General features: G+C 73.0%; 49 protein-coding genes, 5 tRNA genes and 1 pseudogene. 36 read left to right on the top strand and 19 right to left on the bottom strand.

The genetic code is table 11. From position 1 onward, the window contains the following. Positions 1 to 343: 343 nt before the first annotated feature. From ACFWV2_RS20045 to ACFWV2_RS20055, 3 genes are all read left to right on the top strand, one after another. Positions 344 to 1411 (top strand): PP2C family protein-serine/threonine phosphatase, encoded by a 1068-nt coding sequence (locus tag ACFWV2_RS20045; protein ID WP_384406330.1) that lies wholly within the window; start codon positions 344 to 346, stop codon positions 1409 to 1411. A 321-nt stretch (positions 1412 to 1732) separates the two neighbouring features. Beyond that, on the top strand, positions 1733 to 3073 hold the full coding sequence (locus ACFWV2_RS20050) for a transcriptional regulator (protein ID WP_384406331.1): 1341 nt from the start codon (positions 1733 to 1735) through the stop codon (positions 3071 to 3073). A gap of 62 nt (positions 3074 to 3135) precedes the next feature. Next, positions 3136 to 3666 (top strand): NUDIX hydrolase, encoded by a 531-nt coding sequence (locus ACFWV2_RS20055; RefSeq protein WP_384406332.1) that lies wholly within the window; start codon positions 3136 to 3138, stop codon positions 3664 to 3666. Between the two features lie 77 nt (positions 3667 to 3743). Here ACFWV2_RS20055 and ACFWV2_RS20060 read toward each other — a convergent pair whose 3' ends face one another. Beyond that, a complete protein-coding gene (locus ACFWV2_RS20060; RefSeq protein WP_384406333.1) occupies positions 3744 to 4604 on the bottom strand; it encodes a 3-hydroxybutyryl-CoA dehydrogenase in 861 nt (286 codons plus the stop codon). A gap of 196 nt (positions 4605 to 4800) precedes the next feature. Between ACFWV2_RS20060 and ACFWV2_RS20065 the strand changes: the two genes are divergently transcribed. Then, the gene (locus ACFWV2_RS20065) at positions 4801 to 6069 is read left to right on the top strand and encodes a glycoside hydrolase family 10 protein (protein ID WP_384406334.1); all 1269 of its coding nucleotides are present in this window, start codon (positions 4801 to 4803) and stop codon (positions 6067 to 6069) included. Here ACFWV2_RS20065 and ACFWV2_RS20070 read toward each other — a convergent pair. Both ACFWV2_RS20070 and ACFWV2_RS20075 read right to left on the bottom strand, forming a co-directional pair. After that, positions 6045 to 6245 carry a DUF1918 domain-containing protein gene (locus ACFWV2_RS20070; protein WP_360792468.1) on the bottom strand — a complete coding sequence of 67 codons (201 nt, stop codon included), beginning with the start codon at positions 6243 to 6245 and terminating at the stop codon, positions 6045 to 6047. The genes ACFWV2_RS20065 and ACFWV2_RS20070 overlap by 25 nt on opposite strands. Positions 6246 to 6329: 84 nt before the next feature. After that, complete coding sequence (locus ACFWV2_RS20075) at positions 6330 to 7325, bottom strand: DMT family transporter (RefSeq protein WP_384406335.1); 996 nt, start codon at positions 7323 to 7325, stop codon at positions 6330 to 6332. On the opposite strand from ACFWV2_RS20075, the gene ACFWV2_RS20080 reads away from it, so the two are divergent. The 4 genes from ACFWV2_RS20080 (at position 7324) to ACFWV2_RS20095 (ending at position 11226) form a co-directional block, all read left to right on the top strand. Beyond that, positions 7324 to 8760: a PLP-dependent aminotransferase family protein gene (locus ACFWV2_RS20080; RefSeq protein ID WP_384406336.1), complete on the top strand. Its 1437-nt coding sequence runs from the start codon at positions 7324 to 7326 to the stop codon at positions 8758 to 8760. The two genes, ACFWV2_RS20075 and ACFWV2_RS20080, sit on opposite strands and share 2 nt — an antisense overlap. A gap of 113 nt (positions 8761 to 8873) precedes the next feature. After that, positions 8874 to 9326 (top strand): GNAT family N-acetyltransferase, encoded by a 453-nt coding sequence (locus ACFWV2_RS20085; RefSeq protein WP_360792474.1) that lies wholly within the window; start codon positions 8874 to 8876, stop codon positions 9324 to 9326. A gap of 68 nt (positions 9327 to 9394) precedes the next feature. Next, positions 9395 to 9970, top strand: coding sequence for a histidine phosphatase family protein (locus ACFWV2_RS20090; RefSeq protein ID WP_360792476.1), 576 nt, complete (start codon positions 9395 to 9397; stop codon positions 9968 to 9970). Positions 9971 to 10062: 92 nt separating this feature from the next. Then, positions 10063 to 11226 (top strand): methyltransferase, encoded by a 1164-nt coding sequence (locus ACFWV2_RS20095; RefSeq protein WP_384406337.1) that lies wholly within the window; start codon positions 10063 to 10065, stop codon positions 11224 to 11226. 46 nt (positions 11227 to 11272) lie between these two features. Here ACFWV2_RS20095 and ACFWV2_RS20100 read toward each other — a convergent pair whose 3' ends face one another. From ACFWV2_RS20100 to ACFWV2_RS20110, 3 genes are all read right to left on the bottom strand, one after another. Next, positions 11273 to 11677: a VOC family protein gene (locus ACFWV2_RS20100; protein ID WP_384406338.1), complete on the bottom strand. Its 405-nt coding sequence runs from the start codon at positions 11675 to 11677 to the stop codon at positions 11273 to 11275. Between the two features lie 139 nt (positions 11678 to 11816). Further along, a complete protein-coding gene (gene argG, locus ACFWV2_RS20105) occupies positions 11817 to 13262 on the bottom strand; it encodes an argininosuccinate synthase (RefSeq protein ID WP_360792482.1) in 1446 nt (481 codons plus the stop codon). Positions 13263 to 13276: 14 nt separating this feature from the next. Beyond that, positions 13277 to 13459 carry a hypothetical protein gene (locus tag ACFWV2_RS20110; RefSeq protein ID WP_384406339.1) on the bottom strand — a complete coding sequence of 61 codons (183 nt, stop codon included), beginning with the start codon at positions 13457 to 13459 and terminating at the stop codon, positions 13277 to 13279. A gap of 6 nt (positions 13460 to 13465) precedes the next feature. On the opposite strand from ACFWV2_RS20110, the pseudogene ACFWV2_RS20115 reads away from it, so the two are divergent. The 6 genes and pseudogenes from ACFWV2_RS20115 (at position 13466) to ACFWV2_RS20140 (ending at position 19008) form a co-directional block, all read left to right on the top strand. Next, positions 13466 to 13989 (top strand): annotated as a pseudogene (locus ACFWV2_RS20115) (LysR family transcriptional regulator). Between the two features lie 101 nt (positions 13990 to 14090). Beyond that, positions 14091 to 15119, top strand: a complete 1029-nt coding sequence (gene argC / locus ACFWV2_RS20120) for an N-acetyl-gamma-glutamyl-phosphate reductase (RefSeq protein ID WP_384406340.1) — start codon at positions 14091 to 14093, stop codon at positions 15117 to 15119. Continuing rightward, positions 15116 to 16294 (top strand): bifunctional glutamate N-acetyltransferase/amino-acid acetyltransferase ArgJ, encoded by a 1179-nt coding sequence (gene argJ, locus ACFWV2_RS20125; RefSeq protein ID WP_384406341.1) that lies wholly within the window; start codon positions 15116 to 15118, stop codon positions 16292 to 16294. The genes argC and argJ overlap by 4 nt, the downstream gene beginning before the upstream one ends. Then, positions 16291 to 17238 (top strand): acetylglutamate kinase, encoded by a 948-nt coding sequence (gene argB / locus ACFWV2_RS20130; RefSeq protein ID WP_384406342.1) that lies wholly within the window; start codon positions 16291 to 16293, stop codon positions 17236 to 17238. The genes argJ and argB overlap by 4 nt, the downstream gene beginning before the upstream one ends. Continuing rightward, entirely contained in the window at positions 17238 to 18443 is a 1206-nt protein-coding gene (locus ACFWV2_RS20135; RefSeq protein WP_384406343.1) for an acetylornithine transaminase, read from the top strand. The genes argB and ACFWV2_RS20135 overlap by 1 nt, the downstream gene beginning before the upstream one ends. A 7-nt stretch (positions 18444 to 18450) precedes the next feature. Further along, positions 18451 to 19008 (top strand): arginine repressor, encoded by a 558-nt coding sequence (locus ACFWV2_RS20140; RefSeq protein WP_384406344.1) that lies wholly within the window; start codon positions 18451 to 18453, stop codon positions 19006 to 19008. A 45-nt stretch (positions 19009 to 19053) separates the two neighbouring features. Here ACFWV2_RS20140 and ACFWV2_RS20145 read toward each other — a convergent pair whose 3' ends face one another. Both ACFWV2_RS20145 and ACFWV2_RS20150 read right to left on the bottom strand, forming a co-directional pair. Beyond that, a complete protein-coding gene (locus ACFWV2_RS20145) occupies positions 19054 to 19683 on the bottom strand; it encodes a pyridoxamine 5'-phosphate oxidase family protein (RefSeq protein ID WP_384406345.1) in 630 nt (209 codons plus the stop codon). 44 nt (positions 19684 to 19727) lie between these two features. Then, positions 19728 to 21002, bottom strand: a complete 1275-nt coding sequence (locus ACFWV2_RS20150) for a hypothetical protein (RefSeq protein WP_384406346.1) — start codon at positions 21000 to 21002, stop codon at positions 19728 to 19730. 155 nt (positions 21003 to 21157) lie between these two features. On the opposite strand from ACFWV2_RS20150, the gene argH reads away from it, so the two are divergent. From argH to ACFWV2_RS20165, 3 genes are all read left to right on the top strand, one after another. Continuing rightward, entirely contained in the window at positions 21158 to 22585 is a 1428-nt protein-coding gene (argH, locus tag ACFWV2_RS20155) for an argininosuccinate lyase (protein ID WP_384406347.1), read from the top strand. Between the two features lie 107 nt (positions 22586 to 22692). After that, entirely contained in the window at positions 22693 to 23244 is a 552-nt protein-coding gene (locus ACFWV2_RS20160; RefSeq protein WP_384406348.1) for a TetR/AcrR family transcriptional regulator, read from the top strand. Then, complete coding sequence (locus ACFWV2_RS20165; protein WP_384406349.1) at positions 23241 to 24785, top strand: MFS transporter; 1545 nt, start codon at positions 23241 to 23243, stop codon at positions 24783 to 24785. Before ACFWV2_RS20160 ends, ACFWV2_RS20165 begins: the two co-directional genes overlap by 4 nt. A gap of 146 nt (positions 24786 to 24931) precedes the next feature. Here ACFWV2_RS20165 and ACFWV2_RS20170 read toward each other — a convergent pair whose 3' ends face one another. Further along, entirely contained in the window at positions 24932 to 25603 is a 672-nt protein-coding gene (locus tag ACFWV2_RS20170) for a lysophospholipid acyltransferase family protein (RefSeq protein ID WP_384406350.1), read from the bottom strand. Positions 25604 to 25823: 220 nt separating this feature from the next. Here ACFWV2_RS20170 and ACFWV2_RS20175 point away from each other — a divergent pair, with 220 nt between their 5' ends. The 3 genes from ACFWV2_RS20175 (at position 25824) to ACFWV2_RS20185 (ending at position 28284) form a co-directional block, all read left to right on the top strand. Next, a complete protein-coding gene (locus ACFWV2_RS20175) occupies positions 25824 to 26996 on the top strand; it encodes a glycerophosphodiester phosphodiesterase (RefSeq protein WP_384406351.1) in 1173 nt (390 codons plus the stop codon). Between the two features lie 106 nt (positions 26997 to 27102). Beyond that, entirely contained in the window at positions 27103 to 27747 is a 645-nt protein-coding gene (locus ACFWV2_RS20180) for a sigma-70 family RNA polymerase sigma factor (protein WP_384406352.1), read from the top strand. Positions 27748 to 27783: 36 nt separating this feature from the next. After that, positions 27784 to 28284, top strand: coding sequence for a GNAT family N-acetyltransferase (locus tag ACFWV2_RS20185; protein ID WP_384406409.1), 501 nt, complete (start codon positions 27784 to 27786; stop codon positions 28282 to 28284). A gap of 1 nt (position 28285) precedes the next feature. On the opposite strand, the gene ACFWV2_RS20190 is transcribed toward ACFWV2_RS20185, so the two are convergent. Further along, positions 28286 to 28720: a hypothetical protein gene (locus tag ACFWV2_RS20190; protein WP_384406353.1), complete on the bottom strand. Its 435-nt coding sequence runs from the start codon at positions 28718 to 28720 to the stop codon at positions 28286 to 28288. A gap of 2 nt (positions 28721 to 28722) precedes the next feature. After that, the gene (locus ACFWV2_RS20195; protein ID WP_384406354.1) at positions 28723 to 29085 is read right to left on the bottom strand and encodes a hypothetical protein; all 363 of its coding nucleotides are present in this window, start codon (positions 29083 to 29085) and stop codon (positions 28723 to 28725) included. 482 nt (positions 29086 to 29567) lie between these two features. Here ACFWV2_RS20195 and ACFWV2_RS20200 point away from each other — a divergent pair, with 482 nt between their 5' ends. The 8 genes from ACFWV2_RS20200 to ACFWV2_RS20235 all read left to right on the top strand — a co-directional run bounded on the left by ACFWV2_RS20200 (position 29568) and on the right by ACFWV2_RS20235 (position 40753). After that, positions 29568 to 30623, top strand: coding sequence for a methionine ABC transporter ATP-binding protein (locus ACFWV2_RS20200; RefSeq protein ID WP_384406355.1), 1056 nt, complete (start codon positions 29568 to 29570; stop codon positions 30621 to 30623). Beyond that, positions 30620 to 31288 carry a methionine ABC transporter permease gene (locus ACFWV2_RS20205; RefSeq protein WP_384406356.1) on the top strand — a complete coding sequence of 223 codons (669 nt, stop codon included), beginning with the start codon at positions 30620 to 30622 and terminating at the stop codon, positions 31286 to 31288. Before ACFWV2_RS20200 ends, ACFWV2_RS20205 begins: the two co-directional genes overlap by 4 nt. 92 nt (positions 31289 to 31380) lie before the next feature. Then, positions 31381 to 32235, top strand: a complete 855-nt coding sequence (locus ACFWV2_RS20210; RefSeq protein ID WP_384406357.1) for a MetQ/NlpA family ABC transporter substrate-binding protein — start codon at positions 31381 to 31383, stop codon at positions 32233 to 32235. A gap of 196 nt (positions 32236 to 32431) precedes the next feature. Further along, entirely contained in the window at positions 32432 to 33067 is a 636-nt protein-coding gene (locus ACFWV2_RS20215) for a GNAT family N-acetyltransferase (protein ID WP_384406358.1), read from the top strand. Between the two features lie 70 nt (positions 33068 to 33137). Next, positions 33138 to 34418: a precorrin-6y C5,15-methyltransferase (decarboxylating) subunit CbiE gene (cbiE, locus tag ACFWV2_RS20220; protein WP_384406359.1), complete on the top strand. Its 1281-nt coding sequence runs from the start codon at positions 33138 to 33140 to the stop codon at positions 34416 to 34418. Positions 34419 to 34697: 279 nt separating this feature from the next. After that, the gene (gene cobT, locus ACFWV2_RS20225; RefSeq protein WP_384406360.1) at positions 34698 to 38306 is read left to right on the top strand and encodes a nicotinate-nucleotide--dimethylbenzimidazole phosphoribosyltransferase; all 3609 of its coding nucleotides are present in this window, start codon (positions 34698 to 34700) and stop codon (positions 38304 to 38306) included. Positions 38307 to 38601: 295 nt separating this feature from the next. Further along, positions 38602 to 39834: a uroporphyrinogen-III C-methyltransferase gene (gene cobA / locus ACFWV2_RS20230; protein WP_384406361.1), complete on the top strand. Its 1233-nt coding sequence runs from the start codon at positions 38602 to 38604 to the stop codon at positions 39832 to 39834. Positions 39835 to 39934: 100 nt separating this feature from the next. Further along, positions 39935 to 40753: a TrmH family RNA methyltransferase gene (locus ACFWV2_RS20235; RefSeq protein WP_384406362.1), complete on the top strand. Its 819-nt coding sequence runs from the start codon at positions 39935 to 39937 to the stop codon at positions 40751 to 40753. A 31-nt stretch (positions 40754 to 40784) separates the two neighbouring features. Here ACFWV2_RS20235 and ACFWV2_RS20240 read toward each other — a convergent pair whose 3' ends face one another. Beyond that, complete coding sequence (locus ACFWV2_RS20240; protein WP_384406363.1) at positions 40785 to 41966, bottom strand: serine/threonine-protein kinase; 1182 nt, start codon at positions 41964 to 41966, stop codon at positions 40785 to 40787. Positions 41967 to 42466: 500 nt separating this feature from the next. On the opposite strand from ACFWV2_RS20240, the gene ACFWV2_RS20245 reads away from it, so the two are divergent. From ACFWV2_RS20245 to ACFWV2_RS20255, 3 genes are all read left to right on the top strand, one after another. Next, the gene (locus ACFWV2_RS20245; RefSeq protein WP_384406364.1) at positions 42467 to 42634 is read left to right on the top strand and encodes a hypothetical protein; all 168 of its coding nucleotides are present in this window, start codon (positions 42467 to 42469) and stop codon (positions 42632 to 42634) included. Between the two features lie 488 nt (positions 42635 to 43122). Continuing rightward, positions 43123 to 44121, top strand: coding sequence for a phosphotransferase family protein (locus ACFWV2_RS20250; protein WP_384406365.1), 999 nt, complete (start codon positions 43123 to 43125; stop codon positions 44119 to 44121). 46 nt (positions 44122 to 44167) lie between these two features. Beyond that, the gene (locus tag ACFWV2_RS20255) at positions 44168 to 44461 is read left to right on the top strand and encodes a zf-TFIIB domain-containing protein (RefSeq protein WP_053644148.1); all 294 of its coding nucleotides are present in this window, start codon (positions 44168 to 44170) and stop codon (positions 44459 to 44461) included. 92 nt (positions 44462 to 44553) lie between these two features. Here ACFWV2_RS20255 and ACFWV2_RS20260 read toward each other — a convergent pair. From ACFWV2_RS20260 to ACFWV2_RS20280, 5 genes are all read right to left on the bottom strand, one after another. Next, positions 44554 to 44628: transfer RNA gene (locus ACFWV2_RS20260), tRNA-Val, on the bottom strand. 42 nt (positions 44629 to 44670) lie between these two features. Beyond that, positions 44671 to 44742 (bottom strand) — tRNA-Val (locus ACFWV2_RS20265). A 34-nt stretch (positions 44743 to 44776) separates the two neighbouring features. Next, positions 44777 to 44848 (bottom strand) — tRNA-Val (locus ACFWV2_RS20270). Between the two features lies 1 nt (position 44849). Next, positions 44850 to 44923: transfer RNA gene (locus tag ACFWV2_RS20275), tRNA-Cys, on the bottom strand. 39 nt (positions 44924 to 44962) lie between these two features. Continuing rightward, a tRNA-Gly gene (locus ACFWV2_RS20280) sits at positions 44963 to 45035 on the bottom strand. 232 nt (positions 45036 to 45267) lie between these two features. Between ACFWV2_RS20280 and ACFWV2_RS20285 the strand changes: the two genes are divergently transcribed. The 3 genes from ACFWV2_RS20285 to ACFWV2_RS20295 are packed head-to-tail and all read left to right on the top strand — an operon-like array spanning position 45268 to position 48045. Continuing rightward, positions 45268 to 46335 carry a chorismate-binding protein gene (locus ACFWV2_RS20285; RefSeq protein ID WP_384406366.1) on the top strand — a complete coding sequence of 356 codons (1068 nt, stop codon included), beginning with the start codon at positions 45268 to 45270 and terminating at the stop codon, positions 46333 to 46335. After that, positions 46332 to 47162, top strand: a complete 831-nt coding sequence (locus tag ACFWV2_RS20290; protein ID WP_384406367.1) for an aminotransferase class IV — start codon at positions 46332 to 46334, stop codon at positions 47160 to 47162. Before ACFWV2_RS20285 ends, ACFWV2_RS20290 begins: the two co-directional genes overlap by 4 nt. 43 nt (positions 47163 to 47205) lie before the next feature. Beyond that, entirely contained in the window at positions 47206 to 48045 is an 840-nt protein-coding gene (locus tag ACFWV2_RS20295) for a GNAT family N-acetyltransferase (protein WP_384406368.1), read from the top strand. 12 nt (positions 48046 to 48057) lie between these two features. Here ACFWV2_RS20295 and ACFWV2_RS20300 read toward each other — a convergent pair whose 3' ends face one another. Continuing rightward, entirely contained in the window at positions 48058 to 48573 is a 516-nt protein-coding gene (locus ACFWV2_RS20300) for a DsbA family protein (RefSeq protein WP_384406369.1), read from the bottom strand. 148 nt (positions 48574 to 48721) lie between these two features. Here ACFWV2_RS20300 and ACFWV2_RS20305 point away from each other — a divergent pair, with 148 nt between their 5' ends. Further along, a complete protein-coding gene (locus ACFWV2_RS20305) occupies positions 48722 to 49132 on the top strand; it encodes a hypothetical protein (RefSeq protein WP_384406370.1) in 411 nt (136 codons plus the stop codon). 111 nt (positions 49133 to 49243) lie between these two features. After that, entirely contained in the window at positions 49244 to 49408 is a 165-nt protein-coding gene (locus ACFWV2_RS20310; protein ID WP_360792550.1) for a hypothetical protein, read from the top strand. 11 nt (positions 49409 to 49419) lie between these two features. On the opposite strand, the gene ACFWV2_RS20315 is transcribed toward ACFWV2_RS20310, so the two are convergent. Continuing rightward, complete coding sequence (locus tag ACFWV2_RS20315; RefSeq protein WP_384406371.1) at positions 49420 to 49977, bottom strand: CGNR zinc finger domain-containing protein; 558 nt, start codon at positions 49975 to 49977, stop codon at positions 49420 to 49422. Positions 49978 to 50068 lie beyond the last annotated feature (91 nt).

Here is a 50068-nt window from a genome sequence, read left to right on the forward strand (position 1 = left end):
GCGCCCCGCCCGCGGCCCGGGCCCCCCCCCCCCGGGCGCCCGGCCCCCCCCCGCCGCGGCGCCTCCCCCCCGGCCCCCACCCCCGGCGGCCCGCCCCGGGGGATCCCCCGGGGCGGCCCTCCGGCGTTCACGGACCCGCAGGGGTGTGCGGGCACCGACCACGCGTGCGCGTGGCGGAGTCCTGGCGAGGGGCGGCGCGCCGGGGGTGGTCACTCCTTCGGGTGAGATCGTCGGGGGGTGTTCCGCGGGGGGTGGCGCGGTCGGCAGAATCGACGCGGCCGCAGGGGCGGACCTGTGTGCAGCGGGGCCTTCGGGCGTCGTCGGGGCTCGGGAAGGGCCGTGCATGATCCGTACGAGGTCGTTGGTCTCCGAAGGGTCCCGGCTCCGCCGGCTGGCCCCGCTCGCTCTTCCCGCCGCGTGGGGTGCGGTGGCCGTGGGGTGGAAGTTCGGCTGTCCGCCGGCCCGGCAGCCGGGGCTGCCGATGAGGGTCGTCACCAGTGTCGTCTTCCTCACCGTCGGTGTCGGTCTGGTCGTCGGTGTCCGGCGCGGGCTCATGCGCGAGCTGGCGCGGGTGCGGGCCGTCGCCGTCGCCACGCAGCAGGTGCTGCTGCGCCCGCCGCCCGCCCGGCTCGACGGACTAGCCCTGGCCGCAGGGCAGTTGTCGGCGTCCCCGGGAGCTTCGGTGGGCGGGGACCTGTACGAGGCGGTGGCGACCCCCTACGGGGTGCGGATCGTCATCGGGGACGTCCGGGGCCACGGTCTCGCGGCGCTCGGCGCGGTGGTGGCCGTCCTCGGCAGCTTCCGCGAGGCGGCGCACGACGAGCCGGAACTCGGCGGTGTGCTGCGGCGGCTCGAACGGGCCCTGGATCGGCATCTGCGGGAGCGGGCACGGGAAGAGCACCCGGCGCGGTCCGCGACGGATCCCGAGCATCCGGTGGCGGAGGAGTTCGTGACCCTGCTGCTTCTGGAGGTCGCGTCCGACGGGCGGCTCGCGGTGTTCAACTGCGGTCACCCCGGCCCGTACCGCCTCGGTCCGGTGGTCGAGCGGCTGCCGCTCGGCGAACCGCTTCCCCCGCTGGGGGTGCTGCCCCTGCCCGGCGCGCTCGCGCCGTACACGGCGGCCCGGCTGCTGCCCGGCGAGACGCTGGTGCTGCACACCGACGGCGCCGAGGAGGCCCGGGACCACCGGGGGCGGTTCTTCGCGCTCGACACCGCGCTCGCCGGGGTTCCGGGTGAGGCGCCCGCCGCGCTCGTCCGCCGGGTCCACACGGCCCTGCTGCACCACACGGGCGGCCGGCTCGCCGACGACGTCGCGCTGCTCGTCGTACGCAACGACCGTTTCCGGGTCCCGGCGCAGCCCGCCGAACCCGGGCTGCGCCGATCCCGGCCCGCCCCCTCCTCGCACTGCTGAGCGGAGGGGCCGGGGCCGGCGTCGCCCGCTCCGCCACGGAGTGTCGGGCAGATCAGCGGGGCGGGCGACGCGGACCGGGCGGCCGCACTGTTCGAGGGGGGAGCCGGCGGCCCGGCCGTCGCCTTGCGGCGAGAAGCACAGTCAACCGCTACGGGGACGAGTGCGGCAGAGTACGCGGACCGGAAGAACGGGTACTTGATTCACACCCCGTGCGAAATCCCGCCCCGTGACCGGGACCGGGCGGCGGCGCCTTCCGGACTGGTTCGTCCCGTACGAAATCGGCCACCGCTACGCTGAGTTCACCGAGCGACCGGAGCGGCCATGCAGCCCAACACCTTGCTCGACGCCCTGCTCGACGAAGCGGGCGTCTCCCATGCGGGACTCGCCGCCCATGTGAACCGGGCCGGCCGGGCCAGGGGCCTCGTCCTGCGGTACGAACACACCGCCGTGGCCCGCTGGTTGAAGGGCCAGCGGCCGCGCGGCCAGGTGCCGGACCTGATCTGCGAGGTGCTCGCCACGCGGCTGCACCGGCAGGTGACGCTGGACGACATCGGTCTCGGCGTGCCGGACGGGCCGCTGCCCGCGGCCGGTTCGCCGCTCTCCGGGTTCGTGGAGCGGGCGGCCGCCCTGTGGCGCTCCGACGAGCAGCAGCGGCCGCACATAGTCGGTGCTCCGGCCGTGACCGGTACCCCGGCGGTGATGCCGGTGTGGGAGTGGGAGAACCCGCCGGAGGACGTGGACGTCTCCCGTAGCGGCCGGGCCGCGGTCTCGGCCGCCGACATCGCCGTGCTGAGTTCCGCCCGGTCCCACTACGAGCAGATGTACCGCAAGGCCGGGGGGATCGCGACCCGGGCCCGGATCGTCGGCTTCCTCACCACCGAGACCGCGCCGCTGCTGCGGGGTTCGTACAGCGACGCCCTCGGACGGCGCTTGCACCGCGCCACCGGGGGGCTCGTCGCGGTCGCGGGCATCTGCGCGTACGACGCGGACGCGCACGGTCTCGCCCAGCGCTACTTCCACCAGGCGCTGCGGCTCGCGAAGGCGAGCGGGGACCGGGGGCTCGGCGCCTATGTGATCGCGCTGCTCGTCAACCAGTCGCTGTTCATGGGGGAGTACCGGCAGGCGGTGGCGTTCGCGGAGGCGGCCCTGCGGACCGCGGGCCGGCAGATCACCCCGGCGCTCGCGGCGGATCTGACGGCGATGCAGGCGAAGGCGTACGCGCGTCTGGGCGACGGCACGGCCGCGTTGGCCTGTATCCGGCGGGCCGAGGCGGCGGCGGAGCGGATCCGCCCGGGGGACGAGCCGGCCGAGACGGGCTATGTCCAGCCGGGATTCGTCAACGTGCAGGTCGCCGAGGCGCTGCTCAGTCTGGGTGATCTCACCGCCGCGCACGAGCACGCGGCGATGGCGGTGGGGGTGCCGTCGCACGACCGGGGCCGGGTGCACCGGCTCGCCATGCTGTGCCAGATCGAGCTGCGGCAGGGGGAGTGCGACGGGGCGGCGGGTACGGCCGTGGAGATGACCGAGCGGGCGCGGGGGATGGAGTCGCGGCGGCTGCGGGACCGGCTGCGGCAAGTGCGGGAGCATCTTCTCGCGAGCGGCGGCGGCGATGCCCGGGAGGCGGCGGCTCTCATCGAAGGAGCCCTACGCGTTCCGCTCTAGGCCTCGAACTGCTGCGATATTGCCACCAAACAAGCACCGACCAGTCGGAAGGTGGCAAGAACGTGCAGTGGACGAAACTGAGTGAACGCTCTGTCTATGAGAACCGCTGGTTCCGGGTGAACCTCGCGGACGTCGAACTCCCGGACGGCCGTCACCTCGACCACTATCTGATCCGGCTCCGTCCGGTCGCCGTCGCGACCGCCGTCAACGAGGCCGACGAGGTACTGATGCTCTGGCGCCACCGCTTCATCACCGACAGCTGGGGCTGGGAACTGGCCGCCGGTGTCGTCGAGGACGGGGAGGACGTCGAGACGGCCGCGGCCCGCGAGATGGAGGAGGAGACCGGCTGGCGGCCGGGGCCGCTGCGCCACCTCCTCACCGTCGAACCGTCCAACGGCCTGACCGACGCCCGGCACCACCTCTACTGGGCGGAGCGGGCCACCTACACCGGACCGCCCGAGGACGCCTTCGAGTCCTCCCGGCGGGCCTGGGTCCCGCTGAAACAGATCCCCGACATGATCACCCGGGGCGAGATCCCGGCCGCCAACATGGCCGCGGGACTGCTGCTGCTCCACCATCTGCGCCTCGGCTGAGAGACGCGGGAACGCCGGACGGCCCGTACCTGTGCGGGTGTACGGGCCGTCCGGTGATCGAGGGGTGGCGCGGGGGGTCAGGGGTACGGGTAGAAGCCCGAGCCCGTCTTCCGGCCGAGCCGGCCCGCGTCCACCATGCGCTGGAGCAGCGGGGGAGCGGCGTACAGCGGCTCCTTGTACTCCATGTACATCGAGTCGGCGATCGAGGCGATCGTGTCCAGTCCGATCAGGTCCGAGAGCTTGAGCGGACCCATCGGGTGGGCGCAGCCGAACTCCATGCCGTTGTCGATGTCGTCGCGGCTCGCGATGCCCGACTCGAACATCCGGATCGCCGAGAGCAGGTACGGCACGAGCAGCGCGTTGACCACGAAACCGGAGCGGTCCTGCGCGCGGATCGCGTGCTTGCCGAGCGTCTTCTCCGCGAAGGCCTGCGCCCGGCTGATCGTGCCCTCGGAGGTGGTGAGGGCCGGGATCAGCTCGACGAGCTTCTGCACCGGGGCCGGGTTGAAGAAGTGGATGCCGATGACCTGGTCCGGGCGGGAGGTCGCCACGGCCAGCTTCACCAGCGGGATGGAGGAGGTGTTCGAGGCGAGGATGGCGTCCGGCCGGGTCATCACCTGGTCGAGCACCTGGAAGATCTCGGTCTTGACCTGCTCGTTCTCCACGACCGCCTCGATGACGAGGTCGCGGTCGGCGAACTCGCCCAGGTCGGTGGTGAAGCTGAGGCGAGCGAGCGTCGCGTCCCGCTCCTCCTCGCTGATCTTGCCGCGTTCGGCGGCCTTCGCCAGCGAGTTGTAGAGCCGTGTGCGGCCGATCTCCAGCGCCTCGCCGGTGGTCTCGGCGACCTTCACGTCAAGGCCGCTCCGGGCACACACCTCTGCGATGCCCGCGCCCATCTGGCCGCAGCCCACCACTCCGACGCGCTCAATGTCGGCCATGGAGTCCGTCACCTCGTGCCTTTCGCTCTTCTCTGGCGGCGGGGCCCGTGTGATTCCGATGCGTCCGCCTCGACCCCACGACGTTACCGCTCATTAACCGATGATCGATCGGTCGGGGCGTGCATGCTGTCCGGGTGGGTGTGAGGTATCCGACAGCAGAGGGGTACAAGTGCGGCCTATCGGCAGAAGAGGGTTCGTGGCGCGCGCGGCCGGAGCGGTGCTCGCCGTGACGGGCACGACAGCGCCGGCGGCGGCCGTGACCGAAGCGCCGGTACGGGGGGGACGGCCGCGCCGGCCCGCGTTCCGTGGCGTGTGGGTCGCCACCGTCGGCAACCGGGACTGGCCCTCCCGCAGCGGCCTGAGCGCGGCGGCGCAGCGCGCCGAACTCCTCGCCCACCTGGACAAGGCGGTCGAGCGCCGTCTCAACGCGGTGGTCCTCCAGGTGCGGCCGACCGCCGACGCGCTGTGGCCCTCGCCGCACGAGCCGTGGGCGCAGTGCCTCACCGGGACCCAGGGCCGTGATCCCGGCTGGGACCCGCTGGGCACGGCCGTCGATGAGGCCCATGCGCGGGATCTCGAACTGCACGCCTGGTTCAACCCGTACCGAGTGGCGAATCACACGGATCCGACCCGGCTCGTCGCCGGTCATCCGGCCCGGCGGCACCCTGAGTGGGTGCTGCCCTACGGCGGGAAGCTCTACTACGACCCGGGGCTGCCCGAGGTCCGCCGCTTCGTCCAGGACGCGATGCTGGACGCCGTACGGCGCTACGACATCGACGCCGTGCACTGGGACGACTACTTCTACCCGTACCCGGTGGCCGGGCAGGACTTCGGCGACGGCGAGACGTACGCGCGCTACGGCGGGGGCTTCCGCGACAAGGCGTCCTGGCGGCGGCACAACATCGATCTGCTGGTCTCCGAGATGTCCGCCCGGATCAAGGACCTGAAGCCGCAGGTGGCCTTCGGGATCAGCCCGTTCGGGGTCTGGCGGAACCGCGCCGCCGACCCGAAGGGCTCGGACACCAGCGGCGGCATCCAGACGTACGACGACCTGTACGCCGACTCCCGGAAGTGGGTCAAGGAGGGCTGGCTCGACCATGTCGTGCCGCAGCTGTACTGGCACATCGGCATGCCCGGGACCGACTACGCCAAGCTGCTGCCCTGGTGGGACGAGGTGGTCCGGGGCACCGGCGTCGGCCTCTACCTCGGTGAGGCGCTCTACAAGGCGGGCGACCCCGCGCAGCCGGCGGCCTGGCAGGACCCGAAGGAGCTGTCACGCCATCTGAAGCTCGCCGCCGGCTACCCGGGGGTCGGCGGCCACTGCTTCTTCGCCGCCAAGGAGGTCATGGAGGACCGGATCGGGGCGATGGCCACCGTGGTGGCGGATCACTACCCGACCAGGGTCCTTCCCGCCAAGGTCCCTCCGCGGGGGGAGAGCGGTCAGCGGGCCTCCGCCTCCGGGTGATGACGGACGACGGTGTCGGGGCCCGGCGACATCAGGGCCTCGTGACCGTCGTCGAACTTCACGCGGTACGGGGGAGTGCCGTTCTCCCCCAGTACCTGGAGGACCTCGGCCGTACGGTCGTGGTGACCGACGGTCCGGCCGTGCACCAGCAGTGTGTCGCCCACGCTCGCCTGCATCGGGGTGTCCTCCTCGCGACCGGGCCCGCCCTGCTCGGGAGCCTACGTCTGCCATTGTGACCCGGGTCACCCCGATCCGTCGCGTCAGCTCTTCGCCCGCTGGGTCACCGCGATGCAGACCAGGACGCCCACCGCGGCGAGCGGGGCGGCGAGCGGCAGGCTCTCGCCGAGCAGGAACACCGACCAGAACAGGGTCAGGAGCGGTTGGGCGAGCTGCAGCTGGCTCGCCTTGGGGATGCCGATCGACGCCATGCCGCGGTACCAGACGTACAGGCCGAAGAAGGTGGAACCGGCGGCGACCCAGAGGAGCCCGGCCACACCGTGGGCGTTCAGGCGCACCGGCTCCAGGGACAGCGCCGCGGCGGAGCCGACCAGCATCAGCGGCAGGCAGAGCACCAGGGCCCAGCCGATGACCTGCCAGCCCGGCATGAGCCGGGCGAGCCGCCCGCCCTCGGTGTAGCCGGCCGCGCACACCAGGAGCGCGCCGAACAGGTACAGGTCGCCCCGCGACACGGCTCCGCCGCTCTCCTTGAGCGTGAAGGCGATGACGACGACCGCGCCCGACACGGCGGCGAACCAGAAGGTACGGGAGGGTCGCCGTCCGGTCCGCAGCGCGGCGAGGGTGGCCGTGGTGAGCGGCAGGAGGCCCACCACGACGGCGGCGTGGGAGGTGGTGGAGGTCTGCAGGGCCAGGGTCGTCAGGAGCGGGAAGCCGATGACGACACCCCCGGCGACGACGGCGAGGCCCGCCCAGTGGCTCCGCTCGGGCAGCGGCACCCTGCCGACGAGGAGGAAGACGCCCGCGATGAGGCCGGCGAGGGCGGACCGCACGGCCACCAGGGACCAGGGACCGAAGCTCTCCAGGCCCCAGACGGTCGAGGGGAAGGTGAGCGAGAAGCACACGACGCCGAGGACGGCGAGCAGGGTGCCTCGGGGGAGGGCGTCGGCGGCCGGGTGCGGGGTGCTTCCGCCGCGGCTTCCCTCGGTGATCCCGGCGCGGGTGCTTCCCTCTGACGCGCTGTCGGCGAAAGTGGTGACCGCTATCGTCATCGACGCAGTAGCGCTATTCTTGGCTTTCATGAACGAGCGTAGCAGTGTGGCGGAACTGGCGCATTCCCTCAGGGCAGAGCTGAACTGCTACTCGCCTGGTGGAAAGCTGCCGTCGAGTCGAGCACTCGTCGAGCGGTACCGGGTCTCTCCGGTGACCGTCACCCGCGCCCTCGCGCAGCTCGCCGCCGAGGGGCTCGTGGTCACCCGCCCGGGCGCCGGTGCCTTCCGCGCCGAGCCCCGTACCGCCACCCCCGTCACCGGCGACACCTCCTGGCAGGAGGTCGCCCTCAGCGCCGACACGGCCACCGAACTCGTCCCCCGGTCCGTCGACGCCTCCGGGGTCCTCGCCACCCTCGCCGCGCCCCCGCCCGGGGTGATCGAGTTCAACGGCGGCTATCTCCACCCCTCCCTCCAGCCCCAGCGGGCCCTCGCCGCCGCCCTCGCCCGCGCCGGGCGCCGCCCCGGCGCCTGGGGCAGGCCGCCCACGGACGGGCTTCCCGAGCTGCGCGAGTGGTTCGCCCGCGAGATCGGCGGCAGCGTCACCGCCGCCGACCTGCTCGTCACCGCCGGTGGCCAGCCCGCCCTCACCACCGCCCTGCGGGCCCTCGCCCCGCCCGGCACCCCCGTCCTCGTCGAGTCGCCGACCTACCCGGGCATGCTCGCCGTCGCCCGCGCCGCGGGACTGCGCCCCGTCCCCGTGCCCGCCGACGCCGACGGGGTCCGCCCCGAACTCCTCGAAGCCGCGTTCCGCGCCACCGGCGCCCGGGTCCTCGTCTGCCAGCCGCTCTTCCAGAACCCGACCGGCGCCGTGCTGGCGCCCGACCGGCGCCGTGAGGTCATCCGTATCGCCCGCGCCGCCGGAGCCTTCGTCGTCGAGGACGACTTCGCCCGCCGTCTCGTCCACGAGGACGCGCCGCCGCTCCCGGCGCCGCTCGCCGCCGAGGATCCCGACGGCGTCGTCGTCCACGTCTGCTCGCTCACCAAGGCCACCTCGCCCAGCCTGCGGGTCGGCGCCCTAGCCGCCCGCGGTCCCGTCCTGGAACGCCTGCGCGCCATCCAGGTCGTCGACAGCTTCTTCGTCCCCCGGCCGCTCCAGGAGGCCGCGCTCGAACTCGTCGGCTCGCCCGCCTGGCACCGCCATCTGCGGGCCGTCGCCCAGGAACTCAAGAGCCGCCGGGACCTGCTGGCCGGTGCCGTCACCCACCATCTGCCCGGTCTCGCCCTGCCGCACATCCCCTACGGGGGCTACCACCTCTGGCTCCGCCTCCCCGACACCCTTCCCGAGGCCGCCCTCCTCGCCACCGCCCTGCGGAACGGTGTCGCCGCGGCTCCCGGCCGCCCCTACTTCTGCGCCGAACCCCCCGCCGGGCACATCCGGCTGAGTTTCGCGGGTGTCGCGGGCCCCACCGAGATCGCGGAGGGCGTGCGCCGCCTCCGGACGGCGGTCGACGAACTGACCGCCTGACCGCGAGGGGCGGGCAGGCCGGGTGGAGCAGGGTCCCCCCGCCCGGCTCCACCCGCCGCCGACCTCCGGCAAATTCACCTGACAAGCCCCTCTGTCACTGGAAGCCTGCGGGGATGAGTGACAGGATGACCACCGACACGCCCGTCATGCACGGGACGTACGAGATCTCAGCCGACCCCGCGCGGATCGACGCCGCCCGCGTCCACCACTGGCTGTCCACGGACGCGTACTGGGCCCTGGGCCGACCTCGGGAGAAGCAGGACGCCGCCATCGCGGGCTCCCTCAACCTCGGCGCCTACCACCGCGAGACCGGCGAGATGGCCGCCTACGCGCGCGTCGTCACCGACTACGCCACCTTCGCCTGGCTCTGCGACGTCTACGTCGACCGCCCGGCCCGCGGCACCGGCCTCGGCACCGCGCTCGTCACCGCCGTCCGCGACCACCTCGCACCGTGCGGGCTGCGCCGCATCATGCTCGCGACCGCCGACGCGCACGGTGTGTACGAGAAGGTCGGTTTCACGCCACTACAGAATCCGGACATCTGGATGACTCTCGGGCAGGAGTGAACCGGACCCCTCCGACCCCCGGGAATGACCCCTTGACCTGCGGAGCCTCCGGCCCCACCATCGCGGCCATGAGTCTTCGGGTGACGCTCGTCACGGCGGCACGCAGCTCCTCCCTGCTCGCCGAACGCTTCGACGACGACCGGCCGCTCGACGAGGCCGGCTGGTACGAGGTACAGCTCGCCGCGCCGGCGCTCATCCCGCTCGGCGCGGCCGAACTGCGCTACTGCTCCCCGACCCCGCGCAGCCGCGCCACCGGCACCGCCCTCGGCTACGCGCCGCTCGCCCAGCCCGCGCTGCGCGACTGCGACATGGGCCGCTGGCGGGGCCTCACCCTCGCCGAGGTCGCCGCCCTCGAACCCGCCGCCGTCGACGCCTGGCTCACCGACGCCCGCACCGCCCCGCACGGCGGGGAACCGCTCCTCGCCTTCATCACCCGGATAGGGAACTGGCTCGACACCCGGCCCGCCGACGACGGCGCCATCGTCGCCGTCGTGGAACCAGCCGTCCTGCGGGCCGCCCTCGTGTACGCGCTGAGGGCACACCCCGCCACCTACTGGAGCGTCGACGTCCGTCCCCTCTCCACCGTCACCCTCACCGGCCGCCCCGGCCTCTGGCACCTCCAGCTCGACGCGGCCGTACGCTGACGGACGACCCTGCGCCGAACGGCACCCCGCGTACGCGCTTCCGGCACGTGCCGGGGGAGCCGGCGGCCGCGACCGGCTAGCCTGAGAGCACGATGAACCGTCTGACCACGTCATGGGGCGCCTTCACGCTGACCCGCTTTCCCGAGGACCCGCGCGACCAGCTGCGCGCCTGGGACGCGGCCGACGAGTACCTCCTGGGCCATCTGGCCGAGAGCGGTACCGACCTCTCCGGCACCGTCGCCGTCCTCGGCGACCGCTGGGGAGCCCTCGTCACCGCGCTCCAAGCCGCCGGCACCGGCGAGCTCGTCCAGATCACCGACTCGTACCTCGGCGGGCAGGCGACGCGGGCCAACCTCGCGCGCGCCGGGGCCGCCCCGGACGCCGTCCGGCTGCTCACCACCCAGGACCCGCCGCCCGAGCGGATCGACGTCCTCCTCGTCCGCGTCCCCAAGAGCCTCGCGCTCCTGGAGGACCAGCTGCACCGGCTCGCACCCGCCGTGCACGAGGGCACCGTGATCGTCGGCACCGGCATGGTCAAGGAGATCCACACCTCGACGCTCCGTCTCTTCGAGCGGATCCTCGGACCCACCCGCACCTCGCTCGCGGTGAAGAAGGCGCGTCTGATCCACACCACGTTCGACCCCGCGACCTCTCCGCGCCCCAACCCCTGGCCCCACCGGTACGACCTCCCGGCCGACACCCCCGCGCCCGGTCTCCCGGGACTGACCGTCACCAACCACGCCGGGGTCTTCTGCGCCGACCGCCTCGACGTCGGCACCCGCTTCTTCCTCGCGAACCTGCCCGGCGGCCTCGGCGGCGCCCGCGTCGCCGACCTCGGCTGCGGCAACGGCGTGGTCGGCATCGCCATCGCCCTCTCCGAACCCGACGCGGAGCTGATCTTCACCGACGAGTCCTACCCGGCGGTCGCCTCGGCCGAGGAGAACTTCCGCGCCCACGTGGGCGAAGGACGCAAGGCCGAGTTCGTCGTCGGTGACGGGCTCACCGACCTGCCCGCAGGATCGGTGGACCTCGTCCTCAACAACCCGCCGTTCCACAGCCACCAGGCCACCACCGACCGCACGGCCCGCCGCATGTTCGCCGACGCGCGCCGCGCGCTGCGGCCGGGCGGCGAGCTGTGGGTCATCGGCAACCGGCACCTCGGCTACCACGTCACCCTCCGCCGCATCTTCGGCAACAGCGAACTCGTCGCCAGCGACGCCAAGTTCGTGGTTCTGCGAGCGGTCCGGACGGCTTAGGGTCGCCCGGTCCGGGCCCGGCCTCTCCGGCCGTGCCCGGCCCGGGTCATCCTTCCCAGGTGCGGGAGCACAGGACGAGCCGGTAGCCGTCGGGATCGGCCACGGTGACGCCGTGCTCGTCCCAGTACGGGTTGTGCGCGGCCACCCGCGTGCCGCCGGCGGCGACGAGCCGCTCCACCTGCTCCTCCTCCACGGGGGCCCCGAGATAGACGACGAACAGGTCGTCGACGGTCGGGACGGGCTCCGACGGACGCTCGGGATCACGTGTCAGCTCGAAGTGCCAGCTCCCGTCCGGCGGACCGACCATGAGCAGGTCGTGACGACCGGGCACCCGCTCGGTGCTCCGCCACAGCACGTCGAGCCCGAGACCGTCGACGTAGAACCGCTCGGCGGCGGCGAGATCCCGCGAAGGGCGTGCGACCCGTACCCGGGTCCGCGCATTGATCATCATGCGTGAAGGCTAGGCCCTCTCGTTCGGATCACGCCGGGCCCGTGGGGTCCGGAAATCCGCCCCACGCGAAGACCGGCCCGACGCGCGAGGCGTCGGGCCGGTCTTCCGGGGTGTCGGGACCGCCGCCCGGCGAGGTGCGTCAGTCGGTGCCGAACTCCATCGCCGCGCGGTCCAGCATCTCGTCGTCGTCGGCGACCTCGCCGCGCGACGCGATCGCCTCGGCACCGCCTTCCGGCATGGAGCCGATCAGCCCGGTCGCGGCCGCCTGGGCGGCACCGATGGCCGGGTTGGAGGTGCCGATCAGGCCGAGGCTCGCGTACTGCTCCAGCTTGGCGCGCGAGTCGGCGATGTCGAGGTTGCGCATGGTGAGCTGACCGATCCGGTCCGACGGGCCGAAGGCCGAGTCCTCGGTGCGCTCCATGGACAGCTTGTCCGGGTGGTAGCTGAACGCCGGGCCCGTGGTGTCGAGGATCGAGTAGTCCTCACCGCGCCGCAGCCGCAGCGTCACCTCGCCGGTGACGGCCGCGCCGACCCAGCGCTGGAGGGACTCACGGACCATGAGCGCCTGCGGGTCCAGCCACCGGCCCTCGTACATCAGCCGGCCGAGGCGCCGTCCCTCGTTGTGGTACTGGGCGAGGGTGTCCTCGTTGTGGATCGCGTTGACGAGACGCTCGTACGCCGCGTGCAGCAGGGCCATGCCGGGCGCCTCGTAGATGCCCCGGCTCTTGGCCTCGATGATCCGGTTCTCGATCTGGTCCGACATGCCCATACCGTGGCGGCCGCCGATGGCGTTGGCCTCCATGACGAGGTCGACCGGGGAGGAGAACTCCTTGCCGTCGATGGTCACCGGGCGGCCCTGGTCGAAGCCGATGGTGACGTCCTCGGCGGCGATCTCGACCGAGGGGTCCCAGAAGCGGACGCCCATGATCGGCTGGACGGTCTCCACGCCGGTGTCCAGGTGCTCCAGGGTCTTCGCCTCGTGGGTGGCGCCCCAGATGTTGGCGTCGGTGGAGTACGCCTTCTCGGTGCTGTCGCGGTAGGGCAGCTCGTGGGCGAGCAGCCACTCGGACATCTCCTTGCGGCCGCCGAGCTCGGTCACGAAGTCCGTGTCCAGCCAGGGCTTGTAGATCCGCAGGTGCGGGTTGGCGAGCAGGCCGTAGCGGTAGAACCGCTCGATGTCGTTGCCCTTGAAGGTCGAGCCGTCGCCCCAGATCTGGACGTCGTCCTCGAGCATCGCCCGGACGAGGAGGGTGCCGGTGACGGCACGGCCGAGCGGCGTGGTGTTGAAGTAGGCCCGGCCGCCGGAGCGGATGTGGAACGCCCCGCAGGTGAGTGCGGCAAGACCCTCCTCGACCAGCGCCGCGCGGCAGTCGACCAGGCGCGCGATCTCGGCACCGTAGGTCTTGGCGCGGCCGGGCACCGAGGCGATGTCGGGCTCGTCGTACTGGCCGATGTCGGCGGTGTAGGTGCACGGGATGGCGCCCTTGTCGCGCATCCATGCGACCGCGACGGAGGTGTCGAGGCCGCCGGAGAAGGCGATGCCGACGCGCTCGCCGGCGGGCAGGGAGGTGAGGACCTTGGACATGGGAAGAGTATGCATCATCTCGCATGGTCATGCAAAGGGGTGTCGGGGAGCGGGTGCGCAGCCGCCCGGCGGGGGAGCAGCAGCGGTGTCGCCAGGAGCAGTACGCCGGCCAGGCCGATGGCCGCACGCGGACCGAGCAATCCGCCCAGTACGCCCCAGAAGGCCGTCAGGAGCGCGGTCGAGGCCTTGGTCGTCACCGCGCGGTGTCCAAGCGCATGGCCGCGCTGGAGCGTGACCTCGGGGTGCGGGTGTTCACGCGGACCCCGCGCGGCGCCGAGCTCACCATCGACGGACAGGCGTTCCTGCCCCACGCGCGCGAGCTGCTGCGCGTCGCCGAGCGCGCGGCCGCGTCCGTGCGGCCGGGCCGCCGCCCGCTGCGCGTCGACGTGATCGCCTCACGCGTCGCCCCGTCGGGCCTGATGCGCGCTTTCCACCGCGCCCACCCCGAGATCGACCTCGACGTGGTGATGCTGTTCGACATCGAGAGGGCCTTCGGGGCCCTGCGACCACGTTCATGGGGGAGCGGACCCGACTCGTCTGGCCCGCCGGCCACGGCCTGCGCCGCATCCCGGTGGCCGGCCCGACGCCCGTCTACCCGCACTCGCTCCTCTGGCACCGCGACAACCCCCATCCGGCCCTCGTCACACTCCGCGCCCAGCTCGCCGCCTCGGCGGCCGGCTACGACGCGGCCGGGACCTGGACGCCGGGCTGGGTGACCCCGCCGTGACCGCCGCCCCGGGCCCCTGTCGCCGATGAGCGCCTCAGGGAAGTTCTTTGCATAAAACTGCGCCGGGACGTATAGTCATGCCATCCATGAGGAGGGTTTCAATGACGGTACGAGTAGCAGTGGCGGGTGCGAGCGGATACGCGGGCGGAGAGCTGCTGCGTCTTCTCCTCGCCCACCCCCACGTGGAGATCGGCGCCCTGACCGGCCACTCCAACGCCGGTCAGCGACTCGGGGCGCTCCAGCCCCATCTGCTGCCGCTCGCCGACCGCGTCCTCGTGCCCACGACCGCCGACGAGCTCGCGGGGCACGACGTCGTCTTCCTCGCCCTCCCGCACGGACAGTCGGCCGCCGTCGCCGAGCAGCTCGGGCCGGACGTCCTCGTCGTCGACATGGGCGCCGACTTCCGGCTCCGGGAGCCCGCCGACTGGGAGGCGTACTACGGCTCCCCGCACGCCGGTACCTGGCCCTACGGGCTCCCCGAACTGCCCGGCGCCCGCGTCGCGCTGACGGGGGCCAGGCGTGTCGCGGTGCCCGGCTGCTACCCCACCGCCGTGTCGCTCGCGCTCTTCCCCGCGTACGAGAACGGTCTCGCCGAGTCCGAGGCCGTGATCGTCGCCGCCTCCGGCACCTCCGGCGCCGGCAAGGCGGCCAAGCCGCACCTCCTCGGCAGCGAGGTCATGGGCAGCATGTCGCCGTACGGCGTCGGCGGCGGCCACCGGCACACCCCCGAGATGATCCAGAACCTCAGCGGACCGGCGGGGGAGCGGGTCACCGTCTCCTTCACGCCGACCCTGGCGCCGATGCCGCGCGGCATCCTCGCCACCTGCACGGCCGCCGCGAAGCCGGGCGTGACCGCCGAGACCGTACGGGCCGCCTACGAGAAGGCCTTCGCGGACGAACCCTTCGTCCATCTGCTCCCCGAGGGGCAGTGGCCGGCGACGGCGTCCGTCTACGGTTCCAACGCCGTTCAGGTGCAGGTCGCGTTCGACGCGGCGGCGAACCGGATCATCGCCATCAGCGCCATCGACAACCTGACCAAGGGCACCGCCGGCGGCGCGGTGCAGAGCATGAACATCGCCCTCGGACTCCCCGAGGCCACCGGACTCTCCACGATTGGAGTCGCTCCATGAGCGTCACCGCAGCGAAGGGATTCACGGCGGCGGGCATCGCCGCCGGGATCAAGCAGAACGGCAACCCGGACCTGGCCCTCGTGGTCAACACCGGGCCCCGCCGTGCCGCCGCGGGAGTCTTCACCTCCAACCGAGTCAAGGCCGCACCCGTCATCTGGTCCCAGCAGGTCCTCGCCGACGGCGAGCTGACCGCCGTCGTCCTCAACTCCGGCGGCGCCAACGCCTGCACCGGGCCGAAGGGCTTCCAGGACACCCACGCCACCGCCGAGAAGGTCGCCGAGGTCCTCAGCGCGCGGGGCGCGGACGTCGGCGCCGGCGAGGTCGCCGTCGCCTCCACCGGCCTCATCGGCATCCTGCTGCCCATGGACAGGCTTCTCCCGGGCGTCGAGAAGGCCGCGGCCGAACTCTCCGAGCACGGCGGCGAGAAGGCAGCCATCGCCATCAAGACCACGGACACCGTCCACAAGACCTCCGTGGTCACGAAGGGCGGGGCGAACGGCGGCTGGACGGTCGGCGGCATGGCGAAGGGCGCCGGCATGCTCGCCCCGGGCCTCGCCACCATGCTCGTGGTCCTCACCACCGACGCCGACGTCGACGCCGAGGGCCTCGACAGCGCCCTGCGGGGCGCCACCCGCGTCACCTTCGACCGGGTCGACTCCGACGGCTGCATGTCCACCAACGACACCGTCCTCCTCCTCGCCTCCGGCGCCTCCGGCGTCACCCCCGCGCAGGACGCGTTCACCGAGGCCGTACGGGAGGTCTGCGACGACCTCGCCCGCCAGCTGATCGGCGACGCCGAGGGCGCCAGCAAGGACATCCGTATCGAGGTGGTCAACGCGGCGACCGAGGACGACGCCGTCGAGGTGGGCCGCTCCATCGCCCGCAACAACCTCCTCAAGTGCGCCATCCACGGCGAGGACCCCAACTGGGGCCGGGTGCTCTCCGCCATCGGCACGACGGGGGCGTCCTTCGAGCCCGACGAGCTCAACGTCGCCATCAACGGCGTCTGGGTGTGCAAGAACGGCTCCGTCGGCGAGGACCGAGACCTGGTCGACATGCGCTACCGCGAGGTCACCGTCACGGCCGACCTCGCGGCCGGCACCGAGTCCGCCGTCATCTGGGCGAACGACCTCACGGCCGACTACGTCCACGAGAACAGCGCGTACTCCTCATGAGCGACTCCCAGAACACCGGCGACCCGCACAACACGGGTGACTCCCAGAACCCCACGCGCCGGCACACGGCCCTCCCCAAGGCGCAGATCCTCATCGAGGCCCTGCCCTGGCTGACGCGCCACAACGGCAAGACGGTCGTCATCAAGTTCGGCGGCAACGCCATGATCGACGAGGACCTCAAGGCGGCCTTCGCCCAGGACGTCGTCTTCCTGCGCCAGGCCGGTCTCAAGCCGGTCGTCGTGCACGGCGGCGGCCCCCAGATCAGCGCCGCCCTCGACCGGCACGGCATCGTCAGCGAGTTCAAGGCGGGCCTGCGGGTCACCACCGAGGACGCCATGGACGTCGTACGGATGGTGCTCGCCGGCCAGGTCCAGCGCGAGCTCGTCGGGCTGCTCAACCAGCACGGCCCGCTCGCCGTCGGCCTCACCGGCGAGGACGCCCACACCATCACCGCCACCAGACACCGCCCGGTGATCGGCGGCGAGCAGATCGACATCGGCCGGGTCGGTGAGATCACCGCCATCGACACCGGCGCCATCCAGGCGCTCCTGGAGGACGGCCGCATCCCGGTCATCTCCTCCATCGCCCGCTCCCAGGACGACGGACATGTCTACAACGTCAATGCTGATACGGCGGCTGCGGCACTCGCTGCGGCGCTGGGCGCCGAGACCCTGATGGTCCTGACCGACGTCGAAGGCCTCTACGAGGACTGGCCGAACAGCGACGAGGTCATCAGCCGGCTCACCGCGAGCCAGCTGGAGAAGCTGCTGCCCGAGCTCTCCAGCGGCATGGTCCCCAAGATGGAAGGCTGCCTGCACGCCGTACGGAACGGGGTCACCACGGCCCGTGTGATCGACGGCCGGGTCCAGCACTCCATCCTGCTGGAGATCTTCACCGACGAGGGCGTGGGCACGATGGTCGTGCCGGACGGACAGGGGGACTGATGAGCAGCACCGGCAACGAGCAGCTGACCGAGCGGTGGCGGGGCTCGCTCATGGACAACTACGGCACCCCCCGGCTGCCGCTCGTCCGCGGTGAGGGCGCCAGGGTCTGGGACGCCGAAGGAAACGAGTACCTGGACCTCGTCGGAGGCATCGCCGTCAACGCCCTCGGCCACGCCCACCCGGCGGTCGTCGAGGCCGTCACCCGGCAGATCCGGAGCCTGGGCCACGTCTCCAACCTGTTCGTCGCCGAACCGCCCGTCGCCCTCGCGGAGAAGCTCCTCTCGCTCTTCGGCCGGCCCGGCAAGGTCTTCTTCTGCAATTCCGGCGCCGAGGCCAACGAGGCCGCGTTCAAGCTCGGCCGGCTCACCGGCCGGTCCCGCATGGTCGCCACCGAGGGCGGCTTCCACGGCCGGACCATGGGCGCCCTCGCGCTCACCGGCCAGCCCGGCAAGCAGACCCCGTTCCTGCCGTTGCCCGGCGACGTCACCCACGTCCCGTACGGGGACGCGGCGGCGCTGCGCGCCGCGGTCACCGAGGACACCGCGCTCGTGATCATCGAGCCGATCCAGGGCGAGAACGGCGTCGTCGTCCCGCCGCCCGGCTACCTCAAGGCCGCCCGGGAGATCACCCGCGCGACCGGCACCCTCCTCGTCCTCGACGAGGTGCAGACCGGCGTCGGCCGCTGCGGTCACTGGTTCGAGTACCAGGCCCACGAGGGCGTGGAGCCGGACGTCGTCACCCTCGCCAAGGGTCTCGGCGGCGGCCTCCCGCTCGGCGCGACCGTCGCCTTCGGTCCCGCCGCCGACCTCTTCACGCCCGGCCACCACGGGACGACCTTCGGCGGCAACCCCGTGGCCTGCGCCGCCGGACTCGCCGTCCTGGACACCCTCGGCGCGGACGCCGCCCTCGACCACGTGAAGGCGGTCGGGGAGCGGCTGCGGCAGGGAATCGAGGGCCTGGAGCACCCGCTGGTCTCCCACGTCCGTGGTGCGGGTCTCCTGCTGGGTATCGTGCTCACGGAGTCCCTCGCACCCCAGGTGCAGCAGGCGGCTCAGGACGCCGGCCTCCTGGTGAACGCGCCCGCCCCCGATGTCGTACGGATCATGCCTCCGCTGGTCTTCACCGACGCCGAGGCGGACGCCTTCCTCCAGGCCCTGCCCGGGGTCCTCGACGTGGCGAACGGGCAAGGACGAACCGGAGAATGAGACGACGATGACCGACGCGCAGGAAAACCAGCACTGGGGGTCCCCCCAGGCGGAGCCTGGGGCAGGGCCGTCCGTTCCGCAGACCCGCACCGCACGCCACCGCAGGATCGTCGACATCCTCAACCGGCAGCCGGTGCGCTCGCAGAGCCAGCTCGCCAAGCTCCTCGCGGACGACGGGCTGAGCGTCACCCAGGCGACGCTCTCCCGCGACCTCGACGAGCTGGGCGCGGTGAAGATCCGCAACACCGGCGGCGAGCTGATCTACGCGGTGCCGAGCGAGGGCGGTTTCCGCACCCCGCAGGCCCCGCTCGGCGAGTCCGCGAAGGAGGAGCGCATGCGGCGCCTCTCCTCCGAACTGCTGATCTCCGCCGAGGCGTCCGCGAACCTGGTGGTCCTGCGGACCCCGCCGGGCGCCGCCCAGTTCCTCGCGTCGGCCATCGACCAGGCCGAACTCCACGCGATCCTCGGCACGATCGCGGGCGACGACACCCTGATGCTCATCAGTCGCGACCCGGCGGGCGGCCAGGCCCTCGCCGACCACCTGCTGATGCTGGCACAGAAGTAGGCCGCGGCCCGCGGGTCGACCCGCGGGCCCGGAGCGGCGACGCGGCTATGGTGCGGCCACCGGCGCTGACGTGGCCTCCGGCGTCGGCAGCGGCGGCAGGGGGAGCGGCAGCGCGGACAGCCCGTCGAGGCTGGTCGCGATGTGCTCCTTGCGGACGCAGTACGCCCTGAACTCGCCGTCCGTCTTCCGGTTGAAGTACTCGGCGTGCAGCGACCGGTCCTCCTGGTACTCCATCAGCGGGACGGCGAACCCGCAGGAGTCGCTGACCCGCCGCGCGTGCACCAGGACGATCGCCCGCGCGCTGCCCTGACCCTCCACGGCGTCCGCGGGGAACCGCGCGAACAGCTCACCCCACCGCGGGTCGTCCCGGAGCACGGCCTCCCCGGTCCCGTGCACCCGGACGACGGTCGGCGGCCCGGAGAAGGCGGTCCACATGAGGGTGATCCGACCGTTGCCCGGTTCCCGCAGATGCGCGATCGTCTCGGCGGTACTCCCGCCGAAGTCGACGTAGGCGAGGGTCAGTTCGTCAAGAACCACGAGGGTGCCGCGCCGCCCCTTGGGAGACAGGTTGACGTGCCCGTCGCCTGCGAGGGGAGCGGTGGCCGTGAAGAACACCGGCTGCTCCTCGATGAAGGCGCGGAGTCGTCCGTCGATATGTTCGTATGTCTTTCCCATGCCTCGCATTCTGCCCGCTCCGCGTCTCGCGGGGCGGGCGCGTCTCAACTCCCGCCCCGCCTCGCGCGGTCGGGGCGCCGCACGCTGCCGACGATCCCAAGCAGCCACGCGCGCGCGGACAGGGCCCGGCTCTCGTCGGCGGGCGGGGGCGGCGCGGTCGACGGGGCGGGGACGGCGACCGGGCGCGCCGGGACGGCGTGGGCCGGCGTGTGATCGGCCCAGGGGCGCAGCGCCCTCGCCGTCTCGCGCACGACCCGCGGTGAACTGTCGTCGAGCAGCGGTACGAGCCGCTGGGGGCGTACGGCGTCGAGCAGGCGCAGGCCCGCCACCGCCCCGGCCCGCACCTCGGGCCGTTCGTGTCCGATGAGCTCCCAGAGCACCGGCACGTCGACGGCCCGCTCCCCGCACTCGGCGAGGCCCACCGGAGCGTACGGGGGCACCTTGTCCGCGGTCCCGGGCCCTGCCGCACACGCCGCCCGGTAGAGCGACAGCGGCTCGGTCCCCGCCTGCCGCAGTACGTAGCGGGCGCAGGCCCGCACCAGCGCGGACCGGTCGTACAGGAACCGCTCGGCCTCACGGGCCCGGCCCGCCCGGCGCAGCCCCGTGACCCCCGCCGCCCGCACCCGGCCCTGCCGGGCGGACAGCAGGGGGGCGAGGACGGCCGGGTCGGGCGGGCCCCCGGCGGCGGCGAGCGCGGCGGTCGCGCAGAGGTCCTGGACGATCACGTCGGGGCCGCGGGCGGCGATCTCCGCGAGCCGGGTGGGGGAGAGGATCCCGCGGTCGACGGCGATCCGGTGGGCGAGCCGGCGCACGGCTCGGTCCCCGCTCCCCAGCTGCGCGGTCACCCCGGACGCGGGTCCCTCCCGCAGGGCCCGGGTCAGCGCCTCCCGCGCGCTGTCCCCGCGCAGCCGGTCCCCGGTTCGGAGAGCGACCGCGACGAGGGCGCCGAGAGCCTCGGGCGTGACCCCCGGCAGCTCCTCGCGCAGCACGGCGCGTGCCCGCTCCCGTACGGGCGCGGCCCAGTCCGAGCAGCGGATCACGACCAGAGGAAGGAGCGCGGGGGACCGGGACACGTACCGGAGGGAGGCTTCCCTGACCCGCCCGTCGGGACCGCACAGGGCGAGGGCCAGTTCCGGGGTGGTCGGAGGCTGCGCGGGGTCGCCGGACGGCCACGCGGGGGTCGCCGGGACGTCGCCGCCCCGGCGCAGGAGGGCCCGGATGTCCTCGTCGAGCGTGATCCACGCCCCCGGGTCGCCGTCGCCGCCGTCGATGGCGCGGGCGAGCCGGTGGAGGACTCCGTCGAAGGCGCTGCTCGTCATGGCCGGAGCCTAGGGCCTCTCGTCCGGAGCGGGCCGGGCGCGCCCCGACCCGCGTTGACAAAGCATACGGAGGATTGCATAGTTATGCTGTCATCGACATCTTCGCCCTCCCCGCGAAGACGGCGGTATACCCACCCTCCTGAGGAGCAGCAGCTGTGAGCAGCAACAACGGTGACGTCCGGCTCTGGGGCGGACGGTTCGCCGACGGTCCCGCCGAGGCCCTGGCGAAGCTGTCCGCGTCGGTTCACTTCGACTGGCGTCTCGCGCCCTACGACATCGCCGGTTCCCGGGCCCACGCGCGCGTGCTGCACAAGGCCGGACTGCTCACCGAGGACGAGCTGACCCGCATGCTCGCCGGCCTCGACCTCCTGGAGGCCGACGTCGCCGACGGCTCCTTCGTCGGCACCCTCGCCGACGAGGACGTCCACACCGCCCTGGAGCGGGGCCTCCTGGAGCGCCTCGGCCCGGACCTCGGCGGCAAGCTGCGCGCCGGCCGGTCCCGCAACGACCAGGTCGCCACCCTCTTCCGGATGTACCTGCGTGACCACGCCCGGATCATCGGCGGCCTCGTCGCGGACCTCCAGGACGCCCTGGTCGGCCTCGCCGAGGCGCACCCGGACGTCGCCATGCCCGGCCGTACCCACCTCCAGCACGCCCAGCCCGTGCTCTTCGCCCACCATGTCCTGGCCCACGCCCAGGCCCTGTCCCGGGACGCCGAGCGGCTGCGGCAGTGGGACACCCGGACGGCGGTCTCCCCGTACGGCTCCGGCGCCCTCGCGGGTTCCTCGCTGGGGCTCGACCCGGAGGCGGTCGCCAAGGACCTGGGCTTCGAGCGCGGCTCGGTCGGCAACTCCATCGACGGCACGGCCTCCCGTGACTTCGTCGCCGAGTTCGCCTTCATCACCGCGATGATCGGGATCAACCTCTCCCGGATCGCGGAGGAGATCATCATCTGGAACACGAAGGAGTTCTCCTTCGTGACCCTCCACGACGCCTTCTCCACCGGTTCGTCGATCATGCCGCAGAAGAAGAACCCGGACATCGCCGAGCTGGCCCGTGGCAAGTCCGGCCGCCTCATCGGCAACCTCTCCGGCCTCCTGGCGACCCTGAAGGCGCTTCCCCTCGCCTACAACCGTGACCTCCAGGAGGACAAGGAGCCGGTCTTCGACTCCTGCGACCAGCTGGAGGTCCTGCTGCCCGCCTTCACCGGCATGATGGCCACGCTCACCGTGAACCGGGAGCGCATGGAGGAGCTGGCGCCGGCCGGCTTCTCGCTCGCGACGGACATCGCCGAGTGGCTGGTCAGGCAGGGCGTGCCGTTCCGGGTGGCGCACGAGGTGGCCGGCGAGTGCGTGAAGGTGGCCGAGTCGGAGGACAAGGAGCTGGACGAGCTCACGGACGAGCAGTTCGCCAAGATCTCCGAGCACCTCACCCCGGAGGTCCGCACGGTCCTCGACGTCCCGGGCGCCCTCGCCTCCCGCGACGGCCGGGGCGGCACCGCCCCCTCGGCGGTCGCCACCCAGCTCGTCGAGGTCAAGGCGGATCTGGTCATCCAGCACGCCTGGGCCGAGGCCAAGAAGTAGGCCGTACGGCACTCACGGCGCCGCCGCCCTCCCCGCGCGAGGGCGGCGGCGCTTTTCTCTACTCCCAGGGTGAGACATTGATGTCTCACTTGGTGTACGGTTGTCTCATGTCAGTCGATCGCACCCAGGTGCTCCGCGCGGCCGCCGCCCTGCTCACCCGCAAGGCGACCGCCACCATGGACGAGGTCGCACGGGCCGCCGGGATCGGGCGGGCCACCCTGCATCGGCAGTTCGCCGGGCGGGACGCGCTGGTGCGGGCGCTCGAGGAGCTCGGGCTCCAGGAGCTGGAGGCCGCGCTCGACCGGGCAGAGCTCGACCAGGGGCCCGAGGACGAGGCCGTCCGACGCCTCGTCGGCGAGGTGGAGCCCGTCGCACCCCTGCTGTCGTTCCTCGTCACCGAGAACCAGCTCTTCGAGGGCGACCAGGTCAACGAGGGCTGGGCCCACCTCGACGCCCGGGTCTCCGCGCTGTTCCGGCGCGGGCAGGAGAACGGCGTCTTCCGCATCGATCTGACCCCCGCCTGGCTCACCGAGGCCTTCTACGGGCTCGTCGGTTCCGGCGCATGGGCCGTGCAGGACGGCCGGGTCGCCGCCAAGGACTTCCAGTACATGATCGTCGAGCTGATGCTCGGCGGAGCGCGCAGGAGCGTGGAGAAGTGACCACCAGCACCCTCAGCACCACGGACCATACCGAGGGCGTCCGCCGCCCCGGCCGGTGGCTCGCCCTGTCCGTGCTCGTCCTCGCCGTCCTCCTCGTGGCGGTCGACGCCACGGTGCTCGGACTCGCCACCCCCTTCCTCTCCGAGGACCTGAAGCCCTCGGGCTCCCAGCTGCTCTGGATCGGTGACGTCTACTCCTTCGTCATCGCCGGACTCCTCGTCTCCATGGGCAGCCTCGGCGACCGCATCGGCCGCAAGAAGCTCCTCCTTGTCGGTGCCATCGCCTTCGGCGCGGTCTCCGTCCTGAACGCCTACGCGACCAGCCCCGAGATGATGATCGTGGCCCGCGCGCTCCTCGGCGTCGCCGGCGCGACCCTGATGCCGTCCACCCTGGCGCTGATCCGCAACCTCTTCCACGACCCCCGCGAGCGCAGCCTCGCCATCGGCATCTGGGGTGCCATGGCGTCGGCCGGCGCCGCCGTCGGACCGGTCGTCGGCGGGTTCCTCCTGGAGCACTTCTGGTGGGGCTCGGTCTTCCTCATCAACCTGCCCGTCATGGCCGTCCTCGTCCTCGTCGGCGTCAAGCTGATCCCCGAGTCGAAGAACCCGAACCACGGCCCCTGGGACCTGCCCAGCGTGCTGCTCTCCCTCGTCGGCATGATCGGCCTCGTCTACGCGATCAAGGAGCTGGCCTCCCACGGCCCCTCCCTCGACGCGGGTCTCGCCGCCCTCGTCGGCGCCGGCGCCCTGACCTGGTTCGTCCGCAGACAGCTGACGCTGCCCGCGCCGCTCCTGGACATGCGCCTCTTCCGCCACCGAGGCTTCTCGGGCGCCGTCCTCGCCGACCTGCTGACCATCCTCGGCCTCTCCGGCCTGGTGTTCTTCCTGTCCCAGTTCTTCCAGCTGGTCCAGGGGCGGCAGCCGCTGGAGGCCGGACTCGCCGAACTGCCCGCCGCCGTCGGCGCGGTGACGGCCGGTCTGATCGCGGGCACCGTGGCCCGTCGTTTCTCCGTACGGTCCGTGGTGGCCGGCGGCCTCGCGGCGGTCGGCCTCTCCCTCGCCGTACTGACGACGCTCGACCAGCACACCGGCTATCCGCTGCTCGGCGCCGCCCTGCTCGTCGTCGGTGTGGGCGCCGGCTTCGCGTTCACCGTCACCGCCGACGTGATCCTCTCCAGCGTCCCGAAGGAGCAGGCCGGATCCGCCTCCGCCGTCTCCGAGACGGCGTACGAACTGGGCGCCGCGCTCGGCATCGCCGTCCTCGGCTCCATCGTGACCGGTGTCTACCGCGGCTTCGCCACCCCGGCGGGAGTCCCCTCCGACATCGCGTCCGCGTCCCACGAGTCGCTCGGCGGCGCGGTCGAGGCCTCCGGCGGCCTCGCCCCCGACACGGCGACGGCCCTGGTGTCGGCCGCGCAGGAGGCCTTCGTCGAGGGCCTGCGGATCGCGGCCGGCGTCGGCGCGGCGGTCCTCCTCGCGACGGCGGTCGCGGCCTGGTTCCTGCTCAGGGGCCAGAAGCTGGAGGACGGCGTCGAGCACTGACGCCCCGACGGACCGACGGCGTCGAGCACTGACGCCCCGACAGGGAGCCGCCGTCGCGACGCGGCTGCGCACGCCCGCCCCGCGAGTTCGACCGTGCCCCGTACAGCAAAGCTGTACGGGGCACGGTCACGCCTGTTCCGGACGGACTACGCGGCCTTCGCCTTGGTGGCGTACATGTCCACGTACTCCTGCCCCGACAGCCGCATCACCTCGGCCATCACCGAGTCCGTCACCGCCCGCAGCACGTACCGGTCGCGGTCCATCCCCTCGTACCGCGAGAACTCCATCGCCTCGCCGAAGCGGACCGTCACCCGCCCCGGACGGGGGAAGCCCGCCCCGCCCGGCTGGATCTTGTCGGTGCCGATCATCGCGAACGGCACCACCGGCGCCCCGGTCATCAGGGTGAGCCGCGCGATGCCCGTACGGCCGCGGTAGAGCCGGCCGTCGGGGGAGCGGGTGCCCTCCGGGTAGATCGAGAAGACGTTGCCCTCATCGAGGACCCGACGCCCGGTCATCAGCGCCGCGACACCGCCACGGCCGCCGTCCCGGTCCACCGGGATCATGCCGACGCTGGTGAAGAACCAGGCCATCGCCCGGCCCTTGACGCCCTTGCCCGTCACGTACTCGTCCTTGCCGATGAAGTAGACCGGACGGTCCAGGCAGATCGGCATGATCATCGAGTCGATGAAGGTCAGGTGGTTCCCCGCGAGGATGACGGGCCCGGTGCCCGGAATGTTCTCGACGCCCTCCACGCGGGGGCGGAACATCAGGCGCATGACCGGCCCGAGCACTGCCTTGATGATCGCGAGACGGGACAACGGTTCCTCCGGTGGGATGCGGGTCAGTCGAGCTGACGGTGCAGCTGGCGACGATACTCGCGGGTCACCTCCGCGCGCACATCGGGTTCACCGAGTGGATACGCAGTGTTGACGTGTGTTTCCGCCATGTTCGGCCGAGGTCTGCCGGATGGAGGGGGTTGGTGCCTAGCGTCGTGGGCACCCGTCGACACGTACGGGACATGACACAGGAGGACACCTCATGACCCAGGGCGAACGCCGGATCCCGGCCAGGCGCACGGTTCTCGGAGCGGCGGGCGCCACCGTCCTCGGCACCTCCGCGGCCCTCGCGGCCGGCACGGGCGCGGCGCAGGCCGCCGGGGCGGGCCGCACCCCCGGCCACGGCCGCGGCTACCGTTCCCTCCCCGTCCCCACCGTCATCGCGCACCGCGGCGCCAGCGGCTACCGCCCCGAGCACACCCTCGGCTCCTACCGGCTGGCTCTCGACCTCGGCGCCCACGTCATCGAGCAGGACCTCGTCCCCACCAAGGACGGGCACCTCGTCTGCCGCCACGAGAACGACATCACCGGCACCACCGACGTCGCCGACCATCCCGAGTTCGCGTCCCGCAGGACCACCAAGAGCGTCGACGGCACCTCGTACACCGGCTGGTTCACCGAGGACTTCACGCTGGCCGAGCTCAAGACCCTGCGGGCCAAGGAGCGCATCCCGGGCACCCGCCAGGAGAACACCCTGTACGACGGCCGCTGGACCGTGCCCACCTTCGAGGAGGTGCTGCGCTGGGCCGAGGACGAGGGCCGCCGCCGGGGCCGCGAGATCTGGCTCCACGTCGAGACCAAGCACCCCACCTACTTCCGCTCCCTCGGCCTCGGCCTGGAGGAGCGCCTCGCCAAGCTCCTTCGCCGGTACGGGCGTCACCGCGCGAACTCCCCGGTCTTCCTCCAGTCCTTCGAGCCGAGCAGCGTCCAGCGACTGGCGAAGCTGGTGGACTCACCCGGCGTGGTCCTGCTCTCCGGCGCCACCAGCCGCCCCTGGGACTTCGTCCAGGCCGGGGACCCGCGCACGGTGGCCGACCTGGTCACCCCCCAGGGCCTGCGCTGGATCGCCTCGTACGCGAAGGGCATCGGTCCGACGCTCGACCTGGTGATCCCCAGGGACGCCAGCGGCCGCCTCGGCGACCCGACCACCCTGGTCCGCGACGCGCACGCGGAGGGTCTGATCCTCCACCCGTACACCCATCGCAACGAGAACGCCTTCCTGCCCGCGGACTTCCGCCGGGGCACGGACCCGGCGGCGTACGGCGACTCCTTCGGGGCCCTCAAGCGGTACCTGGCGACGGGGATCGACGGGATCTTCTCCGACAACCCGGACACCGCGCTGCTCGGTGCGGCGGACCACACGGCCCGCGACTGACTCGTGTACGCGTGCGGGCCCGGCGACCGGGCCCGCACGACCTCCTCCCGGGTGGTTTACGCCCCGCGCCGCAACCACGCCCGCGTACCCCGGCATCGTGCCGGACATGACCACCCCCGAGACCCACCCCGAGACCCGAACTGAGCGACACCCCGAGACCCACCGCGCGACCCACCCCCAGCCGCACGCCGACACCGCTCCCGTCGCGGACACGGACCCCGCCCCCGGGCTCCTCGCCGCGCTCGCCCCGCTGCTCGCCGCCGAGTCGGACGCCGAGGCGTCAGCGGCTGGTGTCGAACCGAGCGACCTCGAACAGGCCGTCTGGCTCCGCCTCCTGGAGCGGCTCCAGGCGACCGGGACCGCCCCCGAACGCCCCGCCGAATGGCTGCGCCGGGCCGTCCGCGCCGAGGCCCGCCGCGCCCGCAGGACCCGCGACCGCGAGCGCCCCTACCGCGACGAGCCCGCCCACGATCCCGGCGGCTCCGGTCCCCAGGGCTCCCCGGAGCACTCCCTCCTCGACGCGGAGGGGCGCCGTACGCTCCGCGCCGCCGTCACCCGGACGCCCGGCCGGTGCCCCCGGGTGCTGACGGCGATGCTCGCCCCCGAGGACCTCACCTACCGGGAAATCGCAGGAGAGTTGGGTATCTCACAGGGCAGTCTGGGGCCGATGCGTTCCCGTTGCCTGGGATGCCTGCGCAGAATGCTGGCGGCAGAGGTTCCCGCCCCCGGCCGAAAGGGAAGGGTGCGGTAAACCGATGATCGACAGATGAGCGGGAGGCGTGCACACATGGGCCTGAGCGTGACCATCTCGGCAGCGGACGCGCGGGACGCGGAGCACATCCTGAAGCTGCAGTACCTCTGCTACCAGAGCGAGGCGGAGCTGTACGGGGACTGGTCCATCGAGCCGCTCACCCAGTCGCTCGACGAGCTGCGCGCCGAACTGGACGAGGGGTACGGCCTGGTGGCCCGGCTCGGTGACGAGGTCGTCGCCTCCGTGCGGGCCCGCCTCGACGAGGACGGCACGGTACGGATCGCCAAGCTGATCGTCCACCCGCGCATGCGGCGGCACGGACTCGGCGGGCGGCTCCTCGACGGCATCGAGCGCCGCTTCGCGGCCGGCGCCGACGCCACCGCACGGCCGGAACCGTCCGCCAAGCGCTTCCAGCTCTTCACGGGCCACCGCAGCGAGGGCAATCTGCGGCTCTACCGCAGCAAGGGGTACGCGCAGGTCGCCACCCGCGAGGTCGGCCCCAGGCTGACCCTGGTGACCCTGGAGAAGGCGGCCTGACTCAGGCGGTCGTGAGCGCGCGCGACCGGCGCAGCCACCAGATCCCCGTCAGCGGGAGCAGCACCGGGATGAAGAGGTACCCGTAGCCGTAGTCCGACCAGACCGTCGCGTCCGGGAAGGCGGACGGCTCGACCAGCGTCCAGGTCCCGACGATCAGTACGCCCGCGAGCTCGGCGGCGCAGCACACCAGCGCCGCCCTGCGGGCCGTCTCCCCACCGCGTACCAGCGTGTAGGTGATGAAGGCGTAGACGACGGCCGCGACCGCCGACAGGGCGTACGCGAGCGGCGCACGGTCGAACTCCGTGGCGATCTGGTAGATCGAGCGGGAGACCGCGCCGACCGACATCACGCCGTACAGCCAGACGAGCAGGATGCCCGGGCCCGTGACGAGGCGGGTCCTCGTGCCCGGTGCCGCCTTCTCCTGGGTCGCGGTCATGGTCAGCCCACCGTCCAGATGTCGTGGAGTCGCACTTCGAGCACGGCCAGGACGACCGCGCCGGCGGCCACCGTGGCCGAACCCCACCGGCTGCGCTCGGCGAGCGACATGAAGCCGGCGATGGGCACCGCGCACAGCGCCCCGAGCAGATAGGCGACGAAGATCGTCGCGCCCTCCTCGGCCTTCTCGCCGCGCGCCAGCTGCACGATCCCGACGACCAGCTGGACCAGGACGAGGAAGGTCACCACGGCCATGCCGATGAAGTGCCAGTCCTTGGTCGGCTGGTCGCGGAGGGCGGCGAAGCCGCACCAGGCGGCGAGGGCGAGCGCGGCCGCGGAGACCGCGACCGTCAGGACGTCAAGCATGCGCCCGAGGGTATTACGGTCGACGGGGCCGGATGCGCTCACCCCCTGGCGGCACCGGGCGACCGGACCGTGGCCTCGGCCACACCCTCGCCCGCGGGGCCCCGAACTGTCCGCATGGCGTGTCGGTCACGTCCGCTATTCGGACAGCTCCCTTTCGTTCGCGACTGCGCATGCTTTACTTGCAGACATGACCACGACGAGCAGCCGCACCCTTGCGACCGAGGCGATCACGACGCCCGGTGCTCGTTGTATGTGTCGAATGTGCGCCTTCTGAGGGCCCCCGCCTGAGTCCCGCGCCCCGAAGCGAGACCCCGACGGCCGTGCCGTTCCCCCCGCCGACAGGCGGCGGAACGTGCCCGCCCCCGCGCACCGCCGACGACCGGCCACCCGCCGGACCGGCCCCGTGCGCCTGACTGTCCGAAGACGAATGCCCCGTGCGTGACGGACCCCGCGTCGCGCACTCGACAGTGACGGAAACCCCTGTGATCACCACTTCGGGCCTGACCAAGGTCTACGAGTCGCGCGGCCGGAAGGTCACCGCTCTGGACGGCGTCGACCTCCACGTCCGCGAGGGCGAGGTGTTCGGCGTGATCGGCCAGAGCGGCGCCGGCAAGTCCTCACTCATCCGCTGCGTCAACCTCCTGGAGCGCCCCACCTCCGGCACGGTGACCGTCGACGGCGTCGACCTCACCGCCCTGGCCGGGAGGAGCCGCCGCGCGGGCAAGGACCTGCGCCGGGCGCGCAGCAGCATCGGCATGGTCTTCCAGCACTTCAACCTGCTGTCCTCCCGCACGGTCAAGGACAACATCGAACTCCCCCTGGAGATCCTCGGTCTCTCCGGCGCCGAGCGCTCCCGCCGCGCCCTCGAACTCCTCGACCTGGTCGGTCTCGCCGACAAGGCCAAGGTCTTCCCCGGCCAGCTCTCCGGCGGCCAGAAGCAGCGCGTCGGCATCGCCCGCGCCCTCGCCGGCAAGCCCAAGGTCCTCCTCTCCGACGAGGCCACCAGCGCCCTCGACCCGGAGACCACCCGCTCCATCCTCCAGCTGCTCCGCGACCTCAACCAGCAGCTCGGCCTGACCGTCCTGCTCATCACGCACGAGATGGACGTCGTGAAGACGATCTGCGACTCCGCCGCGCTGATGCAGCACGGCCGCGTCGTCGAGTCCGGCACCGTCGCCGAACTGCTCGCCACTCCCGGCTCCCAGCTGGCGGCCGAACTCTTCCCGGTCAGCGGCGCCCCCACGGGCCCCGACCGCACGGTCGTCGACGTCACCTTCCACGGCGAGTCCGCGACCCGGCCCGTCATCTCGCAGCTCTCCCGCACGTACAACATCGACATCTCGATCCTCGGTGCCGCGATGGACACCGTCGGCGGCCGGCAGATCGGACGGATGCGGATCGAGCTGCCCGGACGGTACGAGGAGAACGTCGTCCCGATCGGCTTCCTGCGCGAGCAGGGCCTGCAGATCGAGGTCGTGGAAGAGGACGCGGCGGCGGCCGTCACCGCGCCCGTACTGGTCGAGGAAGGTGCCAAGTGACCTGGTCCGAGATGCAGCCCCTGCTGGAGCAGGGCACTGTCGACACGCTCTACATGGTCCTCTGGGCGACCGTCGTCACCGTGCTCGGCGGCCTGCCGCTCGGCATCCTCCTCGTCCTCACGGACAAGGGCGGACTGCTGCAGAACCTGCCGGTGAACAAGATCGTCGGTGCGATCGTGAACGTGGGGCGTTCGCTACCCTTCATCATCCTGCTCATCGCCCTGATCCCCTTCACCACCGCCGTCGTCGGCACCTTCATCGGCCCGACCGCGATGATCGTGCCGCTCGCCATCGGGGCCATCCCCTTCTTCGCGCGTCTCGTCGAGACGTCGATCCGCGAGGTCGACCACGGACTCGTCGAAGCCGTCCAGGCCATGGGCGGCGGCATCCCCACCATCGTCCGCAAGGTGCTGCTGCCGCAGGCCCTTCCCTCCCTGGTGTCGGGCGTCACCACCACGGTCATCGTCCTCATCGGCTACTCCGCGATGGCCGGCGCGGTCGGCGGCGAGGGCCTCGGCTCCAAGGCCGTCACCTACGGATACCAGCGCTTCGACACCACCTTCATGCTGGTCACCGTCGTCGTCCTGGTCCTGATCGTGACCGTCGTCCAGCTCATCGGCGACGGAGTCGTCCGACTCCTCGCCCGCCGGGGCCGTACCGCGTAACGGTCCCCGGCCACCTCAGACTTCGTCCTTCGAAGAACAGCCCGGACTTGTTGTCCAGGCGACCACCGCACCACCGGAAAGAGGCACTCTTCGTGCGTAGGAACATCAAGCTCACCGCCGGTATCGCCGCCACCGCCGCCCTCGCCCTCGGGCTGAGCGCCTGCGGAACCTCCTCGGACCCGTCCTCCTCCAAGGACACGGCCGGCGACGCCGACAAGCCCCTCGTCGTCGCCGCGTCCCCGACGCCGCACGCCGACATCCTCAACTACGTCAAGGACAACCTGGCGGAGAAGGCCGGCCTGAAGCTGGAGGTGAAGGAGTTCACGGACTACATCCTGCCGAACACCGCCACCCAGTCCGGCCAGGTCGACGCCAACTTCTTCCAGCACAAGCCGTACCTCGACGACTTCAACCAGAAGAACAAGACCACCCTCGTCCCCGTGGTCAACGTCCACCTGGAGCCGCTGGGCCTCTACTCCAAGAGCCTCACGTCGGTGAAGGACATCAAGGCCGGCCAGACCGTCGCCGTCCCCAACGACACCACCAACGGCGGCCGCGCCCTCCAGCTGCTCGCCGAGAACGGCCTGATCACCATCAAGCCGGGCGTCGGCACCAACGCCAAGCTCTCCGACATCACCGACAAGAAGGGCCTGGAGTTCAAGGAGCTGGAGGCCGCCACCGTGCCCCGCGCCCTGAACGACGTGGACGCCGCCGTCATCAACGGCAACTACGCCATCGAGGCCAAGCTGTCCCCGGCGAAGGACGCCCTCGTCCTGGAGAAGGCGGAAGGCAACCCGTACGCCAACTTCCTCGCCGTCAAGGAGGGCAACGAGAAGGACGCCCGCGTGCGGAAGCTCGCGCAGCTCCTCAACTCGCCCGAGGTGAAGAAGTACATCGAGGACACCTACAAGGGCTCCATCGTCCCGGCCTTCGGCGCCGTCAAGTAGGCTCCGGCGTCCGAGGGGCCGTCAGACCGGTTCCCCCGTACAGTCCTTGGACAGAAGGCCCCCGCACCCCGTCCGGTGCGCGGGGCCTTCGCCACACCCCCGAACGAGCACCCACCCGGCCATGCGCACCGGCGGGCACATGCTGCATGCTGTGCGTTCACGGTCGATTCGGACGGTCCACGGCATGGAGCTGCGCATGACTACCACCTTTCCGGACATCTCCATCAACACGGACCGGTTGGTGCTGCGCGCGCTCGACGAGGGCGACATCCCCGCTCTCACCGCCATGATGAACGACGAACTGGTGGGCGCCTGGACGGCGGTGCCCCAGCCGTTCACCGAGGCCGCCGCCCGGACCTGGATCACCGAGTACGCCCCCGCCGAACGAGCCGCGGGCCGGGGCATCGACCTCGCCGTCACCGAGTTCCTCACCCAACGCCTGGTCGGCGTCATCCAGCTGGGAAACACCGACTGGCGCGTCCGCTCCACCGAACTCTCGTACATCGTCGCCCCCTGGGCCCGAGGCGAGGGTTACGCCTCCGAGGCCTCGCTCGCGACCGCGCAATGGCTCTTCGGCGACCAGGGGTTCGAGCGCCTGGAGCTGCGCACCGCGGCCGACAACACCGCCTCCCAGCAGGTCGCCCAGAAGATCGGCTGCATCAGCGAGGGCGTCCTGCGCAACGCCTGCATAGCCCGCACCCGCACCGAGGACGGCGACTGGACCGAACTGCGCACCGACTTCATCGTGTGGGGGCTCCTCCCCGAGGACCTCGACGGTGTCGCCGACCAGATGGCCGAGGCCGGATACTCCTCGTACACCGACTGGAGCTGAGCCCGCAAAGCCCACCCGGGGTACGCTCGGCACGCCCCCGACCTGCGACGACACCAGGAGACACACGACGATGGCCGACCGCGTCACGGTGATCGGCTGGGACGGTTCACCCCTCACCGAGGCGGCCAGGTCCGCGCTCTCCGCCGCCACCCTGGTGGCCGGAGCCGCCCACCACCTGGCACTGCCCGAGGTGCCGCCCGGAGCCGAACGCGTCCGTCTCGGCAGCGTCGACCTCGCCGCCCGCCGGATCGCCGGCCACCGCGGCACCGCGGTCGTCCTCGCCGACGGCGACCCCGGCTTCTTCGGTGTCGTCCGCGCCCTGCGCGCGCCCGAGCACGGCCTGGAGGTCGAGGTCGTCCCCGCCGTCTCCTCCGTCGCCGCCGCCTTCGCGCGGGCCGGAATGCCCTGGGAGGACGCCCGGATCGTCGTCGCCCAGCAGCGCACCCTGCGCCGCGCCGTCAACGTCTGCCGCGCCCACCCCAAGGTCGCCGTGCTCACCTCGCCCGGCGCGGGACCGGCCGAGCTCGCCCTCCTCCTCGACGGCGTCCACCGCACCTTCGTGGTCTGCGAGGAACTCGGCACCGCCCGCGAACAGGTCTCCGTCCTCACCTCCGACAAGGCCGCCGACCACACCTGGCGCGACCCGAACGTCGTCCTCGTCATCGGCGGCGCCGGCAGCACGGGTGCCCCTCCCACCGCCCCCTGGCTGATGGGCCAGGACCCGACCGCGCCTCCCGTGCGCGGCTGGGGCCTGCCCACGCAGGAGTACGACCCCCAGGCGTACGACCCCGGTGCCCCCGCCCCGGCACGCACCCGCGCGGGCGAGGACCCGTCCCTGCGGGCCGCCCAGCTCGCCCGGCTCGGCCCCCGTGTCGGGGACCTCGTCTGGGACATCGGCTGCGCCGGCGGCGCCTTCGCCGTCGAGGCCTCCCGTTTCGGCGCCGCCGTCATCGCCGTGGACCTCGACCCGGCGGCCTGCGCCCGCACCGAGCAGACCGCCCGCCGCCACGGCGTACACCTCCAGACCGTCCCGGGACGCGCCCCGCACGTCCTGGAGAGCCTGCCCGAACCCGATGTCGTACGGATCGCGGCAGGCGGGGTGCCCGTCGTCACCGCCTGCACCGACCGGCGGCCGGAACGGATCGTCGCCCACGCCTCCACCCGCGACGAGGCCGAGGCGATCGGCGCAGCCCTCGCCGACGGCGGCTACACCGTGGAGAGCCTCCTCCTCCAGACCGTCGGACTCGACCCGGACGACTGGTCGGAACGAGAGCGTTCGGTCGTCTTCCTGCTGTCCGGCCGCAGGGCCGACGCCCCCACCCGTGACGGTGCCGCCCCGCAGGCCAGGTAGGCTGGCCGATTGTTGTACCGCATCCGGATGTTCGGCGTTCCGTTCGCCAATGTCCCGAACACGTGGCCGCTTTGCGCCGCCGACGCGGTACGCGACAAGGGGGGACCGCGCGACGTGGCGCAGTCCACAGCGCACCGTGGCGAATCTCCCTGCCACGACGGCCGGGGGCGGCGACAATGGTGAGTGCCCGCGCGTCCTTCGTGCCGCGCGGCGCGTGCGCTCGTTCTTGTCGACGGGCGCAGGTCTGAAGGAAGCACAAGCGATGGGCGAGGGGTACGCATGACGGACACCGGCCAGGTCCCGGGCGAGGGGCTGCCGGAGAACGCAGGCATGGTCGAGCAGCCGGGCATCCCCGCACCGGGCGCGTACACCTTCCTGGACCCCTCCGAGCACACCACCGAGGACGACGACCTGCTGCTCATGCCGGGCGCCCAGGGCGCGTGGAGCGAGCATCCGCCGGGCGTCCCGCCCGCGCCGCCGGTCGCCGTGCCGCCGCCGGCCCCCCTCGTCCCGAACCAGTCGGCGCCGCACCCGACGGCCCCCGACGCGCAGACGCCGGGGGGTGACCCGCTGACCGACCCCCTGCCGGACCCGCTCACGGCCCCGCTGGACGCCGTCGCCCTCGGCGACATGCTGACGGCCCCGCAGAACCAGACCCCGCCGCAGGGCGTCCCGCTCGCCGCCGCGACGGGCACCCCGGCGCACGGCGTGCCGATGGACCAGCCGGCCGGCACCCCGGCGCACGGCGTCCCGACGGACCAGCTGACCGGCACCCCCGCGCACGGCGTCCCGCTGGACCAGCTGACGGGCACTCCGGCGCACGGTGTCCCGACGGACCAGCTGACGGGCACTCCGGCGCACGGTGTCCCGACGGACCAGTCGACCGGCACCCCCGCGCACGGCGTGCCCTCTGCCCCGCAGGAGCAGGCCGCCACCGACCACGGCTACCAGCCCGGCATCCTCGACACCGGCGCCCACGAGGCGGCCGGCCGCGACTCCGGCTCCGTGGACCTCGGCGGCGTACGGATGCCCCCGCCCGCCACCGCCCCGGCCCCCCAGCCCGCGCGCCGCCCGCTGCACCTGGGCCCGCCCGTGCCCGAGGCCGGCGGCGTCGTGCTCTCGCTGGCCGACCGCGGCCCCGCAGCCGCGCCCGCCCCGGCCCCGCAGCCCGCGCCGGCCCCGACACCCGCCCCCGAGACCCTGGTGGCCACCGGCCCCGCGCCGATGCCGGTGAGGAACCCGGGCCCGCCGACCACGGGGCCCGAGTACTTCGACATCGCGCAGGACCAGCAGCTCGCCCCGCAGGGCGCAGAGCCGTGGGCCGCGCAGCCGCAGGAGCCCGTGGCTCCGGGGACCGACGCCCCCGCAGAAACGGTCGTCCCGGGGACCGGCCAGTTCGTCCAGGTCGAGGGCAGCGTCCCGACGACCCCGCACCTGGCTCCGACCCCGGCGCCCGAGCCGACCCCCGCCCCCCAGCCGGAGGAGCCCTCCGAGCCCGTCGCGCCCGCCGTGGCCGAGGCGCCCGCCCCCGAGGCCCCGGTCGAGCGGGCCGACCCCCAGGTGACGGTCCCCGCCCCCCGCGAGGCCGAGCCCGAGCCGGTGGTCGCCGAGGAACCGGCCGCCCCGGTGGCGGAGGAGCCCGAGGCCGAGCAGGCCCCGGAGACCGAGGCGCAGCCCGTCGCCGCCCTCGCGGAGGAGCAGGCTCCGGAGGAGACCCCCGTGGAGGCGGTCGCCGACGAGATCCCGTTCGCCCCGCAGGACGCCGCCCCCGAGGTCACGTCCGAGCCGGTCTCCGAAGCCGCGACCACGGAGTCGCCGGCCACCGAGCCGCCGTCCACCGACGAAACCCCCGCCCCCACCTCCGCGGAGACACTCCCCGAGGCCACGGAAGCCCTCACGGACGCTCCCGAGGCACTCACCCAGGAGGAGCCGGAGGCCCCGGCCCCCCACGCCCTCCCTGAGGCCGCCGCTCCCGAGGCACTCCCGCAGGAGGAGCCGGAAGCACTCGCGCACGAGGCCACGGCTCCCGAGGCGCTCGCCGACACCGCCGCTCCCGAGCCGCTCCCGCAGGAGACCGCGGCCCCCGAAGCCGCTCCGGCCGAGGAGACCGCCGCGCCCGCGGACGACGGGGAAGTCCTCAGCCCCACCGTGGAGTCGGCCCCCGCGCCCGGCTACGACGACGCCGAGCGCGAGGCCGTCCTGCGCGTGATGCGCGAGCGCCGCGACATCCGCAACGGCTTCCGCTCCGACCCCATCCCGCACGAGGTGCTGCTCCGCGTCCTGGAGGCCGCCCACACGGCCCCGAGCGTCGGCCACTCGCAGCCCTGGGACTTCGTCGTCATCCGCTCCGCCGAGACCCGGCAGACGATGCACGAGCTGGCCCAGCGGCAGCGCGAGGCGTACGCCAGGTCCCTCCCGAAGGCCCGCGCGAAGCAGTTCAAGGAACTGAAGATCGAGGCGATCCTCGACACTCCGGTCAACATCGTGGTGACCGCCGACCCCACCCGGGGCGGCCGCCACACCCTGGGCCGCTACACACAGCCGCAGATGGCCCCGTACTCCTCGGCGCTCGCCGTCGAGAACCTCTGGCTCGCCGCCCGCGCCGAGGGCCTCGGCGTCGGCTGGGTCAGCTTCTTCGACGAGCGGGAGATGGTCCGCACCCTCGGCCTGCCCGAGCACCTCGAAGTGGTCGCGTACCTCTGCGTGGGATACGTCGACGAGTTCCCCGCGGAGCCCGAGCTGATGCAGGCGGGCTGGTCCAAGCGCCGCCCGCTGGCCTGGGTGGTCCACGAGGAGACGTACGGCCGCCGTGCCCTGCCCGGCGAGGAGCCGCACGACCTGCTCCAGGAGACCGTCGCCAACATCCGCCCCCTGGACGCCAAGGCGCTCGGCGAGGCCTGGGAGCGCCAGAAGCGCATGACCAAGCCCGCCGGGGCGCTGGGCATGCTGGAGATCATCTCCGCGCAGCTCTCCGGTCTCTCCCGGATCTGCCCGCCGCCGATCCCGGAGCCCGCGGCCGTCGCGATCTTCGCGGGTGACCACGGTGTCCACGCCCAGGGCGTCACCCCCTGGCCGCAGGAGGTCACCGGTCAGATGGTGGCGAACTTCCTGGGCGGGGGAGCGGTCTGCAACGCCTTCGCGAACCAGGTCGGCGCCGAGGTCTGCGTCATCGACGTGGGCGTCGCCTCCGAACTCCCGGCCACCCCGGGCCTCCTTCCGCGCAAGGTCCGCCCCGGCACCGGCGACTTCACCACGGGACTCGCGATGACCCGTGACGAGGTCCTTGCCGCGATCGAGGTCGGCATCGAGACGGCCAGGGACCTGGTAGCCGCCGGCAACAAGGCGCTTCTCACCGGCGAGATGGGCATCGCGAACACGACCGCGTCCGCCGCCCTGATCTCCGTCTACACCGGAGTGGACCCGACCGAGGTCACCGGCCGGGGCACGGGCATCAACGACGAGACCCACGCCCGCAAGGTGGACGTGGTCCGCCGTGCCCTCGACCTCCACAACCCGGACCCGGCGGACCCGATCGGCGTCCTGTCGGCTGTCGGCGGCCTGGAGCACGCGGCCCTGGTCGGCCTGATCCTGGGCGCGGCCTCCCTGCGTACGCCGGTCATCCTCGACGGGGTGTCCACCGGTGCGGCGGCGCTCGTGGCCCGGGCCATCGCGCCCGAGGCGCTGGCGGCCTGCATCGCGGGCCACCGCAGCGCCGAGCCGGGCCATGTGGCCGCGCTCAACAAGCTGGGCCTGCGCCCCCTGGTCGACCTGGACCTCCGCCTCGGCGAGGGCACGGGCGCGCTGCTCGCCCTCCCGCTGGTGCAGAGCGCGGCCCGCGCGATGCACGAGGTGGCCACGTTCGACTCGGCGGGCGTCACCGAGAAGTAGGACGAGGGACGCGTCCCCCACCCGGCACGGGCATGGGGGACGCGCAGGGACCGTGCGCGGGACGCGAAGCGTGATGTGTGGCGCCCCCTGAGGGGCCACCGCTCGAGGCCCCGCGTGCCCTACATCATGCAGTCCCGGAGCGCCCCCCACGTCACGAACCGACCACGGGGGAGATCCGTCACAGCCTGATGCGCCCCGGCCACCGATATCGTGGTCCCGGGCGTCAGCCACACGCCCCACCAGCCGCTTCACCGCAGCAGCGGCCAGCCCCCGCACTCCGAGGAGCCGCTCACCCATGGCCGACAACGCCGACCACCCCGCCTACCCCGTCGGCCTGCGCCTGGCAGGCCGCCGTGTCGTCGTCCTGGGCGGCGGCCAGGTCGCCCAGCGCCGGCTGCCCGCCCTGATCGCCGCGGGCGCCGACATCACTCTGATCTCCCCGTCCGCGACCCCCTCCGTGGAGGCCATGGCCGAGGCCGGCGAGATCACCTGGACGAGGCGGCGGTACGAGGACGGTGACCTCGCCGACGCCTGGTACGCCCTGGTCGCCACCACGGACCCGACGGCGAACGCCGCCGCGTCCGCCGAGGCCGAGCGCACCAGGACCTGGTGCGTGCGCGCCGACGACGCCGAGGCGGCCACCGCCTGGACCCCGGCGACCGGCCGCGACGCGGGCGTCACGGTCGCCGTGCTCACCGGCCATGACCCCCGCCGCTCCGCCGCCGTCCGCGACGCGATCGTCGAGGGCCTCCGCGACGGTTCGATCGCCGCTCCCGCGCACCGCTCCCGTACCCCCTTCGTCGCGCTGGTGGGCGGCGGCCCCGGCGACCCGGACCTGATCACGGTGCGCGGCCGCCGGCTGCTCGCCGAGGCGGACGTGGTCATCGCGGACCGGCTCGGCCCCCGCGACCTCCTGGACGAGCTGCCCCCGCACGTCGAGGTGATCGACGCGGCGAAGATCCCGTACGGCCGGTTCATGGCCCAGGAGGCCATCAACAACGCGCTGATCGAGCACGCGAAGGCGGGCAGGTCGGTCGTACGGCTCAAGGGCGGCGACCCGTTCGTCTTCGGCCGCGGCATGGAGGAGGCGCAGGCGCTCGCCGCGGAGGGGATCGCCTGCACGGTGGTCCCGGGCATCTCCAGCTCGATCTCGGTGCCCGGCGCGGCCGGCATCCCGGTCACGCACCGCGGGGTGGCCCACGAGTTCACGGTCGTCAGCGGGCACGTCGCCCCCGACGACCCGCGCTCCCTCGTCGACTGGGCGTCGCTCGCGAAGCTCACCGGGACCCTCGTCGTCCTCATGGGCGTCGACAAGATCGGGAAGATCGCCGAGGCGCTCATCGCCCACGGCAAGAATCCGGAGACGCCGCTCGCCCTCGTCCAGGAAGGCACCACGGCGTCCCAGCGCCGTGTGGACGCCACCCTCGCGACGGTCGCGGAGACCGTGAAGGCGCGGGAGGTCCGCCCGCCGGCCGTCATCGTCATCGGCGACGTGGTGGCCGAAGGCCCCGACCGCCCGGTGAGGTGACCGGACACGGCAACCGACCGGGCCGGCAGGCCCGGTGACCAGGGGTGACCGAACCCCCTCGCACACATTGGCACCACATCCCGGACAAGGCAGTGACCACGTGGCCGAACTCATCACGATCGACGACCCCGACGACCCGCGCCTGAGCGACTACACCGGCCTGACCGACGTCGAGCTGCGCCGCAGACGCGAACCGGCCGAGGGCCTGTTCATCGCCGAGGGCGAGAAGGTCATCCGCCGGGCCGGGCAGGCCGGGTACGAGATGCGGTCGATGCTGCTCACCGCCAAGTGGGTCGATGCCATGCGGGACGTCATCGACGAGGTCCCGGCGCCGGTGTACGCGATCCAGCCGGACCTCGCGGAGCGCGTCACCGGCTACCACGTGCACCGGGGCGCCCTCGCCTCCATGCAGCGCAAGCCGCTCCCGGACGCGGTCGAACTGCTCGTGGACGCCCGCCGGGTGGTCGTCATGGAGTCGGTCAACGACCACACCAACATCGGTGCGATCTTCCGCAGCGCCGCTGCCCTCGGCATGGACGCGGTGCTGCTCTCCCCGGACTGCGCGGACCCCCTGTACCGGCGGTCGGTGAAGGTGTCGATGGGCGCGGTGTTCTCCGTCCCGTACGCCCGCCTCGACACCTGGCCGCGCGGTCTCGACGCCGTACGGGAGGCGGGCTTCAAGCTGCTGGCGCTCACCCCGGCCGAGAAGGCGACCTCGATCGACGAGGCCGCCCCGCACCGCCTGGAGCGGGTGGCCCTGATGCTGGGGGCGGAGGGCGACGGCCTGTCGGCGCAGGCCCTGCGCGCCGCCGACGAGTGGGTGCGCATCCCGATGGCCCACGGCGTGGACTCGCTGAACGTGGGAGCGGCGGCGGCGGTCGCGTTCTACGCGGTGGCGACGGGCCGCCCGGAGTCCTGACCGGCGATGCTCCGGTCCCAGTCCGGCGTCCCTAACCCTGCAGGGCCTGGGCGGCGGCGATGCCCAGGGCCACCACCAGGGTCACGACCACGAAGACGAAGAGCCGCTGGCGCAGCAGCCGGGGGTTGGCGGGGCGGCGCCCCGTCGAGGTCGTACGGGCACCCGGCCGTGTCGCGGGACGCCCCCCGGTCCGGGGTCCGCCGGACGGCCGGGACGACGGCCCTGGCCCGCGCCCCTTGCCACGCTCGGCGCCCCGCTCCTGGCCGCGCTCGGTTCCCCGCTCCGGTCCACGACCGGGCACGTCCCGGTCGGTGTACCGCTCGGTCGGCCGTACGGCGTTACGCTCCTCGGCCCGCTCCCGCTGGACCGGCGGACGGGAGGCCGGCAGGCCCTGAGCCTCGCGCGCCGCGATCTCCTTGAGCCGCATCGACAGCTGGAGGGTGCTGGGACGGTCCTCGGGGTCCTTCGCGAGACAGGCCCGGAGCAGCGGTGCGAGCGCGTCCGGCACCCCGTGCAGCTGCGGCTCCTCGTGCACCACCCGGTAGAGCATGACCTCGGAACTGCCGTGCCCGAAGGGGGAGTCGGCCATCGCGGCGTACGCCAGGGTCGCCCCGAGCGAGAACACGTCGGTGGCGGGGGTGACCGCCGCTCCGCGTACCTGCTCGGGTGCGAGGAAGCCGGGCGAGCCGACGGCCGTGCCCACGTGGGTCAGCGTGCTGGCGCCGGTGGCCCAGGCGATGCCGAAGTCGATGATGCGGGGGCCCTTGGGGGAGAGCAGGATGTTCGACGGCTTGAGGTCCCGGTGCACGACCCCGGCCTCATGGACGGCGACGAGGCCCTCCGAGAGGGCCGCCCCGATCGTGGCGACGTCGGCGGCGCGCAGCGCGCCCTCCTCGGCGACCCGGTCGTGCAGCGACGGACCGGGCACGTACTGGGTGGCGAACCAGGGGCGCTCGGCCTCCAGATCGGCGGCGACGAGCCGGGCCGTGCAGCCGCCGCGGATACGCCGGGCCGCCGACACCTCGCGGGCGAACCGCGACCGGAACTCCTGGTCCTCGGCGAGGTCAGGCCGGATCACCTTCAGGGCCACCCGCTGACCGCGCCGGTCGGACCCCAGGTACACGACGCCCATCCCGCCGGCCCCCAGCCTGCGGTGGAGCCGGAACGACCCGACGATCCGCGGATCCTCGCGCCGGAGCCGCATCATCGCCATGTCCGTCCCCTCGTCCGTTCGACGTGGCACAGCTTACGTAGTGGCGCCCGCACGTGCTCATAGGCCGCGCCCTCGCACCGGGATCGATTGTCAGTGCTGAGGGGGAGTGGAGCCGGGAGTGCGTGGTTCCGCCCCCGGCTCAACCCGCCTGCCGGGCGCCCGACTTGACGAGTAGTCGGGGATCTTCGTCAGGGGCCCCGAAGGTACCCGGCAAGGGCCCCGGACCAGGGCGTTCGCGGGACGCCCCGCGAAGTGAGCCATGTCACGCCCCCGGTGGCCCCCGGAGAACCCCTCCGGGAAGACCCGGGGATCGGATCCTCCGTCTCCACCCAGGGGAGTACGCCGGGCGGGCGGCCGTCATCCTCCGGGAGGCCCGCAAGTCGGTACGAGGGCATGACGTCCCGGCGCTCCCCGCTCCCTAATGTTGAGGTCAAGCGGCGGGTGCAGCACTCGTCCCCCGAGGTCACGCACCCGCCGCGCCACACGTCAGGAGAGGAACCATGGCCTACACGGCACCGCGGACGAGCACCCGGCCTTCGAGCCGTCGCCACCCCTTGGTGGCCACCGCCATGGTCCTCCCTTTCGCGGCCCTGCTCGTCGTCGTCTTCGGCGGCTGGGAAGCAGTGGTCACACATGCGTCGTCCGTGGGCGTGATGCTGGGGCGCTGAACAGCGCCCCGGACCCGGGAGAGCGGCCCGGGTCGGGACATCCGGCCATCAACCCCGTGGGGACGGGGGTGCGGCGGACGGCAGCGTGGGGCCGGTCAGCTGGGGAGCTGACCGGCCCTCGCGCATTCCCACCCCGCCGCGCGCCACAGGCCGGGAGAACCTCCCCGCTGCCCGCTGCCCGCTGCCCGCTGCCCACTGCCAGCCGCCTGTCGCTCCCACCGGCCGTCACCCGCTGCCCGCTGCCCACTGCCAGCCGCCGGTCGCTCGCCGCCGGCCGCCGCCCGCTGCCAGCCGCCGGTCGCTCGCCGTTGCCCGTAGGCCCGCCGCCCACCGCCCGCCGCTCGTCGCCCATCCTCAGACTGGCCGACGAGGTGAAGGCCTCCGCCCCAGCGCGCCGCTGACCGGGCGGCGGCCCCCTCCCAGCGCCCCGCCGCCCGGGCGGCCGACCCCCGGCCCCGCCCGTACCCCGCCCCCCGTACGCTCCCCTCGTGGAACCCACCGACCGGCCTCCCCTCGGCCGTCCCCCGCTCGACCGGCTCGCCGCCCTCGCTCGCGCCGCCGCCCACCGCCCCGGTGCGCCCTGCCGGTGTGCGAGCGGGCTCGTCGGGGTGCTCGCCGACCGGGACGACGGGACCGTCGTGCGTCACGGGCGGCTCGTCGCCAAGGCGCATGCCCCCGGCACCGATCCCGAGGCCCACCGCGCGCGGCTCGCGCTGGCCGCGCATCCGGATGTCGCCGGCGTCCTCCTCCCGCCGCTCCCCACGCCCGTGGGCGCGCCGGACGAACTCGACGGACGCCCCGTCACCGTCTGGCCGTACGGCCCGCCCGTCGATCCGGCGGACCCCGACGCCGCCCCGTGGGAGGACGCGGCGCGGCTGCTCGCGCTGCTCCACCTCACCCCGCCCCCACGGGGGCGCCCGCTCCCCGAGATGCGGGCGCCCGTCAAGGCGGCCCTCGCCGTGGACCGCATGCGCCGGACGGCCCCCGATCACCCGGCCGCCGCGACGGTGCTCGCCGCCTGGCGGTCGATCCCCGACGGCGCGGCGCCGGGCCCCCGGCTCCTCTGTCACGGCGACTTCCACCTCGGCCAACTGGTCCGCGCCACCGCAACGGAGCCCGCCAGTGACCCCGGGGCCGGGGATGCAGGTCCCTGGCGGCTGATCGACATCGACGATCTCGGTCTGGGCGATCCGGCCTGGGATCTGGCCCGTCCCGCCGCCTGGTTCGCCGCCGGCATCCTGCCCCCGGAGATCTGGTCCCGCTTCCTCGGGGCCTACCGGGAGGCCGGGGGTCCCGCCGTGGGCGCCGATCCGTGGGTCCGACTCGACGTGCCCGCCCGCGCCCTGACGGTCCAGACCGCTGCCCTCGCCCTGGCGAAGTCGGCGGCCGAACGCAGACCGCTCGACGAGGTGGAGGACGTGATGATCGACACCTGCGCCCGCATCGCCGGGCATCGAACCGATCCGGCCCCTGCGGCGTCCCCGTAAAGTGAAGCCGTCATACGAACGTCGACGTCAGGGAGTTGAGCCGACCATGCAGTGCCCCAAGTGCCACGCGGCCATGCACACGTACAACCGCAACGGTGTCCAGATCGAGCAGTGCAGCGGCTGTCGTGGGATCTTCCTGGACTACGGCGAGCTGGAGGCCCTGACCCGCCTGGAGTCCCAGTGGGTCCAGCAGGCCCCGCCCGCCCCTCCGGCCCCGCAGGCGTACCCGGCGCAGCCCGCCCCCGCCGCCCCCGCGTGGGGTGCCCCGCACCACGGTGGCCACCACGGCGGCGGCCACTACCGGCAGCGCGGTTTCGGCCGGATGCTCTTCTCCTCCTGACCGTGCCGGAGTGGGCCCGACCGGGCCCTCGCCGGGTCTTCCCGGGAGACGAGGAAGCCCCCGGCCGCGAGATGCGGCCGGGGGCTTCCTGGTGGTGCGCGATACTGGGATTGAACCAGTGACCTCTTCCGTGTCAGGGAAGCGCTCTCCCGCTGAGCTAATCGCGCGGGGTTGTGCACACGTCGTACCCGAAGGTGCTGCGTACTGCGTGCGCGATACTGGGATTGAACCAGTGACCTCTTCCGTGTCAGGGAAGCGCTCTCCCGCTGAGCTAATCGCGCGGGTGATCCGAAGATCCAGGACCCGAAGGTCCAGTGGACGATACTGGGATTGAACCAGTGACCTCTTCCGTGTCAGGGAAGCGCTCTCCCGCTGAGCTAATCGTCCTTGGAGGTGGAGACGGGATTTGAACCCGTGTAGACGGCTTTGCAGGCCGTTGCCTCGCCTCTCGGCCACTCCACCAGGAGTGAATACAGGGGTTCGGGAAGATCCCCCACATCGAGCGGACGACGAGATTCGAACTCGCGACCCTCACCTTGGCAAGGTGATGCTCTACCAACTGAGCCACGTCCGCTTGTCGGTTCCGATTCGCTTGCGCGTCCCGGCGACGTGTTGAACTCTAGCGGATTCCTGGGCCAGCACAAAAACGCGTTTCCGCAGCGTGCTGACCTGCGGGCCGACCCGGGTGGCGGGCCGGGCGCCCCGGAGGGTTCCCGTCGCGTTCACTCGCCGTGTTCCCGGAGTGGCACGCAGGCGCCACCACACGCGGTCCGATGCCCCTCCCTCGGCGGACCTAGACTCGATGCGTGTACGACCTCGCTCCTCTGGCCCGCTTCGGCGGCCTCCTGGCGACGGACCTCCGGGACGTCACCCACGACCCCGAAGCCCTCGACTCCACCGGCTTCTGGGCCGTCTGCGCGGACTTCGAAGGGCGTCTGACCTGCGCCCGCTTCGGGGACGTGCGGCCCGACCGCGTACCCGCGCCCGTCCCGGGCGCCTGGCGCGGACCCGCCGCCGGTGACTGGACGTCGTCCCTCGACCGCGCCGCGTACATCGCGGGCGTGCGGCGGGTCCGCGAGCACATCGCGCGCGGCGAGGTCTACCAGGCGAACCTCTGCCGGGTGCTGACCGCGCCGCTGCCGGACCCGGCCGCCGCCGACGTCGATGCCCTCACCGCGCTGCTCGCCACGGGGAACCCCGCCCCTTACGCGGGGACGATCCGGCTGCCCGCCCACGGGGTGGAGGTCGCCACCGCGTCCCCCGAGCTGTACCTCCGCAGGGAAGGGGCCCTGATCACCTCGGGACCGATCAAGGGGACCGGGCGTACCCCCGCCGACCTGCTTCCCAAGGACCACGCGGAGAACGTGATGATCGTCGACCTGGTCCGCAACGACCTGGGGCGCGTCAGCGAGACCGGCTCCGTCGCCGTCCCCGCCCTCTGCGCGACCGAGGAGCACCCCGGCCTCGTGCATCTCGTCTCCACCGTCACCGGACTGCTGCGGCCGGACGCCGGCTGGCCCGAGCTGCTCGACGCCACCTTCCCGCCCGGCTCCGTCACGGGCGCCCCCAAGTCCAGCGCCCTGCGGATCATCGAGGCCCTGGAGACCGCCCCCCGCGGCCCGTACTGCGGAGGTGTGGGCTGGGTCGACGTCGACGCGGGCACCGCCGAGCTGGCCGTCGGCATACGCACCTTCTGGATCGACCGCCCCGAGGGCGTGCTCCGCTTCGGCACCGGCGCCGGGATCACCTGGGGCTCCGACCCGGAGCGCGAGTGGGACGAGACCGAGCTCAAGGCGGCCCGCCTCGTCGCGATAGCGTCGGGCGCCTACGAGTCAGGCGCCCTTGAGGCGAGCGGAAAGGCCACTTCTCGATGAAACTCTGGGTCAACGGCGGGCTGCACGACGCGGAGACCGCCCTGGTCTCCGTACTGGACCACGGACTGACCGTCGGCGACGGCATCTTCGAGACGGTCAAGGCCGAGCGAGGAGGAACGTTTGCTCTGACGCTCCACCTGGAGCGGCTCACCCGCTCCGCCCGCGGTCTCGGGCTGCCCGACCCCGACCTCGACGAGGTCCGTCGCGCCTGCGCCGCCGTCCTCGACGCGAACCCGATGGAACTCGGCCGGCTCCGCATCACGTACACCGGCGGTCTCTCCCCGCTCGGGTCGGAGCGCGGCGACGCCGGGCCCAGCCTCGTCGTCGCCCTCGGCGAGACCCGCCGCCGGGCCGACTCCACCGCGGTGGTCACCGTGCCCTGGACCCGCAACGAGCGCGGCGCCCTCACCGGCCTCAAGACCACCTCGTACGCCGAGAACGTGGTCGCCCTCGCCAGGGCGCGCGAGCGGGGCGCGACCGAGGCGCTCTTCGCCAACACCGTGGGACAGCTCTGCGAGGGCACCGGCTCCAACGTCTTCGTCGTGGTCGACGGCCGGATCCTCACCCCTCCGGTCTCCTCCGGCTGCCTCGCGGGCATCACCCGCGCCCTCGCGGTCGAGTGGACCGGCGCGCGGGAGACCGATCTGCCGCTGGACGTCCTGGAGAGCGCCGACGAGATCTTCCTGACCTCGACCCTCCGTGACGTCCAGGCCGTGCACCGCGTCGACGGCCGCGAGCTGGCGTCGACGCCCGGCCCCGTCACCGCGAAGGCGATGCGGATCTTCGACGAGCGGGCTGCCCGGGACCGGGACCCCCGCCTCGGGTAAAACCTGATGACGGACGGCCCCCGGGGTGGGTAGAACACCTCTGATGACCACCACTCTGCGGCCGGCCGAGCCGCTTCAGCAGACGCCCGACGGCGGCCGTTCCCGTACCTATGACGTGTGCGTGAACAGCCGCCGCGTCGGTTCCGTGCACCTCTCCACCGCCCCCGGTTTCGGAGCCGCGGCCGGTGTGATCAGCCGCCTCGCGATCGACGAGCCCGACCGCGGCCGGGGCCGGGGCACGGTCGCCGCGCTGGCCTCCGAGGAGGTGCTGCGGGGCTGGGGCTGTGTCCAGGTGCAGATATCGGTGCCCGCCGACGCCGCGCCCGCGCTGCGGATGGCCCGGTCCCTCGGCTACACCGAGCGCAGCCGGAACATGCTCAAGGAGCTGCCCGCCCAGCCGCCGACGTTGCCGGAGGGCGTCGAGATCCGGCCGATGACCGAGGCCGAGTACGCCGGGTGGCGGACGCGGGCCATGGACGGCTTCGCGCAGAGCTGGATCGACCGGGGCGTCCCCGAGGACCAGGCGCGGGCCAAGGCCGAGAGCAGTCACCGCACGCTGCTCCCGGACGGCCTGGCCACCCCCGGAACCGCGATCCACGTGGTCGTACGGGACGGCCGGCCCGCCGGCCATCTGTGGACCGGCCGGATCGAGCTGGAACCGGGGCGGTGGGCGGCCTTCGTGTACGACATCGACGTCGACGAGGAGCACCGCGGCAGCGGCTACGGGAGGGCGCTCATGCTGCTCGCCGAGCGGGTCGCCCGGGAGGCCGGGGAGACCCTGCTCGGACTGCACGTCTTCGCGGGCAACACCCCGGCGACCGGGCTGTACGAGTCGCTGGGCTTTCGCACCACGTACGTCAACAGCGCCAAGGACCTGCGCTGAGAGAAGTGGCGGTCAGCCCCGCAGGAGGCGGTCGGCGATCTCCTCGACGCGCGTGCGCAGGCCGTCCTGGCTCTGGCCGCCGTCCAGGCGCACGCCGTCGATCACATAGGTCGGCGTGCCGGTGACCTTGATGGCCTTGCCCTCGGCCTCGTCCGCGTCGACGGTCAGCAGATGCCGGCCGTCGATCAGGGCGGTGTCGAACTCCTCGGCGTCCAGACCGAGTTCGGTGGCGACCTCCATCAGCACCGGCTCTCCCCGCTCGCCGAGTTCGGCGGTCCTGGCGAGCAGCGCCTCCGCGTACGGCCAGCCCTTGCCCTGCTCGACGGCCTCCTCGGCGGCCTGCGCGGCGGCGTACGCGTGCTTGTGCTTGGCCAGCGGGAAGTGGCGCAGCTGCACGTCGAGCCGGTCGCCGTACTTCTCGCGGAGCGCGCGGACGTCGTCGAGGGCCCGGAAGCAGTCCGGGCACTGGAGGTCGAACCACGCCTCGAGGACGACGGGGGAGGCGGGCGCGGTGGTGGAGTCGCTCATGACAGCAGTCTCCCTCACCGGCACCTGGGGAGGAGATCCGGCGGGGGTGACCCGGAGATCTCCCTGAGACCGGCCGTCGGGCATGGCCCCGGGCGGTCCGGCCGGTGCAGGATGGAAGGGACGTACCACCCGGGACCTGGAGGACCGCATGCTGGCCGAGACCATCTGCTCCGCGGTGTCCGCGGCGGGCCTGGGCATCGCCGCGATCACGGCGTACCGGAAGCGCTTCCTGACCGCCGCCCGGATCGCGGCCTACGCGCTCGTGCCGCTCGGCCTGGTGATGACGGGCGCGGTCGAGTGGATCGCGGCCACGGCGTTCAGCCCGGTCGCGTGGGCCGGATTCGGCGTGCTCGGGGTCGCGTGGCTGCTCTTCCTGTCCACCCGGGCCGTCGAGCGGCGCAGGGTCGGCCGCAAGGCGACCGGAGGCGCCGAGCCGAGAGCGGTGGCCCCGGGCGCGTCGGCGCCCTCGCGGGCCGTGGCGGCGAAGCCGCAGGCCGGCAAGTCCGCCGGGGACGACTTCAGCGACATCGAGGCGATTCTGAAGAAGCACGGAATCTGACCGCTTCTGGCGGTTCCCGTTCCCAAGATCCACGGGAAGGGGTGAACGGCCTCTGCGGTGGGGCGTGTTGCGGGATTTACCCGGCCCTGGGTGCGCCATCATCCCCCGGAGATGCCGGATACCTCGCGGGAGACCCTCCCCGCCGCCCCCGAAGCCCCCGCCGAAGAGCCGCGCGGCTGCCTGTTCGCGCTCTCCCAGCCCCCACTGATGATCTTCCTGGGGGTGATCGGCTGTCTGCTGCTGATGGCCGCCGTGCACGATCTCTTCGTGCTGTGACGGCTCCGGTCTCAGCCCGCCGCCTCCTTGCGGCGCGCCCGGTACGCGGCCACGTGCAGGCGGTTGCCGCAGGTGCGGCTGTCGCAGTAGCGGCGCGAGCGGTTGCGGGAGAGGTCGACGAAGGCGCGGCCGCAGTCCGGTGCCTCGCAGCGCCGCAGCCGCTCCTGCTCGCCCGCCACCACGATGAACGCGAGGGCCATGCCGCAGTCGGCCGCGAGATGGTCCGCCACCGAGGCGCCCGGCGCGAAGTAGTGCACGTGCCAGTCGTAGCCGTCGTGGTCGGTGAGCTGGGGCGTGGTGCCCGCGCCCGCCACCAGCTGATTGATCAGGGGGGCCGCGATCCGCGCCTCGGGCGCGGAGAAGACCGCGGCGAACTTCTCGCGGACCTCACGCACGGCCCGCAGGTCGTCGGCGCCCAGGTCACCCACGCCACTGATCTTGTGCGCGCGCACGAAGGCCCGCAGCCCGACGAGGTCCGCGAGCTCGTCGGCCCGCTCGCCCTGGGGCGCGGTGTTCATCAGATCGACGACGGTGTCGAGGGCGATCCGGGTGTCGTGGGGAATCAGCACGATCCGCTCCCTGGCCGGCCGCGGGCGGGCGCCCGCGGCAATGGGCGTGCATTTGCGCGGCCAGGGGAACCAAACCGCGCCCCCCCCCCCC

Source organism: Streptomyces sp. NPDC058671, from assembly GCF_042716475.1.
In the GTDB taxonomy this organism is placed as follows: Bacteria; Actinomycetota; Actinomycetes; order Streptomycetales; family Streptomycetaceae; genus Streptomyces.

What these genes read in the sequence shown, in the direction of transcription:
- ACFWV2_RS20095 (WP_384406337.1), top strand. Translation starts at nt 10,063, where the DNA reads ATGAACCGTCTGACCACGTCATGGGGCGCCTTCACGCTGACCCGCTTT.
- cobA (WP_384406361.1), top strand. Translation starts at nt 38,602, where the DNA reads ATGGCCGACAACGCCGACCACCCCGCCTACCCCGTCGGCCTGCGCCTG.
- ACFWV2_RS20080 (WP_384406336.1), top strand. Translation starts at nt 7,324, where the DNA reads ATGAACGAGCGTAGCAGTGTGGCGGAACTGGCGCATTCCCTCAGGGCA.
- ACFWV2_RS20245 (WP_384406364.1), top strand. Translation starts at nt 42,467, where the DNA reads ATGGCCTACACGGCACCGCGGACGAGCACCCGGCCTTCGAGCCGTCGC.
- ACFWV2_RS20145 (WP_384406345.1), bottom strand. Translation starts at nt 19,683, where the DNA reads ATGGGAAAGACATACGAACATATCGACGGACGACTCCGCGCCTTCATC.
- ACFWV2_RS20190 (WP_384406353.1), bottom strand. Translation starts at nt 28,720, where the DNA reads ATGACCGCGACCCAGGAGAAGGCGGCACCGGGCACGAGGACCCGCCTC.
- ACFWV2_RS20085 (WP_360792474.1), top strand. Translation starts at nt 8,874, where the DNA reads ATGAGTGACAGGATGACCACCGACACGCCCGTCATGCACGGGACGTAC.
- ACFWV2_RS20215 (WP_384406358.1), top strand. Translation starts at nt 32,432, where the DNA reads ATGACTACCACCTTTCCGGACATCTCCATCAACACGGACCGGTTGGTG.
- ACFWV2_RS20090 (WP_360792476.1), top strand. Translation starts at nt 9,395, where the DNA reads ATGAGTCTTCGGGTGACGCTCGTCACGGCGGCACGCAGCTCCTCCCTG.
- ACFWV2_RS20240 (WP_384406363.1), bottom strand. Translation starts at nt 41,966, where the DNA reads ATGGCGATGATGCGGCTCCGGCGCGAGGATCCGCGGATCGTCGGGTCG.
- ACFWV2_RS20305 (WP_384406370.1), top strand. Translation starts at nt 48,722, where the DNA reads ATGCTGGCCGAGACCATCTGCTCCGCGGTGTCCGCGGCGGGCCTGGGC.
- ACFWV2_RS20140 (WP_384406344.1), top strand. Translation starts at nt 18,451, where the DNA reads ATGACCGACGCGCAGGAAAACCAGCACTGGGGGTCCCCCCAGGCGGAG.
- ACFWV2_RS20100 (WP_384406338.1), bottom strand. Translation starts at nt 11,677, where the DNA reads ATGATGATCAATGCGCGGACCCGGGTACGGGTCGCACGCCCTTCGCGG.
- ACFWV2_RS20195 (WP_384406354.1), bottom strand. Translation starts at nt 29,085, where the DNA reads ATGCTTGACGTCCTGACGGTCGCGGTCTCCGCGGCCGCGCTCGCCCTC.
- argB (WP_384406342.1), top strand. Translation starts at nt 16,291, where the DNA reads ATGAGCGACTCCCAGAACACCGGCGACCCGCACAACACGGGTGACTCC.
- ACFWV2_RS20160 (WP_384406348.1), top strand. Translation starts at nt 22,693, where the DNA reads ATGTCAGTCGATCGCACCCAGGTGCTCCGCGCGGCCGCCGCCCTGCTC.
- ACFWV2_RS20135 (WP_384406343.1), top strand. Translation starts at nt 17,238, where the DNA reads ATGAGCAGCACCGGCAACGAGCAGCTGACCGAGCGGTGGCGGGGCTCG.
- ACFWV2_RS20255 (WP_053644148.1), top strand. Translation starts at nt 44,168, where the DNA reads ATGCAGTGCCCCAAGTGCCACGCGGCCATGCACACGTACAACCGCAAC.
- ACFWV2_RS20290 (WP_384406367.1), top strand. Translation starts at nt 46,332, where the DNA reads ATGAAACTCTGGGTCAACGGCGGGCTGCACGACGCGGAGACCGCCCTG.
- argG (WP_360792482.1), bottom strand. Translation starts at nt 13,262, where the DNA reads ATGTCCAAGGTCCTCACCTCCCTGCCCGCCGGCGAGCGCGTCGGCATC.
- cbiE (WP_384406359.1), top strand. Translation starts at nt 33,138, where the DNA reads ATGGCCGACCGCGTCACGGTGATCGGCTGGGACGGTTCACCCCTCACC.
- ACFWV2_RS20075 (WP_384406335.1), bottom strand. Translation starts at nt 7,325, where the DNA reads ATGAAAGCCAAGAATAGCGCTACTGCGTCGATGACGATAGCGGTCACC.
- ACFWV2_RS20175 (WP_384406351.1), top strand. Translation starts at nt 25,824, where the DNA reads ATGACCCAGGGCGAACGCCGGATCCCGGCCAGGCGCACGGTTCTCGGA.
- ACFWV2_RS20045 (WP_384406330.1), top strand. Translation starts at nt 344, where the DNA reads ATGATCCGTACGAGGTCGTTGGTCTCCGAAGGGTCCCGGCTCCGCCGG.
- argC (WP_384406340.1), top strand. Translation starts at nt 14,091, where the DNA reads ATGACGGTACGAGTAGCAGTGGCGGGTGCGAGCGGATACGCGGGCGGA.
- cobT (WP_384406360.1), top strand. Translation starts at nt 34,698, where the DNA reads ATGACGGACACCGGCCAGGTCCCGGGCGAGGGGCTGCCGGAGAACGCA.
- ACFWV2_RS20295 (WP_384406368.1), top strand. Translation starts at nt 47,206, where the DNA reads ATGACCACCACTCTGCGGCCGGCCGAGCCGCTTCAGCAGACGCCCGAC.
- ACFWV2_RS20060 (WP_384406333.1), bottom strand. Translation starts at nt 4,604, where the DNA reads ATGGCCGACATTGAGCGCGTCGGAGTGGTGGGCTGCGGCCAGATGGGC.
- argJ (WP_384406341.1), top strand. Translation starts at nt 15,116, where the DNA reads ATGAGCGTCACCGCAGCGAAGGGATTCACGGCGGCGGGCATCGCCGCC.
- ACFWV2_RS20300 (WP_384406369.1), bottom strand. Translation starts at nt 48,573, where the DNA reads ATGAGCGACTCCACCACCGCGCCCGCCTCCCCCGTCGTCCTCGAGGCG.
- ACFWV2_RS20150 (WP_384406346.1), bottom strand. Translation starts at nt 21,002, where the DNA reads ATGACGAGCAGCGCCTTCGACGGAGTCCTCCACCGGCTCGCCCGCGCC.
- ACFWV2_RS20180 (WP_384406352.1), top strand. Translation starts at nt 27,103, where the DNA reads ATGACCACCCCCGAGACCCACCCCGAGACCCGAACTGAGCGACACCCC.
- ACFWV2_RS20070 (WP_360792468.1), bottom strand. Translation starts at nt 6,245, where the DNA reads ATGCAGGCGAGCGTGGGCGACACACTGCTGGTGCACGGCCGGACCGTC.
- ACFWV2_RS20185 (WP_384406409.1), top strand. Translation starts at nt 27,784, where the DNA reads ATGGGCCTGAGCGTGACCATCTCGGCAGCGGACGCGCGGGACGCGGAG.
- ACFWV2_RS20310 (WP_360792550.1), top strand. Translation starts at nt 49,244, where the DNA reads ATGCCGGATACCTCGCGGGAGACCCTCCCCGCCGCCCCCGAAGCCCCC.
- ACFWV2_RS20050 (WP_384406331.1), top strand. Translation starts at nt 1,733, where the DNA reads ATGCAGCCCAACACCTTGCTCGACGCCCTGCTCGACGAAGCGGGCGTC.